Raw genomic sequence first — 57,112 nt, 5'->3', positions numbered from 1 at the left:
TCCAGCACCACCCGGGCCGGGCCGGACGGGAAGAACTCCCGGGCCTCGGTCACCGACATGCCGAGCACCTCGCTGATGTTGCGGCCGCGCAGCGTGTAGGCCAGCACCTCGGGGGTGTACCGCCGCCCCTCGCACGCCTCGCAGACGCTGGCGACGGCCGCCATCGTCGCCAGGTCGGTGTAGACCAGCCCGATCCCCTTGCAGGTCGGGCAGGCACCCTCGGAGTTGGCGCTGAACAGCGCGGCCTTCACCCCGTTGGCGCGGGCGAACGCGGTGCGGATCGGGTCGAGCAGGCCCGTCCAGGTCGCCGGGTTGCTGCGTCGGGAACCCCGGATGGGGGACTGGTCGACCACCACGACGCCGTCGCGGCGGGGCAGCGACCCGTGGATCAGTGAACTCTTGCCCGAGCCGGCCACCCCGGTGACGACGGTGAGCACCCCCAGCGGCAGGTCGACGTCGACGTCGCGCAGGTTGTGCAGGTCGGCTCCCCGGATCGCCAGGTGGCCGGTGGGCCGGCGGAACGCCGTCCGCAGGGTCGCCCGGTGGTCGAGGTGCCGGCCGGTCAGGGTGTCGGAGCGGCGCAGCCCGGCGACGTCGCCGGTGTAGCAGATCCGCCCGCCGGCCGAGCCCGCGCCCGGACCCAGGTCGACGACGTGGTCGGCGATCGCGATCGTCTCCGGCTTGTGCTCGACGACGAGCACCGTGTTGCCCTTGTCGCGCAGCCGCAGCAGCAGGCCGTTCATCCGGGCGATGTCGTGCGGGTGCAGCCCCACCGTCGGCTCGTCGAAGACGTACGTCACGTCGGAGAGGCTGGACCCGAGGTGGCGGACCATCTTCACCCGCTGTGCCTCGCCCCCGGACAGGGTGCCGGACTCCCGGTCCAGGCTGAGGTAGCCCAGGCCGATCTCCACCATCGAGTCCAGGGTGTCGCGCAGGTCGGCCACCAGCGGGGCCACCGACGGCGCGTCGATCCCGCCGACGAACTCCGCCAGGTCGCTGATCTGCATGGCCGCGCACTCGGCGATGTTCCGGCCGGCGATCGTCGAGGACAGCGCCGCCGCGTTGAGCCGGGCCCCGCCGCAGGCGGCGCAGGTGGCGAAGGCGACCGCCCGGTCCACGAAGGCCCGGATGTGCGCCTGCATGGACTCCCGGTCCTTGGCCAGGTAGAGCCGGCGGACCTTCACCACCAGCCCCTCGTACGTCCAGCTGTTGGCGCCGACCTTGATCTTCGTGGCCGGCTTGTGCAGGAAGTCCTCCCACTGCTGCGGGGTGAAGTCCTGGAGCTTGACGTCCGGGTCGAACAGCCCGGACCCGACGATGGTCTGCCAGTACCAGGAGTCCACGGCGAAGTTCGGCACCAGGATCGCCCCGTCGTTGAGCGAGCGTTCCACGTCCACCATCGCCGACACGTCGAGGTCGGAGACGCGGCCCAGCCCCTCGCAGGTCGGGCACATCCCCTCGGCGAGGTTGAAGCTGAACGCACCGGCCCCGCCGACGTGCGGCTCACCGAGCCGGCTGAACAGGATCCGCAGCAGCGCGTACGCGTCGGTCGCGGTGCCGACGGTGGAGCGGGAGTTCGCCCCCATCCGCTCCTGGTCGACCACGATCGCCGGGGTCAGGTTCCGCAGCGAGTCGACGTCGGGGCGGGACAGGTTCGGCATGAACGACTGGAGGAAGGCGCTGTAGGTCTCGTTGATCAGGCGGCGGGACTCGGCGGCGACGGTGCCGAACACCAGGGAGGACTTCCCCGAGCCGGAGACCCCGGTGAAGACGGTGAGCCGTCGCTTGGGTATGTCGACGGAGACGCCGGTGAGGTTGTTCTCCCGGGCGCCCCGTACCTCGATCACGTCGTGGCGGTCGGCGGCGGACTGCGCTGGTTGCTCCATACCTTCGATTTTCTCATTCACGCTCATGTAGAGACTTTCTCCGTACTTCACGCGTCGGTCGACCGGCAATATGGCGGGAAGTCTCAAACCACGTGACAACCACTAGGGTGGGCGGGAACGCGAGCGGTGGGGAGAGGCCGGGTGACGGGGGAGCGACGGTGGCGGCTGGTCGACGTCGCGGCCAGCGCCGGCATCTCCACCCAGCAGGTGCGCAACTATCTGGCCGACGGGGTGCTGCCGCCGACCGACCGCACCCCGAGCGGCTACCGGATCTTCACCGACCGCCACGTCCGGGCCCTGGCGGTGGCCCGCCGGATGGCCGAGGGGCACGGCTGGGCGCGTACCCGGGAGGTGCTGGCGGCCGTGCACCGGGGTGAGCTGCCGGCGGCGCTCGCCGCGCTCGACGCCGGGCACGCCGAGCTGGACCGCGAGCGGGCCGAGATCGCCCGGGTGCTGGGCGCGTTCGAGACGGTGCTGGGCAGCCGGCCGGCGGCCGTGCCCCGCCGGGACGCCCGGATCGGCGAGGTGGCGGCCCAGGTGGGGGTGCGGACCTCGCAGCTGCGCCTGTGGGAGCAGCGCGGCCTGCTCCGCCCGCACCGGCAGCGGGGCACCGGCTACCGGGTGTACGACGTGGCCGAGGCGCGGGCGGCGCAGGTGGTGGCGCTGCTGCGCCGGGGCGGCTACCCGTTCGAGATCATCACGGCGGTCCTCGACGAGCTGCGCAGCACCGGCCGACCGGACCGGGTCCGGGCCGAACTCGCCCGGCGGGAGCAGGAGCTGAACCGGCGCAGCCTGCGCCGGCTGCGGGCCTCCGCCGCCCTGCACGACTACCTGGACGCCACCGGCACCTGAACCGGACGCCCCCGGGGATTGTGCCCGCCCGCTGCCTGGCGCGCACAGCCGGACGGCCCGGCGGAGGATCCGCCGGGCCGTCGGTGCGCAAGGGGTCAGTTCAGCCCGCAGGCGGCGAAGTTGTCGAGGTTGGGGCGCTGTGCGCCGACGCGGTTGAAGGCGATCTCGATGCGGTCGAGGGCGGCCTGGCGCTTGTCCTTCAGGGGGCCGAGGATGGCGTTGTTGATGAAGTTGGCGCCGCCCTGGGGGTTGGCGGCCTGCTGGGCGAGGCGGGCGTTGGCCTCGCTGATCTGCTTGTCGAGGTTGGCCAGTTCGGCCTGGACGTTCGCGGCGGCCTGGGCCGGGACGGCGGGGATCTGCGGCGTCGGGCAGTTCACCGTCCGGGCGGCACCGGCGTTCCCGTTGCCCGCGTTGCCGTTGCCCGCGTTCCCGTTGCCCGCGTTCCCGTTCCCGGCACCCGCGTTGCCGTTGCCGGCGTTACCCGCACCCGCGCCGTTGAGCCCGCAGGCGGCGAAGTTGTCGAGGTTGGGACGCTGTGCGCCGACGCGGTTGAAGGCGATCTCGATGCGGTCGAGGGCGGCCTGGCGCTTGTCCTTCAGGGGGCCGAGGATGGCGTTGTTGATGAAGTTGGCGCCGCCCTGGGGGTTGGCGGCCTGCTGGGCGAGGCGGGCGTTGGCCTCGCTGATCTGCTTGTCGAGGTTGGCCAGTTCGGCCTGGACGTTCGCGGCGGCCTGGGCCGGGACGGCGGGGATCTGCGGCGTCGGGCAGTTCACCGTCTGGGCGGCGGCGGTGGTGTTGTTCCCGCCGGTGGCGGCGTTGCCGGCCTTGACGGAGCTGTTCAGCGCGCTGGCCACACCCGGGGCGTTCAGGCCGCAGGTGGCCAGGGCGTCCAGGTTGGGCCGCTGGGCGCCGGCCCGGTTGAAGTTGATCTCGATGCGGTCCAGCACCGCGACCCGCTTGCTCTTCAGCGGGCCGAGGATCGCGTTGTTGATGAAGTTCGCGCCGCCCTGCGGGTTGGCCGCCTGCTTCGCCAACCGCTCGTTCTGCCGGGCGATCTCCTCGTCCAGGTTGGCCAGTTCCCGCTCCACCCCGGCGGCGGCCGACGCGGGGACCGCCGGCAGCTTGTCCCGTACCGTCGGGCAGTTGACGGTCTGCGCGGCGGTGCTGCCGGTGTTCTCACCGGCGGAGGCGAGTTGCAGACCGCCGCCCAGCAGCAGCACCGCCAGGGCGCCCACTCCGCCGAGCTTGAGGACGGCATTCTTCCGCATTGGCCTGGCCATGTACCTCTCCTCTGATCTCCGGCGGGTCGCGACGGCGTGGCGTCCGGTGGCCCGACGGTGGCTGGGGTCAAGGCGGACCGGATGTCCGACGCCCGGCATTGGCGTCCGCCCCGATCCGTCCTTGCGGCGATGGATACGGGGACCGGCAGAAGATCGTTCAAGAATTCTCGTGAGCTTTCGGTCGCTCTCGGTGATCGACGAAGAAATGCCAGCTCAGTGGGGGTGGGAGCGGTTCCATCGCCGCGCGGAGGAGGCGATTTCAGCTACCTGCTGTCACCCAAGAGTGATCCAGGGTGAGGAGCGGGACTCCCGTCGGGTCGGTCGCGCCCCCTGGGGAACCCGGTTGCCGCCTCGGTAGGGTGCCTCACCATGAGAGCCCGGGTCCTGGCCGCCGGCGTCGCGGCCGTACTCCTCACCGGTGTGCCGGCCATCCCCGCCACCGCGGGCGGTGCGGTCCGCGCCGGGTCGGCCGCCGCCGTCGTGCCGTGCCCGAAGCTGCCCGCGCCGAAGGTGACCCGACCGCCCCGGCCCACGCCGCCCGCGGCCGTGCCCGAGCAGCAGCGGGTGGGGGGCGAGGCGCTGGCCACCCCCGGGCTGACCGTGCCGCCCGGTGCGCCCGCGCCGCCGCCGGTCACCGCGACCTCCTGGCTCGTCGCCGACCTGGACACCGGAGCGGTGCTCGGCGGCTGCGGCCCGCACGAGTACGGCACCCCGGCCAGCGTGCAGAAGCTGCTGCTGGCCGCCACCATGATGCCGAAGCTGAACCCGAAGCAGGTGGTCACGGTCACCCGCCCCGACCTGGACATCGAGCCGGGCAGTTCCGCCGTCGGCCTGCTCGACCGTGGCCGCTACCCGGTCGAGACCGTCTGGCTCGGCCTGCTGCTCCAGTCCGGCAACGACGCGGCCAACCTGCTGGCCCGCCTGGGTGCGGGCAGCGCCGCCGCCGGGGTCCGCGAGATGAACGCCGAGGCACGCCGGCTCGGGGCGTTGCAGACCCACGCGGTGACGCCGTCCGGGCTGGACGGTCCGGGCCAGTTCACCAGCGCGTACGACCTGGCGCTGATCGCCCGGGTCTGCTTCGCCGACCCCACCTTCCGCCGGTACGCCCTGACCGAACGCACCCAGATCCCGGCCCAGCCGGCGCTGCGCAAACCCGGCTTCCAGATCCAGAACGAGAACCAGCTCATCTACCGGTACCCGGGGGCGCTGGGCGGGAAGACCGGCTTCACCGACCTCGCCCGGCACACCTACGTCGGGGCCGCCGAGCGCGGTGGACGACGACTGGTGGTGACCCTGCTCGGGGCGGAGGCCCGCCCGGTACGCGGCTGGGAACAGGGGGCGCGGCTGCTCGACTGGGGCTTCGGCCTGCCCCGGGACGCCTCGGTGGGGCGACTGGTCGAGCCCGGTGAGCTGACCGACGCCAGCCCGTCGGCCCCACCGTCCGCCCCGGTGGCCGCCGCGCCGGCCGCTCCCCGCCCGACGCCTGGCGCACCGCAGTGGCTCGGCGGGGCGGTGGTCGGCGGGGCGGTCGGGCTGGTCGGCCTGCTGGCCGTCCTGCTCGCGGTCGGCCGTCGGCGGCGGACCCGCCGCCGGGTCCGGCGGCGGGTCGCCTGGGACTGACGGCGACCCGTCCCGCCGGGGAGCACCGGCGCGCGTCGGCGGTCACGACCCGCCGGGATCGGCCGGCGTCGACAACCGGTGCGAGCCTCCATAGACTCCGGTCGTTCCGGTACCCGTCGTCTCTCCGGTACCACGAGTCCAGGAGGACCATTCAGTGTCGAGTGAACCCCGACCGTCCGCCGCCGGGTCGCGCCCCCACGGCCGGCTGGCCCGCCTCGCCGGGGCGGCCCTGGCCTCGGCCGCGCTGGTCGTCGCCGGTGGCACCGCCGCCGTCGCCGCGCCCGCCGACGGGCCGACCGCCGCCCGGACCACGAAGGGACCCTGCGCGTACACGTCCACGCCCGACGAGCCGCCGGCCCGGCCGGTGCCGCTGCCGCCCGACCCGCGTCGGACGCCCGACGACGGCACGGTCCGGGTCACCCTGCGCACCAGCCAGGGGCCGATCGGGTTGACCCTGGACCGCGAGCAGGCCCCGTGCACCGTGCAGAGCTTCCTGCACCTGGCGCGGCACCGGTTCTACGACTGGACGCCCTGCCACCGGCTGACCGCGTACCCGACGCTGCAGGTGCTCCAGTGCGGCGACCCGTCCGGCACCGGCGAGGGCGGGCCGGGCTACCGCTACCGCGACGAGCTGCCCACCGACCTGCCGCCCGCGCCGACCGACCCCACCGGGGTGCGCCGGCTCTACGCCCGGGGCACGCTCGCCATGGCCAACGCCGGGCCCGACACCAACGGCAGCCAGTTCTTCCTGGTCCAGTCGGACTCGGCGCTGCGCCCCAACTACACCGTGTTCGGCAGCATCGACGCGGCCGGGCTGAAGACCCTGGACAAGATCGCCGCCGGTGGCATCGCGCCCACCCCCGAGGACCCCGCGCCGGTGGACGGCGCCCCGGCCCTGCCGGTGCAGATCCACCGCGCGATCCGGGGCCACTGAACGATGCCGGCCGGCCCGTCGCGGGCCGGCCGGGGGTGACATCGGGTGGGGGCGGCTGACCGCCCCCACCCGACGTCAGCCCTGCTCGCCTGCCGCCCGGGTCCGGTCGGCGTCCGCGTCGGCCGCGCCGACCGGCACACCGTCGCCGTCGCGGGCGGCGTCGGACAGGTCCACGTCCGCGCCGGCACGGGCGGCGTCGGCGCGGGCGTCGTCCGCACCCACCACGGGACGGGTGTCGACATCGTCGACGTCGACCAGGTCACCACCGGCCGCGAGGCCGATCGGGGCGTAACGGGGGTCGGTCATGGTCTCCTCCTTCACCGGGGCCTACCCTCCGCTACCCCCATCCACCCCCGTCGACACCTCCGGCCACCCGGCGGCATGCTAGCGGCCGGTCCGCACCCACCGGGTGGGATTCGCCGGATCGGCGGACCGGCGGGGCGGGCGTCACTACCTTCGTCAGCGTGAGAGTTCGGGGACGTACCGCCGCCGCCATCGCCGCCCTGCTGCTGTCGCCGGTCGTCGCACCCGCCGGTGCGGCGGACGCCGCCGGGGCGGTCACCACCGGCCCGTGCGCGCCGGTGCCGGCCGTGTCCCGGCCACCCCGACCCGTCCCGCCCCACGCCGACCCCGCCGCCCGCGTGGTCGGCGGCCCCGCCCTGGCCACCACGGGGCAGGTCCGACCGGCCGGGACACCCCGGCCGCCCGCCGTGCCGGCCGTCTCCTGGCTGGTCGCCGACCTGGACAGCGGCGACGTGCTCGGCGGCTGCGGCCCACACGAGTACGGCACCCCGGCCAGCGTGCAGAAGCTGCTGCTCGCCGCGACCGTGCTGCCGAAGCTCGACCCCCGCGAGACGGTCACCCTCACCCCCGGCGACCTCGACATCGAGCCGGGCAGCTCCGCCGTGGGCTTCGCCGAGGGCGGCCGGTACCGGATCGAGACCCTCTGGTTGGGCCTGCTGCTCAAGTCCGGCAACGAGGCGGCCAACGCGCTGGCCCGCCTCGGCGGCGGCCCCGACGGGCTGCCCGGTGGGCTGCGGGCGATGAACGAGCACGCCCGGCAGCTCGGCGCGTTGCAGACCCACGCGGTGACCGCGTCCGGGCTGGACGGTCCGGGCCAGTTCACCAGCGCGTACGACCTGGCGCTGATCGCCCGTGCCTGCTTCGCCGACGCCACCTTCCGCCGCTACGACACCACCCGGGAGACGATGATCCCCGCCCAGCCGGCGCTCGGCGAGAAGGCGTTCCCGATCCAGAACGACAACCAGCTGCTCGACCACTACCCGGGGGCGCTCGGCGGCAAGACCGGCTACACGGACCTGGCCCGGCACACCTACGTCGGGGCCGCCGAGCGGGGCGGCCGGCGGCTGGTGGTCACCCTGCTCGGCGCGGAGGTGCTCGACAGGCGGGGCTGGGAACAGGGCGCGGCCCTGCTCGACTGGGGGTTCGGCGTGCCCCGGGGCGCGGCGGTCGGCCGGCTGGTCAACCCGGGCGAGCTGACCGCCGGCCCGTCCGCGTCGGCCACCGCCACCCCGCCCGCGCTGGCCGCCGCCGGTGGGCCGGCCCGGCTCGACCCGGACGGTCACCCGTGGTCGCGTCCGCTGCTCGCGGTCTCCCTGGCCGCCGTCGTGGCCGGCCTCGCCGGGCTGCTGTTCGCCCTGCGGCACCGACCCCAGCCCGGACGCCGACGGCGGTGAGAGCCGGCGCGGACCACCCCCGACGGGTGCTGCTCCGGTTGCTGGTCGCGACGGCGGTGCTCGCGACGGCGGGCTGTGGCCGGCCGCCACAACCCGCGCCGGTGCCGAGCGTCGCCATGCCCACCCCGACCGGACCGCGCGCCCCCGCCGACGTGGTGCTGCTGTCCGAGGTCGACCCGAGCATCGTCGTGGACATCCGCTACGCCGGCCCGCACAACTTCGTCGGCCGCCCGGTGGACGGCTACGACGAGCCGCTGTGCCTGCTCACCCGGCCCGCCGCCGAGGCGCTGCGCCGGGTGCAGGACGCCGCCCGCGCCCAACGGCTGAGCCTGCGGGTGTACGACTGCTACCGGCCGCAGCGCGCCGCCGACGAGTTCGTCCGTTGGGCGAAGGACCCCGCCGCACAGCAGACGAAGGCGGAGTTCTATCCCCGGGTGGCCAAGTCGAGGCTGTTCGCCGACGGCTACCTCGGCGCGCCCACCGCGCACAGCCGGGGCAGCACCCTCGACCTGACCCTGGAGCCCCGCCCGGCCCCGCCCCGCGCCTCGTACGCCCCGGGCCAGCCGCTGGTGGCCTGCACCGACCCGGCCGACAGGCGGTTCGCCGACGGCACCCTCGACATGGGCACCGGATTCGACTGCTTCGACCCGCTCGCGCACACCGCCGACCCCCGGGTCACCGGTGCGGCCCGGGCCAACCGGGGCCTGCTGGAACGCCTGATGACCGAGGAGGGTTTCGTCAACTACGACCGGGAGTGGTGGCACTACCGGTACGCCGACGAGCCCTACCCCGACACCTACTTCGACTTCCCGGTGGCCCGCGCGTCCCTGCCCCGCTGACCGGCCCGGTCGCCGGCTCCGGGGTCGGGCCGCCCACCGCCGGTCGGGGTAACTGCGGTGGGTCGGCGGTGGCAGGCCGCTAGGCTGCCCGACGGCTCCCGGCCGCCCGCCCGGGGCGACCCCGTCCCGTGAAGGACCCGACATGACCACCGAACGGATCGGCCCGCCGCTGCGCGCCGGGGAGCGGGAGACGCTGCGTGCCTTCCTCGACTTCCACCGGGCCACCCTCGCGATGAAGTGCGAGGGCCTGACCGACGAGGAGCTGCGCCAGCGGGCCGTGCCGTCGTCGCAACTGACCCTGCTCGGCCTGCTGCGGCACCTCGCCGAGGTGGAACGCGCCTGGTTCCGTCGGGTGATCGACGCGCAGGACGTGCCGCTGCTCTGGTCGGAGGACGGCGACTACCAGCAGGCGTACGACCCGACGGGGTCGACCGGCGCGGAGGCGTTCGCGGCGTGGCAGCGGGAGGTGGAACACTCCCGGCGGATCGAGCGGGCGGCGGCCTCGCTCGACGTCACCGGCCACCAGGCGCGCTGGGGCGAGGACGTGTCGCTGCGCCTGGTGATGCTGCACATGATGCACGAGTACGCCCGCCACAACGGCCACGCCGACCTGCTGCGGGAGGCCGTCGACGGCAGCGTGGGCGTCTGACCCGCCGATCCGCCGCCCGGCCCCGGCCCGGCTCAGCCGGCGGCCGGTCGGGTGCGTAGCGGCAGCCAGGCCAGCACGTCGCGGATCGTGGCGTCCCAGTACGGCCAGTCGTGGTCGCCGGGGGAGAAGTCCACGGTCACCGGCACGCCCCGGTCCCGGGCCGCCGCGACGAAACGCTCGTTGTCGTCGTACAGGAAGTCCTCGGTGCCGCAGGCGACGTAGAGCGGGGGAGTGTCGGCCCCGGCCCGGCCCACCAGCGCCACGGTGTCGTCGTCGGGGCCGGCCGCCGGGACGTCGCCCCAGACGGTGTGCCAGACGTCCGGGTCGAGCGGACGGTCCGGGGCGTAGCGGCGGTGGGCGACGTTGAGCGCCCCGGACAGGCTGGCCGCGGCGGCGAACCGTTCCGGTTGCCGCAGCGCCCACTTCACCGCGCCGTAGCCGCCCATCGACAGCCCGGCGACGAAGGTGTCCTCCCGGCGGTCGGAGAGCCGGAAGAACGACCGGCAGACCCGGGGCAGCTCGTCGGTGAGGAACGTCCAGTACCGGTTGCCGTGCTTCTCGTCGGCATAGAAGCTGCGTCCGGCCTGGGGCATCACCACGGCCAGACCCAGGGCCGACACGTACCGCTCGATCGAGGTCTGGCGGGTCCAGGCGGTGTCGTCGTCGCTGAGCCCGTGCAACAGGTAGAGCACCGGCGGGCCCGCATCCGTGGGCGTCGGCCGTGCCGGGTCGGGTTGCGGCAGGATCACCGTCATCGACGTGCTCATGCCCAGGGCCTCGGAGTCGAACTCGCACCGCATCAACGCCATGGCCATGGACCGTACCGCCTGCCGGCCCTGCCGGACACGACATCGCCGCCGCCGGCCCGAGGCTGTCGCCGTGCCCACCGAGGCGGGCTGACCGGGCCGTCGGGGGAGCGGATATCCGGTTGCGGCGGTGCGGGCATCCGCCTAGGTTCGACGTCGACGCCAACACCGACCAACCGGGGAGCACACCGTGTCGCCGTACCTCAGCACCGGGACCACGCGGTTCACGCCGCGCGGCGGCGTGCTGTTGCCAGCCGGCGAACGGGCCCGGGGTTGTCGGTGGCGATCGGGGTGGCGGCGCGGATAGCGCCGGCGCGACGTGCGCAGCCGCCCACCCCACCAGGGGACCGGGCGGCTTTTTCGATCCCCGACACCCGCCGAGGGGTGTAGCTCAACGGGTAGAGCACCGGATTCCAAACCCGACGGTCGCAGGTTCGAATCCTGTCACCCCTGCTCCCACGAACGAGGAGAACGACCATGGCATTCACCCCGCTGCCGGGCACCAAGGCGCCGGTACGGGTCTGGACCGACCCGTACGGCATCGAGCCGCAGGCCGCGCAGCAGTTGCGCAACATCGGCGCGCTGCCCTGGGTGCAGGGCGTCGCCGTGATGCCGGACGTGCACTTCGGCAAGGGCGCCACGGTCGGCTCGGTGATCGCGATGCGGCAGGCCGTCTCGCCGGCCGCCGTCGGGGTGGACATCGGCTGCGGGATGAGCGCGGTACGGACCTCGCTCACCGCCGCCGACCTGCCCGACGACCTCGCGCCGCTGCGGTCGGCGATCGAGGCGGTGGTGCCGGTCGGCTTCGCCAAGCGGGACGACCCGGTCGACCCGCGTCGGGTGCGGGGCCTGGAGCAGCGCGGCTGGGACGACTTCTGGGCCCGGTTCGCCACCCTGGACCGCCGGGTGGCGCAGCTGGAGAGCCGGGCCCGGCACCAGCTCGGCACCCTCGGCGGTGGCAACCACTTCATCGAGGTCTGCGTCGAGCAGGACGGCCCGGACGCCGGGCAGGTCTGGTTGATGCTGCACTCCGGTTCCCGCAACATCGGCAAGGAGCTGGCCGAGCGGCACATCGGGGTGGCCCGTGCCCTGCCGCACAACGCCGACCTGCCCGACCGGGACCTGGCGGTGTTCCTCGCCGGCACCCCGGAGATGGACGCCTACCGGCGGGACCTGTGGTGGGCGCAGGAGTACGCGCGGCGCAACCGGGCGGTCATGCTGGCCCTGCTCTGCGGCGTGGTGCGGGACGCCTTCCCGCAGGTCAGCTACGGGGAGCCGATCTCCTGCCACCACAACTACGTGGCGGAGGAGCAGTACGACGGGGTGGACGTGCTGGTGACCCGCAAGGGGGCGATCCGGGCCGGCCGGGGGGACCTGGGCATCATCCCGGGGTCGATGGGCACCGGGTCGTACATCGTGCGGGGTCGGGGGAACCTGGACGCGTACTGCTCGGCGTCGCACGGGGCCGGGCGGCGGATGTCGCGGGCGCAGGCGAAGCGGACGTACGACACGGCCGACCTGGTGCGGCAGACCGCCGGGGTGGAGTGCCGCAAGGACGCCGGGGTGGTCGACGAGATCCCCGGCGCGTACAAGGACATCACCGAGGTGATGGCCCAGCAGGACGACCTGGTCGAGGTGGTGGCCCACCTCAAGCAGGTGGTGTGTGTGAAGGGTTAGACCGGCCGACGCCCCCGGGCGTCGGCCGTGAGCCCCGGTGGCGCAGCGGACAGCGCGCCGGTCTACGAAACCGGAGAGCCCAGGTTCGAATCCTGGTCGGGGCACGGGCCACCGGGGTGGTCGGGCCGGGTGCGCTTCACGAGGCGTACTCGGTCGAGATCTCGGTGGCGTAGGTCTTCCACAGCGGTGCCATGGTCTCGGCGTTGACCGGCCGCCCGGAATCGATCATGGCCTTGAAGTCGCGGAAGTACTGCACGTACAGGTCCGGGGTGAACGTGTTCAGCATGACCGCGTTCCCCTCGCCGACGTTGGCGAACGTGTGCGGCGCTCCGGTCGGCACGATGACCCAGGTGCCCGGCCCGGCGTCGTACTGGTCCTCGCCGACGGTGAACCGGAACGTTCCCGCCAGCACGTAGAAGCCCTCGTCGTGCTGGGCGTGGCGGTGCTGCAACGGGCTCGGGGTGCCCGGCGGGATGGTGACCTCGGCGAATCCCAGCCGGTGCTCGGTGTGCTCGCCGTTCTCCAGGATCCGGATCTGCTGCGCCCCGCTGCCGAGGATCTCGCCCTCACCGGGGCGGACGATGTTCACCTTCGCCACGACTTCCTCCCATCGCTACTGCCGACCTTGGTGACCACCATCCTGTTCCGGTCCGGCGGTGCGCGTCTTGGTGGTCCGTGCACGGTTGTTGGCGATCAGCGCGCGGGCGTTGTAGCCGTACGTGGTCGTGAAGAGCTTGCTGAAGTGGGTGGGGTCGGAGAATCCCCACCGGGCGGCCACGGCGGTGACCGTACGTCCGCCTGCGGCCAGCTCGGCCCGGCAGCGCTCCAGGCGGCGACGGCGGATCAGGGCCGCGACGGTGAGTGGCTGGTCCTCGAAGAGCTTGTGCAGCCGTCGTACGGAGATGTGGTGGGCGGCGGCGATGCCGGGCGGGGACAGGCCGGGATCGGCCAGCCGGGCCTCGATGTAGCCGGCGATCCGGTTCCGCAGCCGCTCGTCCGGGGCCGGTTGCTCGTCGCCCAGCGCGGCCTCCAGCGCGACCGCGATCAGCTCGACGACGGCCGCCGCCGACCGCAGCGCCGCCGCCTCGCGTAGCCCGGTCGCCGACCGCGCCGACTCCCGGGCCAGCACCGACACGAGAGCGCCCGGACCGTGACTGCCGTCGATGCGTACGCCGACGAGCCGGTCGATCTGCGCGGGCCGCATCCGCAGCTCCCGGCGTGGAACCAGGATGGTGACGTGCGCCGAGGCGGTGCTCTCGAACCGGAGAGCGCGCGTCGGATCGAGCAGCACCAGGTCGGCCGGCCCGAGTTCGGCGGTGCCCCGCCCCTGCTCGATCCGCGTCCGACCCCGGGTCATCACCTTGACCGCCAGGTTCCCGCCGTCGGAGGCGTCGCGTTCCCGCCCGACACACGCGCTCGCGGGCGTGTCGAGGCAGACCAGCCGCAGCGGCCCGAGGTCGCGGGTGGCTACCCGGCCCTGGAAGCCGGCCCCGGCCAGCCTGTTGACCAGCGGCGGAAACCCGCAGGCGACCAGCTCGTCCCGGAACGTCTCTCGATTGCCGACCACCGGTCAACGGTAACGGTGACCCGTGCGCCCGGACGCCCACACCACAGTGCCCGCACCGTGGGGTAACAGCGGGGCGACAACCGCCGGTGGGTGGTCGACCTTCGCGGTGCCCTGCTGTCAATCCAGCAGGCTGGAGTTCGTGGGGGAGCACCTGCACCACCACGTGTCGGCAGCAGGCGGGATGGGCCAATGTGGATCTGGTCAGCATGATCAGGGCGGCCGGTTCCGGGGACGTCGTGGCGTCCACGGGCAGAGCGGGTCCCTCGCTCTACCCGTCCGGCTGGCCGCCTGCTGCCGCAACGACAGCAGGCAATCGGGTACGTGTCCTGAACGGAGACCATTGTGCGTAAGCCATCGGCACTGCGGCGGGTGGCCCTCGCGGCCATGCTGGCCCTGACTCTCCTGGGCGGTGGCCTCGCCATCCCCCAGCCGGCATCGGCGATCATCGGTGGGACGGCTGCCGCTCACCTGCGTGGACAGGTACAGATCTTCGTCAACGTCCAGTACAAGTGTGCCGGGACGCTGATCGCCCGCAACTGGGTGCTCACGGCGCGGCACTGTTTCGACAACACCGGTGGCAACGTCGACAACGCCCTGGTCGTCGCGGGCGATCGCGAGCTGTTCCTGGGAAAGATCATGAAGATCGCCGGGATCTACAAAAGCCCCAACTACGACGCGATGCTCCTCAACCTCTGGGAGAACGTCCCGAACGCCGGAGAGCTCATCGTGGGATACGGGCTGGGGCTCATCCCGCATAACGCCAACGCCGCGATCAGTGGTTGGGGAACCACGACCATCAACGGGACCGAACCCGCCGGCGAGCTGCGGATCTGTGGGATGAGGGTGCAGAAAAACTCCACGCACAACGGCTGGGTGGGTGCCGGCAACTCTGCCTATGAACTGGTCGTCAACGGTACTGGCATTCCCGGCGCAGGAGATTCCGGAGCGGGGCTCTACTACAGCGGTCGGATTTTTGGCATCGTCATCGCCAGTGACGAGAGGACCACGGCGTGGGCGCTGCAGATCAATTACATCTACCAATGGATCCTTGATGTGAGCGGCATCGATCAGGCCAGCGAGTGGTGAGGTAGGCGGGCCGCCAGGCCGCCCACCTCGGCCGTACTCGGCCACCTCGGGTCGTGACCGGTGACGGTCGCGGCCCGGCACGACCCGGGTCGGGCCCGGCTCCGTGGCCCGCCCCGGTCAGGGGCGGGCCAGCCCGATGGTGGCGGCGAGGCGGGCGACGTCTGCCGGGGTGGGGCCCGCGCGGAGCACGGCGGTCAGGGCGGCGCGGGCGGCGGGGCGGGTGCGGGTCTCACCGGGGGCGGTCCGGTCGGCGGTGAGCAGGGCCCGCCCGGCGGCGTCGGGGTCGCCCAGGTCGAGGTGGCTGCGGGTGATGTCGATGAGGTGGGCGGCGCGGTGTTCGGCGGGGAGCTGTCGCCAGCCGTCGTGTCCGGTGGCCCGGCGGTGCAGGTCGACGGCCCGGTGGTGGTCGCCGAGCTGGGTGGCGACCAGGGCGCGGGCGAGGTCGACGCTGGTCGGGCCGAACGTGATGCCGTCCGGGTCGGGCGGCTCGTCGGCGGTGGCGAGCAGGGCGGCGCGCTCGGTCAGGTCGTGGGCGGTGGCGGCGTCGCCGTAGCTGGCGGCGGCGAGGGCGGCTTCGATCAGCAGCGCCCCGGTCAGGGCCAGCGCCGGCGGGTCGCCCTGCGCCGCCGCCGGGTCGAGCTGGCGTACGGCGGTGAGCGCGGCGGTCCTGGCCAGCCGGCCCCGCCGCAGCGCCCGGAGCACCTGCGCCAGGGTCACCGCCGCGCGACCGATCCGCACCTGGTCACCACGGGTGGCGGTGATCATGGCCCGGTCGGCGGCCAGCCAGGCCAGGTGGGCGTCGCCGAGCTTGACCAGCGTCTGGGCGGTGAGCCGGTGCACTCGCACCAGCAGGTCGAGGACGGGCGGGTCCATCGGGCCGGTGTGGCCGGCGTGCCGGCTGTCGGCGAGCAGGTCGGGCAGCATCCGCAGCACCTGGGGGTGCTGTCCGTTGCGGTACGCCGCCCAGGCGTACCCGGCCTGGTCGTCGAGCTGCCGCAGCAGCGGTCCGGCCGGGGTGGACGCCGGTGGGTCGTGGCGGGCCAGCGCCGACCTGACCCGTTCCACGGCGGCACCGACGTCGGTGACCGGTGCCGGCGGCGTCCGCCCGGCGAGCAGGAGTTGCGGTGCGACGCCGAGCGCGCCGGCCACGGTGTCGATGACGGAGAGCCGGTCGAGGGTACGCACCCCCCGTTCGACCTTGTCGACCCAGCTCTTCGACTTGCCGATCCGGTCGGCGAAGACCTGCTGGCTCATGCCCCGCCGCGCCCGTAGCTCGGCCATCCGGCGGCCGATCGCCGGCTCGTTTCCGGTGCGCTGCCGGCCGGGACCGGTCACCGGTCGTGCCCCGACACGGGCGTGGTGTGGGTGGACCCGCCGCAGCGGGGACACCACCGGGACTTGACCCGGAACGCGAGCAACCCGAGCAGGAAGCCCGGCACCAACCCCCCGAAAAGGACCGACAGGGCCTGGGACATCATCTGCGCTCTCACTTTCTGCCGCGCCGGTCGGGAGGTGGGGTGACCATTGCGCCTGTCACTCGCTGTCCCCTAGGGTCTACTCGCAGTTAACGGTGATGCCGGGGTGCTCGGAAGCCGCGCCGGGCAGCGTTGGTGTTGAACGCGTGGAACGCAGTGCAACGGGGAAGGCCACCGATGGCATTACGGCGACGCAACGAAAGACTGCTGGCGCTCGTTCGCGAGTGCCGGTGGTCGTACGACGCCTGTGCGGCAGCGGTACGTGCCGTCGCGCTGGAGAACGGTGGCGCGCTCCCGTCCTGTGACCGTTCCCACGTGGGGCACTGGATCGCCGGAGTGAAGCCCACCGAGATGACCTCCCGCTACCTGGCCGAAGCGTTCTCCCGTCGGTTGGGCCGGATCGTCGGTCCGGCCGATCTCGGGCTTGTCGTCGGCGATAGCCTGGAACCTGATCTGACCGGCCTGGATTGGTGGAGGCGCGACCCGGCCACTGATCTCCTGACGCTCGGGAGAGCCGACGTGGAACGACGGGCGTTCGGATTCACCGCCCTGTACTCACTGGCTGCGCTTGCCGTCCCGCTGGACTCCTGGGAGGACATCGCGGAGCGGGGTCGACGGGCGCGGGGCGGGGGCGCGGCGGTGGGCCGCCGCGAGATCGACGCCGTGCGCGACATGCTCGCGGTGTTCAGCAGGGCCGACGAGCGGTTCGGCGGCGGGCATGCGCGGCTCGCCGTGGTCCAGTACCTCACCTCCGACGTGGCCGGCTACCTCCAGGGCACCTTCGCGTCCGACCAGGATCGTCGGGCCATGTTCAGTGCCGCCGCCGAGTTGACCTATCTTGCGGGCTGGAAGGCGTTCGATTCGTCCCTGCACGGGGTGGCCCAGCGGTACTACCTCCAGTCGCTGCGGCTGGCCAACGAGGCGGACGATCGGGCGTTGGCCGGTTTCACGCTTCGGGCGATGGCGCATCAGGCTGTCGACCTGGGACACGGTGCGGAGGCGTTGCAACTCGCCACCTCGGCCCTCGCCTGGTCGAGGGGAAGGGCGACCCCGGCGGCGACCGCGCTCTTCACCGTTCTCACCGCCCGGGGGCACGCCGCGACGGGCGACCGGGCCAAGACGTCGGCGGCGCTTCGGGCCGCCGAGGTCCACCTCGCGAAGGCGGCCCCGGGCGACGAGCCGACCTGGATTCAGACCAGCGGTTTCACCACGACCTCGCTGGCGAGTCAGGCAGGCCAGGCGCTTCGCGACCTGGGTGACCTTCCCGCTGCGGAAACCGAGCTGCGCCGCTCGGTCGCCACCCGCGATACCGACGCGTACCGGCGGATCCACACCCTGACGTTGGCCAACCTCGCCGACGTCCAATGTGTACGCGGACGGCTCCGCGAGGCGACCGAGAGCTGGAACGACGCCCTGGACTCGATGGTCGGCGTCCGGTCCGGCCGGGCCACCGTGGCCGTGAAGAACATACGTACCCGGCTCAGCAGCTTCGGCCCACGCCTGCCTGCGTTCGCGAAGCAACTCGACCAGCGGGCCGCAGCTCTCCTCGTCGCCCCTTGATGCCGCCCCGCTCGGCCATCCGCTCGCGCGGGCCTGCCGGCTGGTCGCCCACTCCACCTGCCAGCACGGGTGCGGGGACAACCGCGCCCATCGCACCCGGCACCCGACGCACGAGCCGTCGAGCCCGTGAGGGTGAACCGGGAGGACCATCTGCTCCGCACTGCTGGTCACCGCTCACCGTCCCCGGGCCGGTGGCCGTGCTCGATCGGAAGCCGGTGCCGGGCATGGCAGGGCAGGTCGGCTCCACACCGGCAGATGCGCCGCCATCGCCGAAGTCCGATACTCATCGTCATGTTGCCGACCCTCCGTCGTCAGGACGCGGAGGACATCTGTTGATGTGCCTCGTCCCGCGTCCGGCTTCAGTGAGGTTCAGCGTTATGCCCAGCTTGCCGCCGATCCAGAGGGTGAGCGTCCGCTAACCGGGTGTTCTGTCCGCTGGCGGCTACCGCCTGGGTGCGTATTCCAGGCACGCGTCACGCAATGTTGCCGCCTCTGGTGCTCCCGACTGCTCTACCTTGACCAGCAACTCCGTAGCCCGCCACCAGTTCGACGGCACCACCCGGCCGGACGTCACCGCCTGCGTCCCCAGCGCAGCCGCCTCGTCCGACTGGCCGGCGGCGACCAGGGCGAGACCGAGGTCGAGGCGGGCCGACGCCGACCGGCGGGGCCGTGCTCCTCCGTCGCCGTGCGGGTCCAACTCGGTCAGCACCGTCCGCGCCACCTGCTCGGCACCGGGGTCACCCGCCCACGCCAACGTCGTGGCCGTGTAGGCGGCGGCCTTGGCGGGGTCGTAGCGATAGTGGTGCTCGGCCCGCTCAGGAACGGGCAGATTCGCCGTCAGTCGTTCCACCCGGTCCAACGCTCGCCGGGTCGCGCCGACATCGCCGATCCGTGCCCACGCGCGGGCCTCCTGAGCAGTCGCCTGAATGCGGGCGGAACTCCCCTTCGGAGCGATCCGCTGCGCTTGACGGGAGAGATCGAGTGCCGCCCGGTAGTCGCCTTGGATCAACACGTCCCAGGCTCGGGTTTCGAGGCACCATGCCCGGATCTCGGCATGTTCGGCATGTTCGGCAAGATCACGAGCGGCTCGTAGGTGGGCGACCGCAGCAGTCCGTTGCCTCAGGTCGATGTGCACTGTCGCCCGCAGCACCGTCAGCCAGCCACCGGCCACCAACAACCGCCGCTGCTGCGCAAGCGTCACCCGTCCGTCCAGCAGCCGCCCCACGTACGAGAGCTGCCGCCGCACCAACGGCAACAGATCCGCCGGGGTCATCGTCGGATACGAGCTGGCCAGATCGTCAACGCCCTGCTCGATCCGATCGAGCACGTCCCTGCTGACATCGCTGGCGGCGATCCTTGCCCGCAGCTCGCCGGCCTCGGCGGCGTGGTCGATGGGCTCATCCACCAACCGCGCAAGCACGCCCCCCGCGTCGAGGACCCGGTCCAGGTGGCGGGCTGTGTCGATCGTCGGAGCCTTGAGCCCCGCCTCCAACTCGTGCAGATGACTCTTGCTCCGATGAGCAAGCTGTCCCAGGGAGCGAAGCGACAAACCTCGCCGCTGCCGGAACTCACGCAGAGTTGCGCCAAATCGCGGATCGACGGACGAGGCCATAGTGCCGCTCCAAGATCACGAGGCCAGGCAGCCTTAACCGGCTGCCACCTCGTCGGACGGTACCCCGACACATCGTGCGCCGAAGCCCCGTGCTCGAAGGGTCCTGAGGAATCCAACCGGGGAGGGAGTGAGTCTCGCCACTGACCGGATCGTTATACCCGTAGCGTCCGAATGGCGCAGCTCGCCGTGCCCCAGAGGAGGTCCGACCATGCAATATCGTCTGCCTGTGCTGCTCGTTGCGCCGCTGCTTGCCGTGCTCGCCGCCTGCGGCACCGTCACCGCGCAGGCCGCGCCGCAGCCGATACCCTCGTCGCCCGCACCGGAGCAGTCGTACTGGCCAGGTCAGGAGGCGCTGATGGACGCCAGCAATCGGGTGGATGAGGTTGCCCCAGACCGGTGGCCAGCCGCGTACGCCGGCGTGGCCCTGGACTTGCCGGGCGGGCGCATGCTGGTCTACCGCGTGCCGACCGCCGGTATGGACGCGGCGGTACGCGCCTTGGTGCCGGCGGTGCTGGTCGACTTCGTCGATGCCACGTACTCGGCGGCGAAGCTTGAGGAATGGGCCGCCAAAGTTCGGGACGACCAGGCGTTCTGGCAGCACCGTGGGGTGACGGTGCACGGTGTCGGCACCGATTTCGGCAGGTGTGTGACGGTGGGCCTGGCCGACCCCCAGCGTGACGGCGGGAAGGTGGTTGCCCGCTACCCCAAGGCGGCGTTGTGCGTGGAGCAGGGGTATGCCTCAGACCCGCTTACGGCGAACTGAGCCGCCGCCTGCCCACCACCCGTCGCCGACCTGGCTCACCCCGCCCCCCGGTGTAGCCGCCAGGCGTCAGCTGCCGGACGTGGTTTCGCAGCACACGCGTTCGTCGGCGGCTGCGGGCGGGGTCGGCGCGGAGGTGCCGTACTGGTCGGAGTCGCCCTTGACCACGTACACCTCCCAGCGCTCGTCGCCGGGTCCGCGAACCCAGACCTTGTCCTGCACGGCGTAGCAGCAGGAGGTGTCGTTCTCGGTCAGGGTGATCAGCCCGGCCTCGGTGAGCCGGTCGGTGGCGGCGGTGACCTGCGCGCCGTCGAACACCTCGACGCCGAGGTGGTCGATCGCGGTGGCCTGGTCCGGGGTTCCTTCGAGCAGGACCAGCTTCAGCGGGGGCTCGGCGATGGCGAAGTTGGCGTAGCCGGGCCGCCGCTTGGCCGGCTCGGTGCCGAACAGCTTCGAGTAGAACGCGATCGACCCTTCCAGGTCGGAGACGCGCAGGGCGAGCTGGACGCGGGACATCCCACACCTCCTGTTGTTTAGATGGCTGTCTAGGCAGAGAATTGCACTCTGGTTCGATGCTTGTCAAACTAGACGGGTGTCGAGACAAGAACTGCCGGTCCTCGCCGACCCGTCGGCCTGCTGCGCGCCGATGGTCACCGAGGCCCTGACGGAGGACGCCGCCGCCGCTCTGGCGCGCGGCTTCAAGGCCCTCGGTGATCCGGTACGCCTGCGGCTGCTGTCCCTGATCGCCGCGCGGGCCGGCGGCGAGGTGTGCGTGTGCGAGCTGACCGACGCGTTCACCCTGACCGGCCCGACGATCTCCCACCACCTGAAGGTGCTGCGCGAGGCCGGGTTGATCGACTGCCAGCGCCGGGGCACCTGGGTCTACTACTGGATCGTCCCGGCCCGCCTCGCCGCCCTGTCCCAGCTCCTGGACGTCTCGGCTGCCGCCGCCTCGACCGGGTCGACCCGGTGACGCCCGACCCGCCGCACGCCGTGCTGCGTCGGGCGTCGGCGGAACTGGTCGGCACCGGCCTGCTCGTCACCGCCGTGGTCGGCTCCGGGATCGCCGCCACCCGCCTGTCGCCGGGCGACGTGGGGCTGCAACTGCTGGAGAACAGCATCGCCACCGCGTTCGCCCTCGGCGCGCTGATTCTCATCTTCGGCCCGGTGTCCGGTGCCCACCTCAACCCCGTCGTGTCACTCGCCGACTGGTGGCAGACCCGCCGTACGGGAACCGGGCTGTCGACCCGTGACCTCGGCGCGTACGTCGTGGCGCAGGTGCTCGGTGCGGTCGGCGGCACGGTGCTCGCGCACCTGATGTTCGGGTTGCCCGCCGTCACGGTCTCCACCCACCGGCGGGACGGGAGCGGACTGTGGTTGGCCGAGGTCGTCGCGACCGCCGGGCTCCTGCTGCTGATCGCCGCCCTCACCCGGGCCCGCCGGACCGACTTCGCTCCGGCGGCGGTCGGGGCGTGGATCGGCGGCGCGTACTGGTTCACCGCCTCCACCTCGTTCGCCAACCCGGCCGTCACGATCGGCCGCATGTTCACCGACACCTTCGCCGGCATCGCCCCCACCTCGGCGGCCGGGTTCGTTGCCGCGCAGCTCGCCGCCGTCGGGGTCGCGGTCGCCGCGATCACCTGGTGGTATCCGACCGTTCGACGGCGGGACGCGGCGGCGGTCGAGCTGGCACCGGCGCAGCCGGAACGGGCCGCCTCATGACCGGCGTCCGGTCGCCCCGACCCGATCTCGTGCCGATGACCGACGAGCACGCCCCGGCGGTGCTCGACATCTACCGGCACGGGATCGCCACCGGCGACGCCACCTTCGAGGCCGAGCCACCCACCTGGGCCCGGTTCACCGCCACCCGCCTGCCCGGACACCGCTGGGTCGCCCTCGACCACACGGCTGCCGACCGTGTGCTCGGCTGGGTCGCGTGCACCCCGGTGTCCGACCGGTGCGTCTACGCCGGGGTCGTGGAGCACTCCGTCTACGTCCACCCCGACGCGCGGGGCCGGGGCGTCGGCCGGCTCCTGCTCCACCGACTCATCGACTCCACCGAACAGGCCGGCATCTGGACCATCCAGTCCGGGGTCTTCCCCGAGAACACCGCCAGCCTCGCCCTGCACCACGCCTGCGGCTTCCGCACCGTCGGCGTCCGCGAACGCCTCGGCCGCCACCACGACCGGTGGCGCGACGTCGTCCTCATCGAACGCCGCAGCCCCACCGTCACCTGACCGCCGCCGCACCGGAAGAGGTCCACCCATGAGCACCCCCACCCGGCACACCATGCCATCGGTGCTGTTCGTCTGCGTCCACAACGCCGGCCGTTCCCAGATGGCCGCCGGCTGGCTGCGCCACCTCGCCGGGGACGCCGTCGAGGTCCGCTCCGCCGGCTCCGCACCCGCCGAACACGTCAACCCCGTCGCGGTCGAAGCCATGCGCGAGGTCGGCATCGACATCGCGGGCGAACAGCCGAAGATCCTCGACTGGGACACCGCCGAGGCCAGCGACGTGATCATCACGATGGGCTGCGGCGACACCTGCCCCGTCTTCCCCGGCACACGCTACGAGGACTGGAAACTCACCGACCCCGCCGGCCAGCCGCTACCCGTCGTCCGCGAGGTCCGCGACGAGATCCGCCAGCACGTCGTCCGGCTCCTCGACGACCTGACCTGAGTGTTCAACCTGATCGACCTCGTTCACCGGCCCTAAATGGTTTGCCGGTGGTCGGCGGGCGTTGGGATGCTGCGGCCGACCGGGAGCGGGGGAGGGGCCAGCATGCCGTCGGAGTCCGAGCCGGAAGTCCGTACCGTGTCAGGTGTCGTGCGCGGCCGCCGGGAGGCCGGCCGGGCGGTGTTCCGGGGCATCTCGTACGCCGAACCGCCGGTCGGTGACCTCCGGTTCGCCGCGCCGCAGCCGGTGCGCGGTTGGGACGGCGTACGTCAGGCGCTCGCCTTCGGTCCGCCGCCCCCGCAGCCCGGCGCGTTCGGGACGTCCCCGCGGGGGACCGGCGACGACTGGCTGACGCTCAACGTCTGGACGCCGGACCTGGACCCGGCGGCGGGGCTGCCGGTGCTGGTGTGGATTCCCGGCGGCGGCTACCTCGTCGGCTGTTCCGGCCTCCCGGAGTACGACGGCGGGCACCTCGCCGCCGGCGGAACCGTGGTGGTGACGCTCAACTACCGCCTCGGCTTCGAGGGATTCGGGCAGCTCGACGGGGCGCCGGCCAACCGGGGGCTGCTCGACCAGGTCGCCGCCCTGGAGTGGGTGCGGGACAACATCCGCGCCTTCGGCGGCGACCCCGACCGGGTGACGGTCTTCGGGCAGTCGGCCGGCGGCGGCTCGGTCGCCGCGCTGCTGGCCGTGCCGCGCGCCGCCGGGCTGTTCCGGCGGGCGGTCGCGCAGAGCGTCCCGGGGACGTTCCTCTCGCCCGGGCTGGCCGCCGACGTCACCGCCGCCTGCGCCGCCGAGCTGGGGGTACGACCGACCCTGGCCGACCTGTCGACGGTCGCTGCGGACCGGCTGCCGGCCGTGGTGCAGGCGATCTCCGCCGGGATCGTCGGGTGGCGGGAACGGTGGGGACAGATCACCCACCGGCCGATCCCGTTCGCGCCGGTCGTCGACGGCGACGTGCTGCCGGCGACCCCGTGGCGGGCGCTGGCCGACGGTGCCGCCCGCGACGTCGACCTGCTCGTCGGGCACACCCGCGACGAGCACCGGCTGTTCAGCCTGCTCGACGGCGTGCTCGGCCAGGTCACGCCCGAGCAGAGCGGGACGGCGCTGAGGATGCTGGCCCCGGGCCCGGACGGTGCCCGCCGCTACCGGGAGGCGTTCCCCGACGCCACCGACGAGCAGCTGTACGAGCTGGTCAACGCCGACTGGCTGTTCCGGATGCCGAGCCTGCACCTGGCCGAGGCGCAGCTCGCCGGTGGCGGCCGGGCGCACCTCTACGAGCTGACCTGGCCGGCGCCGGGCCTGGGCGGTGGCCTCGGTGCCTGTCACGGTCTGGACGTGCCGCTGGTCTTCGGCAACCTGACCAGCGGTCAACCCGCCATGCTGATCGGTGATCCGCCCACCCCGGCGGCGCACGAGCTGTCCGGGCAGCTCCGCGGGGCGTGGACGGCGTTCGCCGCGACCGGCGACCCCGGGTGGCCGGCGTACGACGCGGGACGCGGCACGCGCGTCTTCGACGAGCGGCCGGCGGTCGTCGCGTACCCGGAGGAGACCTCACGGTTGCTGTGGCGGGAACACACCTTCGCCGCGCTCCCGCTGCTGACCTGACCGTGGCCCGGCGGCGGCACCACCGGTGGCGGTGCGGGCGAACCGGTCGGCCAGCAGCGCGAACGCGTCGGTGAGCGGCGGCGGGCCGACGACGGTGACCGCGGCGTCGTACCGGGCGACGGCGGCGGCGAGGCTCACCCAGGACCACGACCCGAGGGTGAGCCGGCACCGGTCGGGGGCGACCTCCTCCACGAGGCCGTCGCGGGTGTACCGGGCCACGGTCGCCGCGGGCAGGTCGAGGAGCACGGTGCCCCGGCACGGCCAGTCCACCGATCCGCCGCCCGACCCCCGGAACACCCCGGTGAGGTACGTGGCGACGTCCCCGCCGGGCAGGGCTCTCGGGGTGAAGCGCGGCCCGTGGGGCGGGCGCAGGGTGATCCGGTCGACGCGGAAGGTCCGCCAGTCGGCCCGGTCGAGGTCCCAGGCGACGAGGTACCACCTGCCGTCCCAGATGACGACGTGGTGCGGTTCGGCGTGCCGGGCCGGCCCGTCGGCGCTGTCGGGCCCGTAGTCGAAGCGCAGGATCTCGCGGGCCTGCACGGCGGCGCTGAGCGCCAGCAGCACCCCGCCGTCGACCGGCGCAGCCGGTGCGGTGGCGGGCCGGGCGACGGCGGTCACGCGCAGCGCCCCGACCCGCTGCCGCAGCCGGGTGGGCAGCACCTGCCGTACGGTCTGCAGCGCCCGTGCGGCGGCGTCCGCCAGCGCACCGTCCGCGCCGGTCGCCGCGACCTGGAGCGCGACGGTGAGGGCGACGGCCTGGTCGTCGTCGAACAGCAGGGGTGGCAGTTCGGTGCCGGCGTCGAGCCGGTAACCCCCGTCGGGGCCCTTGACGGCGGCGACCGGGTAGCCGAGTTCCCGCAGCCGGTCGACGTCGCGGCGCACGGTCCGCAGGCTGATGCCGAGGCGTTCGGCCAGCACCCCGCCGGGCCAGTCCCGACGGCTCTGCAACAGCGACAGCAGGGCGAGCAGTCGGGCGGACGTGGTCGGCATGGCTCTCATTCTGCCCGTGGTAGGTGCCACATCCTGGCCTCTACGATCGCGAATCGACGCCGGTCCGACCGCGACCCGGTCCGGGTCGGCGCGGTCGCCGACCCGGACCGCAGGGGTCATTCGGTACGCAGCCCGTCGGCGCGGGTGAGCCGCCACAGCAGCGGCATGCTCAGCCCGCTGATCGCCAGGACGGTCAGCGCGCCGAGCCCGACCGAGAAGCCGACCACCGGCCAGGCGACCGTGACGGGGGCCTGCACCATCCGCAGCAGGGCCGCGCCGAGGCCGAGCCCGAAGCCGACCGCCAGCACCAGCCCCACCCCGACCGGCAGGGCGGTCTGCCACAGCACGGACCAGCCGAGGGTGCTGCGTCGGGTGCCCACCGCCACCAGCATGGCCAGCAGGCGGCGGCGTTCCCGTAGCTGCTCCAGCGTGCCGACCAGCATGCTGGTGGCGATCAGCAGCAGGGTGACGACCGCGCCGATGGCCAGGCCGCGCTGGATGTCGGCGAACCGGGGCGACACGATGGTCGAGGACAGCACCGACACCGGCGTGGTGAGGTCGATCGCGGCGACGGCGTTACGGACGTGTTCGACCGCGTCGGGGGCGGCCGGGTCGAGCTGGAGGTAGATGGTCGAGCGCAGCGGACCGAGGGTCCGCGAGTCGACCGCACCGGGGGTCACCAGCACCGCGTTCTGCAGCCAGCCGGCCGGGTCGGGTCGGGCTGTCGCGGGCCGCGCCGTCGTGGGCACCCGCCACCGTGACCCGTCCTCGACGGTCAGCGTCGTGCCGGCGGGGACGACCGCCGGGTCACCCGGATCGGACACCAGGAACGTGTCCCCGTCCACGCACCGGTCGAGGTTGGCGAACTCGGCCAGCGCGGCGCAGTCGCCGACCCGGATCTCCACCGGTGGGCCGTCCGGCGCGCCGACGTTGGCCCCGGAGCTGAGGGTGCCGGTCGCGGCGGTCACCCCGTCGGCCCCGCCGAGCTGCCGCAGCACCCGGGTCAGGTCCGGCTGGTTCTGGAACTGCACCTGCACCTGCGCCCGGGAGGTGTCCTGCCCGCTGGCGGTGGTGAAGTCACCGGAGATCCCGGCGAAGAGCATCTGCAGGCCGATGGTGCCGGCGACGGCGACGGCGATGCCGTTGACCAGCCGGGCGGAGGTGGCGCTGTCGAGCTGCACCCGACGGACCGCCAGCTGCCAGGACACCGGGCCGCCGCGCAGTCGTCGGACCAGCAGGTCGGTCAGCCAGGGCAGTACGGTGACCGTGCCGATCAGCAGCAGCACCGCGCCGGCCGGCACCACCCAGCGGGTGACCCCGCCGTCGCCCTCGCGCAGACCGGCCACGGGCAGGAGCAGGGCCAGGCCGACGGCGGGCAGCAGCAGCCGCCACCAGAGCCGGCGGCGGACCGGGGTGCTGCGCCGGGCGACCCCGAGCGGCTCCACCACGACCGCGCGCAACGCCAGCATCGCCACCAGCACGGCCAGTGCCGGCACGGCCAGCACGACGGCCAGCAGCAGCGCGGTGGGCGGCTGGATGTCGGCGGCGTACACGCTGATGTCGTAGAGGGTGACCAGCGGGACCAGTTGGCGACCGGCGAGCAGGAACCCGATGCCGACGACGACCCCGAGCAGGGCACCGGCGGCGGCCTCTCCGGCGGCGATCCGCCGGACCATGGTGGTGTCCGCGCCGACCAGGCGCAGTGCGGCGAGCCGCCGGTCGCGTCGCTCACCGCCGTAGCGCACGGCGGAGCCGAGGAACACCGCGATGGGCAGCAGCAGCACCACGAAGATGATCGCCACCAGCAGCATCAGCACCGGGCCGAGCCCCTCGCCGGGCAGCCCGCCGCCGAAGCTGTCCAGCCGGGTCGCCCCGGACGTGTCGGACAACCGGTCGTCACCCTGGTAGTAGGCCAGTTCGTTGGGGCCGGCGAGGCCCTCGTCGGCGATGGTCCCGGTGACCTTCGCGCCGCCCAGCCGGGGGGCGAACAGCGCGCCGTCGGGGGAGTCGAGCAGTCGGCGCAGGGCGGGGGAGACGACCACCTCACCGGGGGCGGGCAGGGCGGTCAGCCCCGGCGGGACGGGCGCGGCCGGACCCTCCGGCCGCAGCAGCCGGCCCCGCACCGGCCGGCCCCGGAACTCGGTGTCCAGCGCGTGGACCAGCAGGGTGCCGGGCCCGGCCGCGATCTGTTCGCCGAACCGCAGGTCGTCGCGGGCGTCGCCGCGCGCCTGCCGGGCGTCGAGCGCACCGGGCACGGCGGTGGCCAGCAGCAGCATGGCCACCCCGATGCCGACGCCGACGGCGGTGAGCAGCGCCCTGGTCCAGCCCTCCCGGCCGCCGGTGACGGCCATCCGGGCGCCCATCGCCAGGTCCGCGAGCGCGCCCCGGCCGGTCACGCCGCGACCTCCAGGTTCCGGGTCCGTCCGTCGCGCACCACGACCTCCCGGTCGGAGTACGCGGCCACCCGTGCCTCGTGGGTGACCAGGACCACCGCCGCCCCGGTGTCCCGGGCGGCCTCGGTGAGCAGCCGCATGACCCGTTCGCCGTTGAGCGAGTCCAGCGCGCCGGTCGGTTCGTCGGCGAAGATCACCCGGGGGCGGGTGACCAGCGCGCGGGCGACGGCGACGCGTTGCCCCTGGCCGCCGGAGACCTCGCCGGGGCGCTTGCCGGCCACCTCGGTGACCTCCAGCCGTTCCAGCCACTGCCCGGCCCGCTGCTCGGCCTCGCGGCGGGGGACGCGGGCCAGCCGCAGCGGCAGGGCGACGTTCTCCAGGCAGGTCAGCTCGGGCACCAGCTGGCCGAACTGGAAGACGAACCCGAAGGCCTCCCGGCGCAGGGCGCTGCGCTGGGCGTCGCTCATCGTCACCAGGTCCCGGCCGTCGAAGACGACCCGGCCCCGGTCGGGGCGGACGATCCCGGCCAGGCAGTGCAGCAGGGTGGACTTGCCGGAGCCGGACGAGCCGAGCACCGCCACCACCTCGCCCTCGTCGATGCGCAGCCCGGCGTCGACAAGTGCCACGGTCTCGCCGAAGCTGCGGTGCAGGCCCTCGGCGACCAGCAGCGGGGCGCTCATGCGCGCACCCGCGCGGCCAGCTCGTCGAGCCGGGCGGTGGTCAGTTCCAGCCAGCGCAAATCGGCCTCCAGGTGGAAGAGCGCGTGGTCGCAGATCAACTGTTCGGCGAAATCGCCGCCGCGCTTGCGCCGGGTCAGCTCCCGCATCAGGCGCAGGTGCTCGGCGCGCTGCACGTCGAGAAGTTCGGCCGCCTCGCGGCCGGTGAGCAGGGCGAGCACGACCTTGGTGTAGAGCACGCTCTGCAGGTAGGGCTCGGGCTGTTCCGGGCGGGCCAGCCACTGCGCCACGTCGGCGACGCCCGCCTCGGTGATGGCGTACCGCTTGCGGTCGGGGCCCTCACCGGGCTCGACCGCCTCCACCTCGACCAGGCCGCCGCGCAGCAGCCGGGACAGGGTCGCGTAGACCTGGCCGTAGGCGACCGGGCGGGAGTGGCCGAAGTGTTCGTCGTAGCGCCGTTTGATGTCGTAGCCGTGCCGGGGGGTCGCCTCCAGCAGGCCGAGGAAAGTCTGGCCGATGGACATGCGGCCGACTATACACACCGCGTATACGCTCGTTGTCTACACCCCGCGCCGACCCCGTCCCGACCGGTGCCCGGCGTCGTCACCCCCGGCGTCCGCGAATGTGACACCGTCCGACGCATTGACCCGCAGATTGATACATGTCAGTGTTTGCTTCCCCGGCGTTTCCGCCGCGATCCCACCCCCGGATCGCGGGTCTCCCGTCCACCCCCGGTCGCCTCCGACAGACGGGACGGTGACGCCTGGGCGGATGCCCCGCCGACCCCCATGAGGAGCTCGCATGAAGCGCAGAACCCTGGCGATCGCCGCCGTCACCGCGGTGACGCTCGCCCTGGCCGCGCCACCGGCCGCGGCCACCCCGACCGCCCGGCCGGCCACCGCCGCGCCGGCCGTCGCCGCGCTCGCCGCGCCGGACGTCCAGGTCGCCAACGTCCAGGCGCACCTGGCCCAGTTCCAGAGCATCGCCACCAGCAACGGCGGCAACCGCAGGGCCGGCTCGGCCGGCTACACCGCCTCGGTCGCGTACGTGAAGTCCAAGCTCCAGGCCGCCGGCTACACGGTCACCGAGCAGACCTGCACCACCTGCACCTACCGGGGCAACAACGTGATCGCCGAGTGGCCGCAGGGCCCCGCCGACGACGTGGTCATGTTCGGCGCGCACCTCGACGGCGTCGCCGCCGGACCGGGCATCAACGACAACGGCTCCGGCTCGTCGGTGCTGCTGGAGAACGCCCTGGTGCTGGCCCAGCAGAGCCCGACCATGACCAAGCGGGTCCGGTTCGCCTGGTGGAACGGCGAGGAGCAGGGCCTGCAGGGCTCCAAGTTCTACGTCAACTCCCTGACCACCGCCCAGAAGGGCTACATCAAGGGGTACTACAACTTCGACATGGTCGCCTCGACCAACGGCGGCTACTTCATCAACCGGGTCACCTCCACCACCGCCGCGCCGCTCAAGGCGTACTGGGACTCCCTCGGGCTGTCGCCGGAGGAGAACACCGAGGGCCAGGGCCGCTCCGACGACTACTCGTTCCAGCAGGCCGGCATCCCCACCTCGGGCTATGCGATGGGGGCCAGCGCCCGCAAGACCAGCTCCCAGGCCAGCAAGTGGGGCGGCACCGCCAACGCCGCGTACGACCCGTGCTACCACTCGTCCTGCGACACCACCAGCAACATCAACGCCACCGGGCTCAACCGCAGCGCCGACGGCGTCGCGTACGCCATCTGGGACCTCGCGGTCGGCGGCGGCACCCCGACCAACGACTTCTCGGTCGCGGTCAGCCCGACCTCGGGTGGCGTCGCCCGGGGCGGCTCCACCACCGCCACGGTCAGCACCGCCACCACCAGCGGCAGCGCCCAGACCGTCGCGCTGTCGGCCTCCGGCGCGCCCAGCGGCGTGAGCGTCGCGTTCAGCCCGTCGTCGGTCACCTCCGGCGGCTCGGCCACCATGACGGTCAGCGCGTCGTCGAGCGCCAGCCTCGGCACCTTCACGCTGACCGTGACCGGCACCGGCTCGGCCACCCGGACGGCCAGCTACACCCTGACCGTCACCGGCGGCACCGGGAGCTGCACCGGCGGGCAGGTCGTCGGCAACGGCGGCTTCGAGTCCGGCACCAGCCCGTGGACGGCCACCACCGGCGTCATCACCAACTCGTCCAGCCAGCCGGCCCGCACCGGCTCCTACAAGGCGTGGCTCAACGGCAACGGCAGCACCAGCACCGACACGCTGTCCCAGTCGGTGACCGTGCCGGCCGGCTGCTCCTCCTACACCCTCGCCTTCTACCTGCACATCGACACCGCCGAGCGGACCACCACCGTCGCGTACGACAAGCTGGTGGTCCAGGTCGGCAGCACCACGCTGGCGACGTACTCGAACCTCAACAAGGCCAGCGGCTACACGCTGCGCTCGTTCGACGTGGGCGCGTACGCCGGGCAGACGGTGACCCTGAAGTTCACCGGCACCGAGGACTCCTCGTTGCAGACCAGCTTCGTCATCGACGACGTGACGTTGCAGGCGAGCTGACCGACCCGGGTGGGGCGGCCCGTCCGCCCCACCCGGACCGTCATGACGGTAAATGTCGTACCCGGGGCGGACCATGGGGACATGGCTGCCCCCGCGCTGTCCCACCACAGTGGTCAACCGCGATCCGTGCCGCTGCGCGAGCTGCGTACCCGGCTGACCCAGCTGATCGCGATGGCCGAGCTGACCGACACGGTCACCCTGGTCACCCGCGACGGCGACCCCCGGCCGGTCGCCGCGATCGTGCCGGCCTCCGCCGCCCGCAGCGCCGCCCAGGCCCGCGCCGACGGTGAACGCCTCGCCACGGTGACGGCGGGTTGGGCCCGCCGGCTGGAGGAGTCGCACCGGCAGGGTGCCCTGCGGCACGCCGCCGAGCTGCGGGCCGTGACCGACGCCCTCGCCGAGGTCTGGGCCGCACTCGACCGGCACGTCCCGCCCGGCACCGATCCGGCCGTGGACCGCCTCCGCGCCGCCCACGCCGACCTACACCGCGACTGACCTCCGGCCCGACCTGCCTCCGGCCTGGCCTGCCTCCGGCCTGGCCTGCCTCCGGCCTGGCCTGCCTCCGGCCTGGCCTGCTTGCGGCCTGGCCTGCCTCCGGTCTTGCCTGCCTCCGGTCTTGCCTGCTTGCGGCCCGACGCCCGGGTCGGTCCCCACTCGCGCCATGCCGGCACGCCCGCCGCCAGACGCGTCGCGCCCCACCCCCACCGCGCCCTGCCCACCCCCGCCGCGCCTTGGCCGCACCCCACCCTGCCCCGGTCCACCTCGCCCCGGTGATCAAGAAGTTTGCGTCAATTGATCAAGAGGTTTGCGTCAACTTCGATCTTCACGTTGACGCAAACCTCTTGATCACCCGGAACAGGGAGCGGGGCCGGGAGCAGGGAGCGGGGTCGGGAGCAGGGAGCGGGGCTGGGGGACGGGGCCGGGGACGGTCAGCTGACCGGTGCGGGGGTTCGTGCCGGGCGATCGGGGGTGTCTGGTCGGTGTAGTGTGCGCCACGGGCCGCCGAGCAGCGGGGTGAGCACCACCAGCAGGTAGCAGCCGCCCACGGTGAGCAGGACGGGCGTGGTGCCGAAGCCGTCGACGGCCACCCCGGCGGCGAGCGCGCCCAGCGGGATGCCGGCCCAGCAGCCGGCCCCGATGACCCCGAACACCCGGGCCCGCAGGTGGGCCGGCACCCGTTCCAGCTCCACCGCGCCGAGCAGCGGGTTGATCGCCCCGGCGGCGAAGCCGGACAGGGCGAAGACCGTGACGATCCAGGGCACCGGTGGCGCGGCGGCCAGCGCCCAGAAGGGTGGCGCACCGGCGACGGCGAAGGCGGTGACGAAGGTGGCCCGGCGGGGCAGCCGGTGCCCGACCGCGCTGAACAGCAGCGACCCGACCAGCGCGCCGCCGCCCATCGCGCCGACCAGCAGGCCGAACGCGGTGGCCCCGCCGAGTTCCCGGTCGGCCACCACCGGCAGCAGCACGTTGCTCTTGGTCGCGTCGAAGAAGTTGGTCACCAGCACCAGCAGCACCACCGCCCGCAGCAGCGGCTCCCGGGTCAGGAACCGCACCCCGGCGGCGAACTCCCGCCAGTAGCCGCCGCCGGTCGGGTCGGTCGGCGTGGCCGGGCGCAGCGACCGGGGCACCAGCAGCGCCACGACCAGCGCCGAGACCGCGAAGGTGGCGGCGTCCAGGGCCAGCACGGGGAGCGCGCCGAGGGTGGCGACGAGCAGGCCGGCCACCGGGGCGCCGATCAGCCGGGCGCCCCGCTCGCTGGCCTCGTACCAGCCGACGGCCCGTTCCAGGGGCACCCCGGCGGCCGCGGCAGCCTCCGGCAGCAGGGCGTTGCGGGCGGTCTGTCCGGGGGTGTCGAGCAGGCCGCTGGCGAACACCAGCCCGAGCAGCGCCCAGAACGGCAGGCCGACGGTGGCATCGAGCAGCGGCACGGCCGCCACCGTCAGCCCGGAGACCACGTCGGCCAGGACACTGGCCCGCCGGTAGCCGATCCGGTCCACCAGCACCCCGCCGAGCGCGCCGCCGAGCACCACCGGCACGGTGGCTGCCGCCCCGGTCAGGCCGGTCGCGGCGGGCGACCCGGTGGTGGCGAGCACGTAGAGCGGCAGCGCGATCAGGGTGAGCATGTTGCCGGTGAGCGAGACCGTGTGACCGACCAGCAGGCCGACCAGCGGGGTACGGCGACGCGGCGTCACCGCGGGTCCCGGAAGGCGTGGTACATCAACGTCACCGTCTCGGCCCCCGGCCGGGCGGGATCGCTGCGGGCCTGCCAGCGGGCGGCCAACGTCTCCAGGTCGGCGCGCAGCTCGATCAGCTCGTCGCTGGTCAGGTGCAGCCAGGAGTCGGCGCTGGCGGTGCCGCGCACCCACTGCGGGTCGAGGGTCGCCTCGACGTCGAGGTAGTGGCCGAGGCGTTCGGCGTACCGGTCGAGCACGGCGCGGCGCAGCAGGTCGGACGCGGTCCGGCGTTCCGGGTCGGCCAGCATCTCGACCGGCTCCCAGGACGTCCGGGCGTGTGTCGCCCGCCACCAGCGTTCCCGGCGGTCGCGGGCGTGCTCGGGGGCCTCCTCGACGAAGCCGTGCTCGGCCAGCTTGCCCAGGTGGTAGCTGACCGAGCCGACCGCCTCGTCGATGGCGTCGCTGAGCATGCCCACGGTGCGCGGGCCCCGCACCCGCAGCTCGCCGAGCAGTCGCAAGCGGGTCGGGTGGGCCAGCGCGCGCATCGCCCGGGGGTCCGACAGGTGCCGGTCGGGTTTCTCCGTCATGTGCCCACCCTAGAAGCACAAGACATGAAGTACAAGAAGTCTTGTGTATTGCGGTGGCGCGCCGTGGCGGCCACGCGCTGCGGCGCGCGGACGCGGCGGGGAGAATGCGACGGAGCGACGGCTGACGCGGACCCGGCCGGGACCAGGAACAGGGGCGGTGCCGATGACCGAGCCGACGGTGACCACCGCAACCCAGCCGGCGGTGACCACCGCAACCCAGCCGGCGGTGACCAACGCAACCGGGCCGGCGGCGTCCACCGGGCCGGCGGCGTCCACCGGGCCGGCGGCGTCCACCGGGCCGGCGGCGTCCACCGGGCCAGGGGCGTCCGACCAGGCCGGGGCCGGGGGCGGGCCGTGACGTCCGGTCTGGCGCTGACCTTCGCCCTCGGCGCGGCGTTCGGCTACGGCGTCGGCTCGGTCCTGCAGGCCGTCGGGGCGCGACGCGGGGCCAGCACCCTGCGCGCCCTCGGCCACCCGCTCTACCTCGCCGGCCTGGCCTGCGACACACTGGCCTGGCTGGCCTCCCTGGTCGCCCTCCAGAAACTGCCCGTGTACGCGGTCCAGTCGGTCACCGCCGGCTCGCTGGCCGTCACCGTGGTCGTCGCCCGGACCGTGCTCGGCGCGCGACTGCGCCGCCGGGACACCGGGGCGATCCTGCTCACCGTCGCCGCCCTCACCGTCATCTCGCTGGCCGCCGGCCCCGAACCGCCGGTCACCGCGTCCACGGCGCTGCGGGCCGGCCTGGCCGGCGCGGCGGTGCTGACCGCGATCGCCGGTCTCGCCGCCCTGCGGGTCGCCCGGCCGATCGTCGCCGCCACCCTCGCCGGTCTCGCCTGGGGCATCACCGCGCTGTGCGCGCGGGCGCTCACCCCGCCATCCGACCCGCTGGGCCACCCCGGCGCGGCGGCCTGGGCCCTGCTGCGGGAGCCGGTCACCTGGGGACTGGTCATCTCCGGGGTGGCCGGGACGATCCTCTACGCGCACGCGCTGCGCCACGGGCAGGTCGGGCCGGTCACCGCCGTGCTCTGGGCGGTCGAGATCGTCGTCCCCTCGGTCGCCGGGGTGCTGCTGCTCGGCGACGGCGTCCGCGCCGGCTGGTTGCCCTGGGCGGTCCTGGCCACCCTGACCACCGTGGCCGCCGCGATCGTGCTCGCCAGCGCCCCGGGCACCGCCGACACCGCCGCGCCGGACGACCACGCCCCCGGCTGAGCCGCAGGGCACCCGGCGGACGTCGAGCGGGGTCAGCCCGCCCGGCGACCCTCCCCGGCCGGTCGCCGACCCTTGAGCCGGCGGCCCAACTCCCTGGCGATCTCCCGGTTCGCGTCGCGTTCGGCGAGCACCTGACGCTTGTCGTACGAGCGGCGGCCCCGGGCCAGCCCGACCTCGACCTTGGCCCAGCCGTTGCTGAAGTACATCGACAGCGGCACCAGGGTCACCCCCGGGTCACGCAGCTTCTCCAGGATGCGGGCGATCTCCACCCGGTGCAGCAGCAGCTTGCGGGTCCGCCGGGGCTGGTGGTTGGTCCAGGTGCCGAAGCCGTACTCCGCGATGTGCAGGCCGTACAGCATGATCTCGCCGTCGCGTTCCTGGGCGAACGCGTCGACCAGCGACACCCGCTTCTCGCGCAGCGACTTCACCTCGGTGCCGACCAGCACGATGCCCGCCTCGTACGCCTTCAGGACGGTGTAGTCGTGCCGGGCCTTCCTGTTGACGGCGACCAGCGTGCGCTCCGCGTCCCGTGCCACGACGACCACCTCCGTCCGGATCTGCCAGCGGCGTACACCCTACCGCCGGTGCCGACCCGGCATCCGCGTGGCAGGATCGCCGCATGTCGGAGTGGGCGGCGATCGTGCCGGAGGACCGGGACTGGACCGGCGTCATCGACGGCGGGTGCGCCGAGTGCGGTTTCGTGCCGCAGCGGGCCGAGACCACCGGGGGGCGGCTGCGGGCCACCGTCCCGGTCTGGCGGGAGGTGCTGTCCCGACCCGACGCGACCCGGCGGCCCGCGCCGACCGTCTGGTCGCCGGTGGAGTACGCCTGCCACGTGCGGGACACCTGCCGGATCTTCCGGGGTCGGTTGGCGCTGATGCTCGACGAGGACGACCCGGTCTTCCCCAACTGGGACCAGGACGCCACCGCCGTCGAGGACGACTACTTCCACCAGTCACCGGCCCGGGTGGCCGGGGAACTCGCCGAACAGGCCGAGTCGACCGCCGCCGCGTTCGACGCCGTCACGCCTGGGCAGTGGGCCCGGCCGGGCCGGCGCAGCAACGGTTCGGTGTTCACCGTGGGCCGCTTCGCCGTCTACTTCCTGCACGACGTGGTGCACCACGTGCACGACGTCACCCGCCCGGCGACCACCCGCTGACCCCGCGCGCAGCCGCCCGGCCGGTAGGGTGCGCGGCCGTGACCGACGCCGACTTCCTCGCCGAGACCCGCGCCTCCTACGACACGATGGCCGCCGAGTACACCACCCGCAACCGTGGTGAGCTGGCCGCCCGCCCGGTCGAGCGGGCCATGCTCGCCGCGTTCGCCGAGACCGTGCTGACCGGCGGGGGCGGGCCGGTGCTGGAGGTCGGCTGCGGCCCCGGGCGGATCACCGGTCACCTGCGCGACCTCGGACTGGCCGTCACCGGCCTCGACCTGTCCCCGGGCATGCTGGCGCAGGGCCGGCTGGCCCATCCCGACCTGCGCTTCGTCGAGGCGTCCATGCTGGACCTGCCGGTGGCCGACGGCGTGCTGGCCGGGCTGGTCGCCTGGTACAGCGTCATCCACGTGCCCGACGAGTGGCTGCCCCGGGTGTTCGCCGAGTTCCACCGGGTCCTCGCCCCCGGCGGGCACGCCCTGCTCGCCTTCCAGGTCGGCGACGAGACGGTCCGCTACACCGAGGCGTGGGGCCACCCGGTGGCGCTGGCCTTCCGTCGCCGCCGCCCGGACCACGTGGCCGCGCTGCTGAGCGCCGCCGGACTGCCCGAGCAGGCCCGGATGTGCCGGGCGCCGCAGGAGTTCGCCGGTGCCATGGAACGCACCCCGCAGGCCAGCCTGCTGGTTCGTCGGGACGACGACCGGGCGTGACCGGGCCGCCACGGCACCTCGTATCCTGTTGCGCGGATCTGGCCCACCCGTACGAGGAGGTTGGTGTGAGCAGTCGGACCGAGACGCTGGAGTTCCAGGCGGAGACACGCCAGCTGCTGCAACTGATGGTGCATTCCATCTACTCGCACAAGGACGTCTTCCTGCGCGAGCTGATCTCCAACGCCTCCGACGCGTTGGACAAGCTCCGGCTGGAGTCGCTGGTCGACTCCGACCTCGACGTCGACACCTCTGACCTGCACATCGAGTTGGTCGCCGACCCGCAGGCCCGGACCCTGACGGTGCGGGACAACGGCATCGGCATGTCCCGCGAGGACGTCGTCTCGCTGATCGGCACCATCGCCCGCTCCGGCACCGCCGAGCTGTTGCGCAAGCTCAAGGAGTCGAAGGAGACCGCCGGCGGTGAGCTGATCGGCCAGTTCGGTGTCGGGTTCTACTCGACGTTCATGGTCGCCGACCGGGTCACCCTGCTGACCCGGCGGGCCGGGCAGGCCGAGGGCACCCGCTGGGAGTCCAGCGGCGAGGGCACGTACGTGGTGGAGACCGTCGACGACGCCCCGCAGGGCACCTCGGTCACCGTGCACCTCAAGCCCGCCGACGACGAGGACAACCTGCACGACTACGCCGACCTCGCCACGGTCCGGCAGATCGTCAAGCGGTACTCGGACTTCATCGCCTGGCCGATCCGCACCACCGTGCCGGGCGTCGACGGCGGCGAACCCACCGAGGAGACCCTCAACTCCCGCAAGGCGCTCTGGGCGCGACCGCGCGACGAGGTCGCCGAGGAGGAGTACCGGGACTTCTACCGGCACGTCAGCCACGACTGGACCGACCCGCTGGAGACCATCCACATGCGCGGGGAGGGCACCTTCGAGTACGAGGCGCTGCTGTTCCTGCCCGCGCACGCGCCGTACGACCTGTACCAGGCCGACGGCCGGCGCGGGGTGCAGCTGTACGTCAAGCGGGTGTTCGTGATGGACGACTGCGCCGCGCTGATGCCGAACTACCTGCGCTTCGTCAAGGGCGTGGTGGACGCCCACGACCTGTCGCTGAACATCTCCCGGGAGATCCTGCAGCAGGACCGGCAGATCCAGATCGTCCGCCGCCGGCTGGTCCGCAAGGTGCTCGCCACGGTCAAGGACATGCGCACCGGCAACCCGGAGAAGTTCGCCACCTTCTGGGGCGAGTTCGGCCGGGTGGTCAAGGAGGGTCTGCTGGAGGACCCGGACAACACCGAGACCATCCTCGAACTGCTGTCGGTGGCCTCGACCCACCACGACACCGAGCCCACCACGCTGGGCGGGTACGTGGAGCGGATGAAGGACGGCCAGACCGAGATCTACTACGCCACCGGCGAGAACCGCACCATGCTGGAGAACTCGCCGCACCTGGAGGCGTTCCGGGCCAAGGGTTTCGAGGTGCTGCTGCTCACCGACCCGGTCGACGAGGTGTGGGTGGAGCGGGTCGGCCAGTTCGACGGCAAGCCGCTGCGCTCCATCGCCAAGGGTCAGGTCGACCTGGAGACCGAGCAGGAACGCAAGGACACCGAGGTCGCCCGGGAGCAGCAGAACAAGGAGTACGCCGAACTGCTCACCTTCCTCGGCGGGGCGCTCGCCGACACGGTCAAGGAGGTCCGGCTCTCCTCCCGGCTGACCACCTCGCCCGCGTGCATCGTCGGCGACGCGCACGACATCACCCCGACCCTGGAGAAGATGTACCGGGCGATGGGGCAGGAACTGCCGCCGGTCAAGCGCATCCTCGAACTCAACCCGACCCACCCGCTGGTCACCGGCCTGCGCGTCGCCCACCAGCGGGGCGACGACAGCGCGGGGCTGACCGAGACCGCCGAGTTGCTCTACGGCACGGCGCTGCTCGCCGAGGGTGGCGACCTGGCCGACCCGGCCCGGTTCGCCCGGCTGCTCGCCGACCGGCTGGCCCGTACCCTCTGATCCGCCTCCGCTCCCGGCCGGGTCGACGCCCGGCCGGGAGCGGCGGGGCCTCGGTGGCCGTCCCCGGGTGACCGGGCCCGGGTGGGCCGGCGCTGACCCGGCGGTCGGTCGCCGTACCGGATAGGGTTACCCCAGGTGTGCCGGGAAGTCTGGTCGGCGGTGGATGACGCGATCCCTGCCGACGAGGAGTTTCCGTGACCAACGCCACCCGGCGACGCTCCAGCCTGTTCGCCCGCCGCTCCTGGGGCGAGACCAGCCGGATCTCGGCCATCCTCCGCCGGGAGACCGTCGGCGGGGCGCTGCTGCTCGGCGGGGCGCTCATCGCCCTGGTCTGGTCGAATTCCCCCTGGTCGGGCGCGTACCAGACGCTGCGGGACAGCACCGTCGGCCCGGCCGCGCTGCACCTCGACCTGAGCGTGGCGACCTGGGCCGCCGACGGTCTGCTCGCGGTGTTCTTCTTCGGCGCCGGCCTGGAACTCAAACGCGAGTTCGTCGCCGGTGACCTGCGCGACCCCCGGCGGGCGGCGGTGCCGGTGGCGGCGGCCGTCGGTGGGGTGATCGTGCCCGCCGTCCTGTACGCCCTGATCGCCGCCGGAGCGGGCGACGGCGCGGGCCGGGGCTGGGCCATCCCGACCGCCACCGACATCGCGTTCGCCCTGGCGGTGCTCGCGGTGGTGGGCCGTTTCCTGCCGTCGGCCCTGCGGACCTTCCTGCTCACCCTGGCGGTGGTCGACGACCTGCTCGCCATCATGATCATCGCGGTCTTCTACACCTCGGACCTGTCCGTCGCCCCGCTGCTGGGTGCGCTGCTGCCGCTCGCCGCGTTCGGGCTGCTGGTGCAGCGCCGGGTCCGCTCGTGGTGGCTGCTGCTGCCGTTGGCCGCCCTCACCTGGGTGCTGGTGCACGAATCGGGGGTGCACGCCACCGTGGCCGGCGTCCTGCTCGCCTTCACCGTGCCGGTGCTGCGCAGCGCCGCGGCCGGCGGCCCGGACGCCGGACCCGGCCTGGCCGAGCACTTCGAGCACCGGGTACGGCCGATCTCCGCCGGCATCGCCGTGCCGGTCTTCGCGTTCCTCTCCGCCGGGGTCACCGTGGGAGGGCTCGCCGGGCTGGCCACCGCGTTGACCGACCGGGTCGCGGTGGGTATCGCCGTCGGCCTGGTCGTCGGCAAGCCGATCGGCATCCTGACCGCCACCTGGCTGGCGTCCCGGTTCACCCGGGCCGACCCCGACGAGGGCCTCAACTGGCTCGACGCGCTCGGGCTCGCGTTGCTGGGCGGGATCGGCTTCACCGTCTCGCTGCTGATCGGGGAGCTGGCCTTCGGGCTGGGCAGCGCCCGCGACGACCACGCCAAGGTGGCGGTGCTCGCCGGTTCGCTGGTGTCGGCCCTGCTGGCCAGCGTCATCCTGCGGGCCCGTAGCCGGGTCTACCGGCGGGTGCACGAGGCCGAGAGCGTCGACCTGGACCGCGACGGCGTACCGGACGTCTTCCAGCCGGAGCCGCCCCGACCCGCCGACGGACCGTCCGTCCCGAGGTGACCGCCGGCCCGGTGGTCAGGGCCCGACCGGGTACGCCCGGGTGTCGCCGTCCGCGACGCTCGCCCAGACCTGCTGCCCGGGGCGCAGCCGCAGGCCGGTGGCGGCGGCGGGGGTGAGGTCGGCGACGGTGTCGAGCACCCCGGTGAGCTGCACCCGCAGGTGGTCGCCGTGCCGGTGCACCCCGGTGACGGTCGCCGACCAGCCGGGTCGGGTGGTGTCGTCGGGGCGGTGCGGGTGCAGGCGCACGGCGGTGGGTGCGAAGACCACGAAGGCGTCGCCGTCGAGGCGGTCGGCGGTCGGCACCGCGAGCCCGTCGGCGAGCCGGACCCGCCGCCCGTCGGCCCGGCCCCGGTGCAGGTTCAGACCGACCAGCCGGGCCACGTAGTCGGTGCGCGGCCGGCCGGTGACCGAGGCCGGGTCGCCCTCCTGGACCACCCGGCCGTCCTCGACGACGACCAGTCGGTCGGCCAGCGCCAGCGCGTCCAGCGGGTCGTGGGTGACCAGCACGGCCGCCCCGGCGTGGTCGGTGAGGTGGCGGTGCAGTTGGGCGCGGGTGTCCAGCCGGGTCCGGGCGTCGAGCGCGGCCAGCGGCTCGTCGAGCAGCAGCAGGGCCGGGTGGACGGCGAGCGCGCGGGCCAGCGCCACCCGCTGGGCCTGCCCGCCGGAGAGCTGCCGGGGCCGCCGTCCGGCGTATCCGGCCAGGCCGACCCGGTCCAGCCACCGGTCGGCCCGTTCCCGGGCGGCCCGCCGGGGCAGGCCCTGCCGGCGCGGGCCGAAGGCCACGTTGTCCCGGGCGGTCAGGTGCGGGAAGAGCAGGTAGTCCTGGAACACCACGCCGACCGGTCGCCGCTCGGGTCGCACGAACGTCCGCCCGTCCGGGCGGTCCAGCTCCACCCCGTCGAGGCGTAGCCACCCGGCGTCGAGCGGCTGCAGCCCGGCCAGGGCGCGCAGCGCGGTGGTCTTGCCGGCGCCGTTCGGGCCGAGCAGCGCGACCACCTCCCCGGCGGCGACGTGCAGCCGGACGTCCAGCCGGAACCCGGCCCGGTCGACGACCAGGTGCCCGTCGAGCAGCGGCGGTGTCACGGGCCGCCGATCCACCGGTCGCGCAGCCCGGCGAGGATCACCACCGAGACGGTGAGCAGCACCAGGCTGAGCACCACGGCGGCCTCCAGGTCGGTCTCCAGGGCCAGGTAGACGGCGAGCGGCATGGTCTGGGTACGGCCCGGGTAGTTGCCGGCGAAGGTGATGGTCGCGCCGAACTCGCCGAGCGCGCGGGCCCAGCACAGCACCGCCCCGGCGGCGACGCCCGGGGCGACCAGCGGCAGGGTGACCCGGGTGAAGGTGGTCCACCGGCTCGCGCCCAGGGTGGCGGCGGCCTCCTCGTAGCGGTGGTCGACGCCGCGCAGCGCCCCCTCCACCGCGATGATCAGGAACGGCATCGCCACGAACGCCTCGGCGAGCACCACGCCTGTGGTGGTGAACGGCAGCGTGACGCCGAAGGTGGCGTCCAGCCAGCCGCCGACCGGCCCGCGCCGGCCGAAGACCAGCAGCAGCGCCACGCCGCCGACCACCGGCGGCAGCACCAGCGGCACGGTGACCAGCGCCCGGACCAGCCGCCGGCCGGGGAACTCCACCCGGGCCAGCAGCCAGGCCAGGGGTACGCCCAGCGCCAGGCAGAGCAGCGTGGCGAGGGTGGCGCACTGCACCGACAGCCGTAGCGCGGTGAGCACCCCGGGTGCGGTGAGGCGCGGTCCCAGCGACGTCCACGGGGTGCGCAACAGCAGGCCGCCCAGCGGCAGCACCAGGAACAGCAACCCCAGGGCGGCCGGTACGAGCAGCGCGACCGGCGCCCGTTGACCGGTGCCGCGTCGGCGGGTGGACGCGGTCACGGGCCTGCCGGCGGCTGGAATCCGGCGTCGGTGAGGACGGCCCGGCCGGGTGCGGAACGGACCAGCGCGACGAAGGCGCGGGCGGCGGTGGGGTTCGGCGCGTCGGTGAGCACCACGATCGGGTAGTCGTTGCCGGCACGGGCGGACTCGGGGAACTCGACGCCGTCGACCTCCCGGTCGGCCGCGCGGGCGTCGGTGCGGTAGACCAGCGCCGCGTCGACCTCGCCGAGTTTCACCTTGGCCAGTGCTCCCTTGACGTCCTGTTCGAGGGTGACCGGGGTGACCCGTACGCCGGCCGCGTCCAGGGCGGTGGTGGCCGCCGCCCCGCACGGCACCTGGGCGGCGCACAGCGCGACCTTCAACCCCGGCCGGGTCAGGTCGGCCAGGCCGGTGAGGCGCTGCGGGTTACCCTGCGGCACGGCGATGACGAGCTGGTTGCGGGCGAAGACGGTGGGGGCGTCGGCGGCGTGCCCGGCGTCGGTGACGGTGGCCATGTTCCTAGGGGCGGCCGAGGCGAACACGTCGGCGGGTGCACCCTGGGTGATCTGGGTGGCCAGGGCGGAGCTGCCGGCGAAGTTGAAGGTGACCGTCGTGCCGGGGTGCTCGGCCTCGAACCGCCGGCCGAGGGTGGTGAACGACTCGGTCAGCGACGCGGCGGCGAAGACGGTCAACGTGCCGCGCGGTCCACCGTCGGCGGCCGGGGCGGTGGTTCCGGCCGCGCATCCGGCCAGGGCGAGGACTGCCGCGACGAGGGGGAGGACGACGGCGCGTCGGTGGCCGCCCGGCGGGTCGGCGGTAGGGGCGGGCGGTCCGCCGACGGGTCGGGTCACGGGTCGGTCCTCGTCCTGGTGGGGCCGGTGGGCGCGGGCCGCTCCACCACGACGGTGGTTGACTTGATGACGGCGACGGCCACCGAGCCGACCCGCAGGTCCAGTTCGTCGACGGCCTCGCGGCTCATCAGGGAGACGATCCGGAACGGCCCGGCCTGGATGTCGACCTGGGCCATCACGGTGTCCCGGACGACGGCGGTGACGATCCCGCGCAGCCGGTTGCGGGCCGAGGAGAACTCGGCCCCCTCGTCGGGGGCGGCGGACTGGGCGCGGACGAAGCCGGCCAGGTCCACGCCGTCGACGAGCCGGTGGCCGTGGGTGTCCCGCCGGGCGGGCAGCCGGCCGGCGTCCACCCAGCGCCGCACGGTGTCGGCGCTGACTCCGAGCAACTCGGCGGCCTCGCTGATCCGGAACACGCTCACCCGGTCACCCTAGCGAACCGCACCTGCCGAGTGAAAGGAGGTTCTGCCCTCGCAGAAGCGAGCTTTGCTGCTTCCTCCAGCTCGCAGTCGCGGGTATTCGTGAGGGCCGGCCGACGTCGGTCCGGGCCGCAGTCGGAGTGGCGGGCGTCGGTCTGGCCGGCGTCGGGTCGGCGGGTGGAGCCGGGCCGGCCCCCGGGCGACCGGGGGAAGGCGGGTGGGGCGGACACGCCGACGGCCGGCCGTCGCGGGTGGCGACGACCGGCCGCTGCCGGCGGTGCGAGGGTCAGCTCAGGGTGAGCGCGGTGTCGTCCACCACGAAGGACGTCTGGAGGCTGCTGTCCTCCACCCCGCTGAACGAGATGGTGACGGTGCTGCCCGCCAGCGCGGACACGTCGAAGCTGCGCTGCACGTAGCCGCTGGCGGCGTTGACGTTGGAGTACGTCGCCAGGGTGGTGCTGCCGGCCTTGACGGTCAGCTTGTCGTACGCCGTGCTGCCCGACTCGGCCGTGTCGATGTGCAGCCAGAAGGACAGGGTGGCCCGGCAGCCGGCCGGGATGGTCACCGACTGGGTGACGGTGTCGGTGTGGGTCGAGCCGTACCCGTTGAGCCACGCCTTGTACGAGCCACCGTGCGCGGCCTGGCTGGCCGACGAGGTGATCACGCCCGAGGTGGCGGTCCAGCCGGTGCCGCCGGACTCGAAGCCGGGGTTGGTCAGCTTCTGGCCCGAGCAGCCGCCCGAGGTCGGGGTGGGCGTCGGGGTGGAGGTCGCCGTCGGGGTGGGCGTCGGGGTGCCGCCGGTGCAGGTCGGGTCGGCGGACTGCGCCGGCACGCTCACCGCGTCCCAGGCGGCCTTGACCGTGTTGAACTCGGTGCAGCTACCCGGGTAGAGGGTCTTGGCGGCCTGCAACGTCCAGGTGCGGTACTTCAGGTACGACGAGGTGGTCGTCTTGAGCAGCATCGCGTTGTACATGATCTTGATGGCCTTCTGGATGCCGAGGCCGGTCACCGTGCTGCTGTTGCAGGTGGGGCTGGTCGGCTGCCCGTTGGTCGGGTTGCTGCCCATGGCCAGCAGGTAGAACCAGTGGTTGCCCGGACCGGCCGCCGCGTGCACCTCCTGGCTCGGGATGCTGCTGGAGTAGCAGTTCGCGTCGCCGAGCGCGGACGGGTTGTACATGTTGCGGATCGGGCCGCTGCCGACCAGGTTGATCTTCTCGCCGACGAGGAAGTCCGGCGCGTCGTAGGTGGACGGCTCGTTGGCGAACCACTCGGTGGCCGCGCCGAAGGTGTCGGCGACGAACTCCTGGGTGTTGCCCCGGGAGATGCCGCCGGGGGTGGTGTCGTCGATGCCGTGGCCGATCTCGTGGGCCACCACGTCGAGCGAGCCGATCCACTGCCCGGCGGTGTTCTTGCCGATCTGCACCTGCGAGCCGTCGTAGTAGGCGTTCTGGTCGTTGAGCCCGACGCGGATGGGCCACGCGCCACCGCTGCCGTTCGCGCCGTTGCGGCCCAACCACTGCGACAGCATCTTGTGCTCGGTCTGCGCCGAGAACAGGGCGTCGACGCAGCCGGTCTCCTTGTTGGTGCCGGTGCCGTTGCCCCAGACGTCGTCCGATCCGGAGAAGGTGGTGTTGTTCGCGGCGTCCTGGCAGCTCAGGTTGGTGGTGCTCGGGTCCTTCAGCGAGTAGGTGCTGCCCGACTGGGTGGTGTTCAGGGTGACCGGGCCGTTCCACGCGCCGGTGCCGGTGCCCCGCACCACGTGCTCCCGGGTGTCCAGCACCGCGCCGGTGGCGGCGTCCACGTCGACGGTCAGCCGGCTGGGGCCGTCCGCGCCGGTGCCGGTGACGGTGGTCTCCCAGGCCAGCGCGGGTCGGGTGCCGAGGGTGTGCACGACCAGCGTGGTGCCCTCGACGCCGCTGACCGTGCGCAGTCGGGCGCGGGCGGTCCGCTCGGCGGCGGCGGCGGTGAGCTTCGGGGTGATGGACAGGTTCCCGATGCTCTGCTGCTGGGCGACGGAGGCGTAGGTGACCTCGCCGGTGGCGGTGGTCGCCAGGACGAAGTCCCCGCCGACCACGCGCAGGCCCTTGTAGGTGCGTTCGTAGGGGACGTACTGGATGCCTTCGGAGGCGATGACCGGCCGCTGCACGAACGCGTCGTCGGCGCTGGCGTGCAGGTAGGCGGGACGGCTGGCGACCAGCGAGCTGGCCGCGCCGACGGCGGCGGCCCGGGCCTGGGCCGGGTCGGGGGCGGGGTGGGACGGCGCGGCCTGGACCGCCGCGGCGGTGCCCACGGCGATCAGGCCGGCCGCGACCGCGCCGGAGAGCGCGACGAGGCGGGGTGAGAGCGTCAAGGGGATGCTCCTGTTCTCGGACGGCGTCGCGGTGCCCGGTGGGGTCGCGCGCCGATGCTGCGTGAGGCGTGGCCGCGACGGGTGGTCTCCGGGCTGCCGGCGGGCCCGGTGGGGGTGACTGTCCGTCGCGTGTCGCCGGGGGTTGGCGACTGCTGGAGGCACGATCACACGGGCAGGCACTCATATCAATGGGTTGACCCGGGCAACCATGCCTCCGGGCTGCCGAAACCCCTGTTGCCAGGTGGTGAACGACCCTCCGCCACCCCGGTCTGAACAGGTCATCCCCGTCGATCCCGGTCCCGCCGAGCGCCCCAGTTGCGGGTTTTCGCCGGAACGCGCGCCGGATGCGCATACACGCGCCGACCAGCGCTACGACGCCCTCGCCGGGGTCCGTCGTACCCGGCCCGGCGGGGCCCGTGCCCGGCTCGCGGGTGCGAACCGGACGGGCGTCGGTCGCCTACCATTCCGGCTGTGCCGGACATCGACGGATCCCTCGCCGCCGGGCAGGTCTGGCGGGGGCAGGGCGACTGGTCGCAGGCCGCCCGACGGGCCAAGCGACGGATCACCACCGGGCGGCGGGCGGTCGCCGCGCTGACCGCCGCCGCTGCCGTCGCCGGCACCGCGGCGGCCCGGCTGGCCCCGTCCGCGCCCACCGCCGGCCGGGTGCTGGCGTTCGTCGCCGCCGTGTCGCTGCTGCTGGTGCCGGTGCTCGGCCGCCGCGCCTCCCGCGACGCGGTGGCCGTCTGGACCCGGCTCCGGGCCGTCTCCGAGGCGTCCAAGGCGGAGCTGTACCGCTACCTCGCCCGGGTCGCCCCCTACGCCGGCGCCGACGCCGACGCCGTCCTGCTGCACCGCTACGGACTGCTCGTGGACGACGTCGGCGATCTGGTCGGGTACACCCTCGACGGCACCCCGGCCGACCGTCCGCTGCCCCCGGTCACCGGCCTGCCGAGCTACCTGACCGAACGGGTGCAGCGACAGGTCGACGGCTACTACCTGCCGGCGGCCCGGCAGGCCGCCCGCGCCGCCGCCCGGATCGGCCGGGCGGCGACCGCGTTGACCGTCCTGGCCGCCCTGCTCTCCGCCGTCGTCGGGGTGTTCGGCGACGCGCTCGGCCTGACCGCGTGGGTGCCGGTGGTCGCGGCGGTCACCACCGCGCTGATCGGCTACGGCACGGCCGAACGCTACGAACAACAGCACCTGGAGTACGCCCGGACGGCCGACCAGCTCACCCGGCTGCGACTGACCCGGGCCGCCGGGGCGGGCTGGACCGACGACGAGGCGTTCGTCACCGAGGCCGAGCGGATCATCGCCCAGTCCAACGCGGCGTGGATGGCCAAGATGATCGAGGATGATGGCGCTGCGCAGCAGTGACATGACGGGCTGTGGCGGATAGCATCATCGACATCCGTGATTGGTCGTCGACGTGGGCGGACAGCCGTCCACCTCCGACACAAGATGGGGGCCCGACGTGGACCGCACCCAACGCCCGTCCGATCCGTTCCCGACGCCGATGAGCGACGTGCGACGCACCCCGCTCGGTCAGATCCCGGTCGAGCGGGCCGTCGCCGTCGCCCGCATCGACGACCGCCGGGCCACCCACCCGACCCGGGTCGATGTCGCGTCCTTCAGCTCACACGTCTGACCCGGCCACCGCGCCCCGCGTCCCGGTCACCCCGCTGCGCCAGTACGTCCTCAAGCTGACCAGCCGGTGTGACCTGGCGTGCGACCACTGCTACGTCTACGAACACCCCGACCAGTCGTGGCGTCGTCAACCCCGGCTGATGACGCCCGACACGGTCGAGGCCACCGCACGGCGGATCGCCGAACACGCCACCACCCACCGGCTCACCGCGGTCCGGGTGGTCCTGCACGGCGGGGAACCCCTGCTGGCCGGCGCGGCCCGGCTCGCCACCACCGCCACCACCCTGCGTCGGGCGATCGACCCGGTGACCCGGCTCGACCTGCGGATGCAGACCAACGGCGTGCTGCTCACCCCCGAGATCGCCGACGTCCTCGTCGCCCACGACGTCAGGGTGGGCGTCTCGCTGGACGGTGACCGGTCGGCCAACGACCGGCACCGCCGGTACGCCAACGGCGCGAGCAGCCACGACCAGGTGCGCCGGGCACTGGACCTGCTGCGTCGCCCCGCCTACCGCAGCTCCTACGCCGGGCTGCTGTGCACCGTCGACCTGGCCAACGACCCGCTGCGGGTCTACCAGGCGCTGCTCGCCGAGGAACCGCCCCGGATCGACTTCCTGCTGCCGCACGCCAACTGGGACCGGCCACCCGCCCGCCCCGACGGGGCCACCACCCCGTACGCGGACTGGCTGCTGACCATCCACCGGCGCTGGCTGGCCGACGGGCGGCCGGTGCCGATCCGGCTGCTGGAGTCCCTGCTGGCCACGGCCACCGGCGGCAGCACCGGCACCGAGGCGGTCGGGCTCGCCCCGGCGGACCTGGTCGTGGTGGAGACCGACGGCAGCTTCGAGCAGGTCGACTCGCTCAAGTCCGCCTTCCACGGCGCCGCCGCCACCGGCCTGGACGTGTTCCGGCACGCCGTCGACGAGGCGGCGGCCCATCCGGGCATCGCCGTGCGGCAGACCGGCCTGGCCGGCCTGTGCGCCACCTGCCGCTCCTGCCCGCTGGTACGCCGCTGCGGCGGGGGCCTGTTCGCCCACCGCTACCGCTCGGGCACCGGTTTCGACAACCCGTCGGCGTACTGCGCCGACCTGGCCGCGTTGATTCGGGCCACCGCCGTCCCCGCCGGGTCGCCGCAGCAGCCGCCGGTCGACACGTTGCCCCCCGCCGTCCTGGCCGACCTCGGCTCGGGCCGGGGCGGCCCGGGTTCGGTGGGTCAGCTCGCCGCCGTCCACCACGGCATCGCCCGCGCGTTGACGGTCGCCCTCAGCCCCGCCGCCACCGCCGACCCGGTCGCGGCGGCCGGCTGGCACCTCCTGGTGGCGCTGGACGTGTCCGCGCCCGACGCCGTCGACCACGTGCTCACCCACCCGTTCGTCAGGCGGTGGGCGCAGCGGTGCCGGGCCGGGGCGACCGGCGACCTGCCCCACCTCGCCGCCGTCGCCGCCGCGGCGGCGGTCCGGGCCGGCGTGGACGCCGAACTCGTGCTGCCGGTGCGGGCCGGCGCGGTGCACCTGCCGACCCTCGGCGCGATCATGGTGGACACCGACGCCGCGTCGGTGCCCGTCACGATCTCCGCCGGCGGCGTCGCGCTGCGGGCCGGCCGGCGACGCGTGCGGGTCCGGCCGGCCGTCGGACCCCACCCGGACCGGTGGCGGCCCACCCGGGCGGCCCACACCGGCGACGGGACCGTCCTGCTGGAGGACACCGACCCGTTCCGCGACTGCTTCGACCTGCCGGTGGCGGCCCGGCTCACCCCGGCGGTCGCCGACCGCTGGACGCGGCAGGTGCGTCGGGCGGTCGACCGCCTCGACACTGAGGCGCGCGGATACGCCCCCGGGGTACGCACCCTCCTGCGCACCGTGGTGCCGCTGCGGCCGGACCCGTCCGGCCGCTCCCGCAGCGCCGCCGCCCGGTCCGCGTTCGGCGCGGTCGCCGTCACCCCCGTCGCCGACGACGCCGCGCTGGCGGTGCTGCTCGTGCACGAGGTGCAACACCTCAAACTGGACGCCGTGCTCGACGTCTGCGAACTGTTCGACCCCGCCGACGCGCGAAGGCTGCGGGTGCCCTGGCGCGACGACCCCAGGCCGGTGGAAGGCGCGCTGCACGGCGTCTACGCCCACCTCGCCGTCGCCGACGTGTGGCGGCACCGCCCGGGAGCCGAGGCGGCGGCACACCACCGGCGCTACCGGGAATGGACCGACGGGACGGTCGACGCGCTGCTCGACCTCGGCAGCCTCACCGCCGACGGCGAGCGGTTCGTCCGGCGGATGCGCGCCACCCTGGACGGCTGGCGGTGAACGACAGGGCCACCCTCGCCGCCGACCTGCGGACGCTCGGACTACCCACCGGCGCGACCGTCCTGGTGCACTGCGCGCTGTCCCGGGTCCGGCCCGAGCCGGCCGGGCCGGCCACCCTCCTCGCCGCGCTGCGCGACACCCTCGGTGACCACGGCACGGTGGTCGTGCCGACGCAGACCGCCGGCAACTCGGTGACCTCACCGGCGTTCCGCGCCGCCACGGCGGGGATGACCCCGACCCAGGCCGCCGCCGTCGAGGCGACCATCGCGCCGTTCGACCCGGCGCACAGCCCGGCCCAGGGGATGGGGGCGTTCGCCGAACACGTCCGCCGGCAGGCCGACGCCCGGCGCAGCGCCCACCCGCAGACCTCCTTCGCCGCTCTCGGCCCGGCCGCCGCCACCCTGACCGCCCGGCACGACCTGGACTGCCACCTCGGCGACCGGTCCCCCCTGGGCGCGCTGTACGCCGCCGACGCCCTGGTCCTGCTGCTCGGCGTCGACTGGTCGGTGTGCACCGCGTTCCACCTCGCCGAGTACCGGTGCGCCCGGCCCGCACCGCACCGGGCGTACCGCTGCTACCTGCGTGACCCGCAGGGCCGCCGGGTCCGCCGGGACTTCCGCGCCCCGCACCTGGACGACGGCGACTTCCCGCGGATCGGGGCGGCCGTGGTGGCCGCCGGGGCGGTCCGCTCCGGGCCGGTGGGTGCCGCCGACGGTCACCGTGTACGGCTGCGCCGCGCGGTCGACCTCGCCCGGGGGTGGATGGATGCGCACCGACTGGCTTGAACGGGACAGCGCAGGGTTGGCAGCTGTCGATACTGTGGTCGGCCGGGAGCGGCGACGCCGGGCGGGAGCGGTAGGTGGTGGAGGAACAGTTCCGGGAGGACGAGAGCGCCCCCGTGTTCTTCCTCAGCTACGCCCGTACCCGCACCCGACCGCGGGCGGTCGCGCCCCCGCGGGACAACAACAAGAAGGTCTCCCAGCTCTTCGTCGACCTCTCCGACCACGTCGTCGAACTGCTCGGCCTCGGCCCGGGCCGCATGGCCGGCTTCATGGACCAGATGCTCGACGGAGGGCAGCTGTGGACCGACGATCTCGCCTTCGCCGCCGGCCACTGCCAGGTCTTCATCCCGCTCGTCTCGCCGCAGTACCTGCGCAGCCAGTGGTGCGCCCGGGAGTGGGACGCGTTCACCAGGCGGCGGGCCGTACCCCGCCCGGACGCCGAGCCGTCGGTGGGGGAGACGCCGGTGATCCCGGTCAACTGGTCGGTGGTGGACCGTCGACGGGTGCCCGAGGTCGTGTCGCGGCGACAGATGTTCACCCCCACCCGGTTACCCCCGGACATCGCCCCGCAGTACCACGAGGAGGGCATCTACGGCCTGCTCAGCCTCGGCAGCAACGGCAAGGACGCCTACGACGCGGTGGTCTGGCGGCTGGCCCAGCGGATCGCCCGCGCGTACCGCACGCACTGGGTCGAGCCGGCGGTCACGACCGACCTGCGGCAGCTGCGCGACCGGTTCGAGGAGGACGGGCATGACCTGGTCTGACCCCTCCCCGGCCGGGGTCCCCGGGCAGGAGACCTACTTCTTCCTCAGTTACGCGCACTCCGTCCCGCTGTCCGACGCCGCCCGGCCGGACACCGACTACTGGGTCGGCAAGTTCTTCCAGGACCTCGCCAGGTCGGTCCGGGAGCATCCCCGGCGCACCGTCGAGATCGAGGCGGGCTTCTTCGACGGCCAGGTCGTCCCCGGCGCCGACCTGCGCCGCACCCTCACCGACGCGTTGAGCCTCGCGCACGTGTTCGTGCCGCTCTACTCGCCGAACTACTTCCGCAACGCCTGGGCGCTGGGCGAACGGGACTCGTTCCGCAGCCGGCTGGCCCGGCTGCCGGCGGGACACGCCGACCGGCACGTGCTGCCGGTGCTGTGGATGCCGCTGCCGTCCTGGGAGGACCGCCCCGAGATCGTCCAGGCGCTGTCGGTGACCGACCACCCCGACGACCGCGCCGACTACGCCGACAACGGGCTGCGCGCGCTGTGCAAGCTCAGCGCCTACGGCCCGCAGTACCGGCGGCTACGCGACGCGCTGGCCGACCGGATCGTCACGGTGACCGAGCAGCAACCGCTCGCCCGCTCCCGGGCGGCGGCCCTGACCAGCCGGCCGGTCCCCGACGGTCCGGGCGCCGCGCTGGTCGTCACCACCCTCGCCGCCGACCGGGCCCGCTGGCGACCCTACGGCGACCAGCACCAGTTGGCGGTTGCCGACTACGTGGCCGCGACCGCCGAGCGGCTCGGTCTGCCCACCCGGGTGGTCGGGCTGGCCGAGGCCCGCGACCGGGCCCCGCACAGCCCGGCGGTGGTGCTGGTGGACGCCGGGGTCGGGGTCGAGGCCGCCCGCGCCGCGCTCGACGGGCTGCCGCAGTGGGTGGTCCCGCTCGTCATCGCCGCCGACCATGCGCGTGGCGAGCCGACACCCGAGGAGATCGCCGGTACCTTGCAGGACGCCCGGTTTCCCCGGGTGTTGCCGGTGCGCACCATCGACGAGTTCGAGCGCTGCGCGCCGCTGCTGGTCACCGAGGCGCGCAAACAGTTCCTCCGGCACGGGCCGGTCGATCCGCCGGAAGGCCCGCACGATCCGAAGCCGAGCCTGGGGCCGGTCGGACCGTTCGACGTACGGCGAGGGAAGGCAGAACGATGACTCCACCCCGCGACGGCCAGGTCGTCACCTTCTACTCGTACAAGGGTGGCACCGGTCGCACCATGGCGCTGGCGAACACCGCCTGGATCCTCGCCGCGAACGGCCACCGGGTGCTCGTCGCCGACTGGGACCTGGAATCCCCCGGCCTGCACCGGTTCTTCGCGCCGTTCCTCGATCCGGACCAGGTCGCCTCCACCGGCGGCGTGATGGACCTGATCCTGGAGTACGAGTGGGAGAACGCCCGCCGCCGGCAGGCCGGCGACGACTCCCGCCCCGGCGACTGGCACCGCCAGTACGCCCGGGTCCACAAGTACGCCTTCTCGGTGAGCTGGGAGTTCCCCGGCGGCGGCACCCTGGACCTGCTGCTCGCCGGCCGGCACAACCCCGACTACGCCACCAGCGTCACCGGGTTGAACTGGGACAACTTCTACAACCGGCTCGGCGGCGCGCAGTTCTTCGACGCGCTGCGGGCGGACATGAAGCGGCACTACGACTACACCCTGATCGACAGCCGCACCGGCATCAGCGACGTCGCCGAGATCTGCACCATCCACCTGCCCGACGTGCTGGTCGACTGCTTCACCCTCAGCGACCAGGGCATCGACGGCGCCGCCTCGGTCGCCACCCGGGTCCGCGGCTACGAGGGACGCCGCGCCCGCCGGGTGCTGCCGGTGCCGATGCGGGTCGACGAGGGGGAGAAGACCAAGACCGACGCCGGCCGGGCGTTGGCCATGCAACGCTTCACCGGGCTGCCCAGCGGCATGACCGAGCTGGAACGGCAGGACTACTGGCTCTCCGTCGAGGTCCCCTACCGGGCCTACTACGCCTACGAGGAGACCCTGGCGACGTTCGGCGACGTGCCGGGCAGCCGGGGGCTGCTGTCGGCGTACGAGGCGCTGACCCGGCACATCACCAACGGCACGGTCGCCGGGCTGCCCCGGATGGACGAGGGGCTGCGCCGGCAGACCTTCCAACGCTTCGAACGCAAACCGGTGATCGTCGACGAGTTGATCGTGCTGCGGTACGTGCCGGAGGACCAGGCCTGGGCGGAGTGGGTGCAGTCCGCGCTGCACGCCGCCGACCTGCGGGTGCTGGCCACCCCGCTGGGTGCCCCGGCGGCGGTGCCGGCCGGTACGGCCTCCCGCGAGCTGCACCTGGTGTCCCGCTCCTACCTGGCCGCCCGCCGGGCCCTCGGCGGTGCCACGGGCGTCCCGGCGCTCGCGCTGCACCTGGACGACACCACCCCGTCGGTGGACACTCCGCCGGGCAGTTGGGCGACCGTCTACGAGCGGGGTGCCGCGGCCGCCGCCGAGCAGGTGTGGGAGCTGGTCGGCCGGCCCACCGACGGGCGGGACCGGCCGGTGCCGGCGACCCGCTACCCGGGCGTCGAACCGCTCGTCTTCTACGCCCCGGCGCGCAACGTGCGGTTCACCGGCCGGGACCGGCTGCTGTTGACCCTCCGGGAGGAGCTGAGGACGGCGGCCCGGGAACGGGTCCCGGTGGCGCTGCGCGGCGGGGCCGGCATCGGCAAGACCCAGCTCGCCACCGAGTACGCCTACCGCTTCCACGGCGCGTACGACGTGATCTGGTGGGTGGAAGCCGACCCGGTGCAGTTCATCGACGTCCGCTTCGCCGACCTGGGCCGCCGGCTCAACCTGCCCGATCTGCAGAGCGTGCCGGACAACGCCCGGGCGGTGCGGGACTGGTTCAGCCACGGTGGCGGCCGGGGCGCCGACGAGCCGCCGCTGCGCTGGCTGATCGTCTTCGACAACGTCGACCAGTACGAGCACGTCCGGGACTACCTCCCCCAGGGCGAGGGGCACGTACTGGTCACCACCCGCAACCCGGACTGGGGTGACCTGGCCCGCGCGGTCGACGTGGACGCCTTCCAGCGCGGCGAGAGCGTCAGCCACCTGATCGGTCGGACCAGCCGCCGGGGCATGACCGTGGCCGAGGCCCAGCAGGTCGCCGAGGCGGTGGAGGACGTGCCGATCCTGGTGGCGCTGGCCGGCGCGTGGCTGGCGGAGAGCCCCGACTCGGTCGCCACGTACCTGGCCGGGTTGGCCCGTACCGGCCCGGACAGCGACGTGTGGGGCCGCTCCCTGGCCGGCCTGCGGCAGCAGTCCCCGGGCGCCTACCGGCTGCTGCAGCTCGGTTCGGTGCTCGCCCCCGACATCGCCCTCGACCTGCTCTACGGCGACCAGGTGGCGAAGGTCATCGCCCCGCACGACGAGCTGGTCGCCGCGCAGGTCGCCGACCGGGTCTCCGAGCGGGACATCGCCGCCGCGCTGGTCCAGCGGATCAACCGGCTCGCCCTGATCAAGGTGGACCTGCACGCCCAGCGGGTGCAGATCCACCGGCTGCTGCAGGCGGCGTTGCGGTCCCGGATGTCCGAGCAGGAACTGGCCGAGGTCAAGCACGACGTGCACCGCATCCTCGCCGGTTCCCGCCCCTCCGGCGAGGTGGACGACCCGGCCTTCCAGTCCGGCTACCGGCACCTGTGGCCGCACCTGGACGGGTCCGAGGCGGTGTCCTGCCACGACGACACGGTCCGGCAGTTGGTCATCGACCGGGTCCGGTACATCTTCCTCAACGGCGGTTTCGAACAGGGCGCACAGTACGCCCAGGACGCGGACAAGACCTGGACGACGATGCTGGAGGGGCTGTCCCCGGAGACCGGCGCCCACCGGTCGCTGCGCGTGCAACTGCTCAACCTGCGCTTCAACCGGGCCAACCTGCTGCGCAGCCTCGGCCAGTTCGACCAGGCCCTGACCCTCGACGAGGAGACCCTACGCCAGCAGGAGGAGCTGATCGGCGAGAGCCACCCGTACACCCTGATGACCGCCGGCGGGTACGCGGCGGACCTGCGGGCCCTCGGCCGCTACCAGCAGGCTCTGCAGCAGGATCTGCGAACCTACGAGGCGTCCGTGGAGGTGTTCGGGGAGGACCACCGGCGCACCCTAAACGCGGCCAACAACCTGGCCGCTTCCTACCGGCTCTCCGGCGACTTCGCCCGCGCGCTCGACATCGACCAGACGACCTACCGCAGACTGCGGGTCGTGCTCGGCCCGGAGCATCCCCGCACCCTGCTCTCGGCCAACAACTACGCGCGTGACCTGCGGGAGACCGGGGACTACCGCGCCTCGGTGGCGTTGCTGGGGGAGGTGGTCGAGGCGTACCGCCGCGTTTTCGGCGAGGATTTCCGCCCCGTGCTCACCGCGCAGGCGAACCTGGCGACGTCGCTGCGCAGCACCGGCCGGATCGCCGAGGCGGGCCGGCTGCTCGACGACGCCTACACCCGGCTGCGCTCCACCGTCGGGCCGACCAACCCGGACACGTTGCTGTGCCGGTTGAGCCGCACGGCCAACCTGATGCTCCAGGGACAGGGAGCGCAGGCCCGCTCGGAGTTGGAGGAGGTGCAGCAGACCCTCACCCGGGTGTTCGGGGCACGGCACCCCTACACGTTGGTGTGTGAGCTCAACCGGGGGGTGGCCCTGTGGGACGCGGGGGCGCAGGAGGAGGCGTACGCGTTCACCGTGGCCGCCGCCGACGGGCTGCGGGAGGTGCTCGGACCCGAGCATCCGTTCAGCATGGGCGCGGACAACAACGCCGCCGTCTTCACCCTCCTCACCGGGCAGGCCGAGGAGGGACTCACCCGGTTGCAGGCCGTGGTGGCCCGGCTGACCGCGGTGCTGGGGGCCGACCACCCGGACACGCTACGCAGCCTCGGCAACGTGGAGACGGCCCGGCAGGCGGCCAGCGGGGGAGTGGTCAGCATCGGGCGGATGCGGCTGGCGGACCGGCTCGCCGACCGGATCGGGCAGGAACACCCGAGCGTGGTGGTGCTGCGCGACGGGCGGTACGTGCGGCGGGTTCTCGACCCGCATCCCTACTGACCGGGCTGGGCGCCGATGAGCACGTCAGAGCTCACCGGCGTCCCCGCTTCGCTCAGCCAGCGCAGGATGCGGGGCAGTTGTTGCATGGCGTCGAAATGGGCCGCGCCCGGCTGCACCTCGATCTCGGCGCCCGGAATCCGCTCGGCCAACCAGCGGCCGTGGCTGGCCGGGGCGAAGGTGTCCTCCGCGCCGTGCCACAGCCGCACCGGGGTGGCCCTGGTGTCGATCGCGTCGAGGTCGAACTTCCAGTTCCGACGCAACGCCAGCACGTCGTCGATCCAGCCGTACGGGCCGGTGCGCAACGCCTCCTGGTAGGTGTCGAAGATGATGCCGCGCAGCGCCGCGTCGTTGATCGCCCGGCGGTCGGGGAGACCCATCTGCGTCATCAGGTCCCGCAGCAGGAACCGGGGGTCCTCGGCGGCTCGGGCGGCCCGCTGCCGGATCTCCTCCACCACGGCGTCGGTGTCCGGTCGTTCGGCTCCGAAACCCCGTTGGTTGTCGGTGTTCATGCCGTCGAACCAGTCCAGGCCGGTGGCGTCCGAGGGGGCGAGGCTGACCAGCACCG

51 protein-coding genes, 2 tRNA genes and 1 pseudogene (2 of these 54 cut by a window edge) are annotated in these 57,112 nt (G+C 73.6%); 32 read left to right on the top strand and 22 right to left on the bottom strand.

All coding sequences use genetic code 11. From position 1 onward, the window contains the following. Window positions 1-1,886 carry the 5' portion of an ATP-binding cassette domain-containing protein gene (locus tag ACN261_RS25930; protein ID WP_421482274.1) on the bottom strand. Its footprint begins 391 nt before the window's first position, so only the first 1,886 of its 2,277 coding nucleotides appear in the window; the start codon lies at window positions 1,884-1,886; its stop codon lies beyond the left edge, outside the window. Window positions 1,887-2,027: 141 nt separating this feature from the next. Between ACN261_RS25930 and ACN261_RS25925 the strand changes: the two genes are divergently transcribed. Next, window positions 2,028-2,738, top strand: a complete 711-nt coding sequence (locus ACN261_RS25925) for a MerR family transcriptional regulator (protein ID WP_421482273.1) — start codon at window positions 2,028-2,030, stop codon at window positions 2,736-2,738. Between the two features lie 95 nt (window positions 2,739-2,833). Here ACN261_RS25925 and ACN261_RS25920 read toward each other — a convergent pair whose 3' ends face one another. Further along, the gene (locus ACN261_RS25920) at window positions 2,834-4,018 is read right to left on the bottom strand and encodes a hypothetical protein (protein ID WP_425852621.1); all 1,185 of its coding nucleotides are present in this window, start codon (window positions 4,016-4,018) and stop codon (window positions 2,834-2,836) included. 369 nt (window positions 4,019-4,387) lie between these two features. On the opposite strand from ACN261_RS25920, the gene ACN261_RS25915 reads away from it, so the two are divergent. Together ACN261_RS25915 and ACN261_RS25910 are read left to right on the top strand one after the other, a co-directional pair. Beyond that, entirely contained in the window at window positions 4,388-5,638 is a 1,251-nt protein-coding gene (locus ACN261_RS25915; protein WP_425852620.1) for a D-alanyl-D-alanine carboxypeptidase family protein, read from the top strand. 154 nt (window positions 5,639-5,792) lie between these two features. Continuing rightward, window positions 5,793-6,572, top strand: coding sequence for a peptidylprolyl isomerase (locus ACN261_RS25910; protein ID WP_421482270.1), 780 nt, complete (start codon window positions 5,793-5,795; stop codon window positions 6,570-6,572). Window positions 6,573-6,647: 75 nt separating this feature from the next. Here the strand turns inward: ACN261_RS25910 and ACN261_RS25905 are convergent, their stop codons facing one another. Continuing rightward, window positions 6,648-6,878, bottom strand: coding sequence for a hypothetical protein (locus ACN261_RS25905; RefSeq protein ID WP_421482269.1), 231 nt, complete (start codon window positions 6,876-6,878; stop codon window positions 6,648-6,650). A gap of 158 nt (window positions 6,879-7,036) precedes the next feature. Between ACN261_RS25905 and ACN261_RS25900 the strand changes: the two genes are divergently transcribed. The 3 genes from ACN261_RS25900 (at window position 7,037) to ACN261_RS25890 (ending at window position 9,757) form a co-directional block, all read left to right on the top strand. Further along, window positions 7,037-8,269, top strand: a complete 1,233-nt coding sequence (locus ACN261_RS25900; protein ID WP_421482268.1) for a D-alanyl-D-alanine carboxypeptidase family protein — start codon at window positions 7,037-7,039, stop codon at window positions 8,267-8,269. Beyond that, window positions 8,266-9,108 (top strand): M15 family metallopeptidase, encoded by an 843-nt coding sequence (locus ACN261_RS25895; RefSeq protein WP_421482267.1) that lies wholly within the window; start codon window positions 8,266-8,268, stop codon window positions 9,106-9,108. The genes ACN261_RS25900 and ACN261_RS25895 overlap by 4 nt, the downstream gene beginning before the upstream one ends. A gap of 142 nt (window positions 9,109-9,250) precedes the next feature. Continuing rightward, entirely contained in the window at window positions 9,251-9,757 is a 507-nt protein-coding gene (locus ACN261_RS25890; protein WP_425852617.1) for a DinB family protein, read from the top strand. Between the two features lie 32 nt (window positions 9,758-9,789). Here ACN261_RS25890 and ACN261_RS25885 read toward each other — a convergent pair whose 3' ends face one another. Continuing rightward, window positions 9,790-10,566 carry an alpha/beta hydrolase gene (locus tag ACN261_RS25885; protein WP_421482264.1) on the bottom strand — a complete coding sequence of 259 codons (777 nt, stop codon included), beginning with the start codon at window positions 10,564-10,566 and terminating at the stop codon, window positions 9,790-9,792. A gap of 377 nt (window positions 10,567-10,943) precedes the next feature. Here ACN261_RS25885 and ACN261_RS25880 point away from each other — a divergent pair. The 3 genes from ACN261_RS25880 to ACN261_RS25870 all read left to right on the top strand — a co-directional run bounded on the left by ACN261_RS25880 (window position 10,944) and on the right by ACN261_RS25870 (window position 12,344). Next, window positions 10,944-11,016: transfer RNA gene (locus ACN261_RS25880), tRNA-Trp, on the top strand. Window positions 11,017-11,040: 24 nt separating this feature from the next. After that, window positions 11,041-12,240: an RtcB family protein gene (locus ACN261_RS25875; RefSeq protein ID WP_425852615.1), complete on the top strand. Its 1,200-nt coding sequence runs from the start codon at window positions 11,041-11,043 to the stop codon at window positions 12,238-12,240. A 31-nt stretch (window positions 12,241-12,271) separates the two neighbouring features. Continuing rightward, window positions 12,272-12,344, top strand: a tRNA-Arg gene (locus ACN261_RS25870). A 32-nt stretch (window positions 12,345-12,376) separates the two neighbouring features. Here ACN261_RS25870 and ACN261_RS25865 read toward each other — a convergent pair. Further along, window positions 12,377-12,838 (bottom strand): cupin domain-containing protein, encoded by a 462-nt coding sequence (locus ACN261_RS25865; RefSeq protein WP_421482261.1) that lies wholly within the window; start codon window positions 12,836-12,838, stop codon window positions 12,377-12,379. 15 nt (window positions 12,839-12,853) lie between these two features. Continuing rightward, window positions 12,854-13,807, bottom strand: coding sequence for a helix-turn-helix domain-containing protein (locus ACN261_RS25860; protein ID WP_421488297.1), 954 nt, complete (start codon window positions 13,805-13,807; stop codon window positions 12,854-12,856). A gap of 342 nt (window positions 13,808-14,149) precedes the next feature. Between ACN261_RS25860 and ACN261_RS25855 the strand changes: the two genes are divergently transcribed. After that, window positions 14,150-14,893: a trypsin-like serine protease gene (locus ACN261_RS25855; protein WP_425852612.1), complete on the top strand. Its 744-nt coding sequence runs from the start codon at window positions 14,150-14,152 to the stop codon at window positions 14,891-14,893. Window positions 14,894-15,010: 117 nt separating this feature from the next. Here ACN261_RS25855 and ACN261_RS25850 read toward each other — a convergent pair whose 3' ends face one another. Further along, complete coding sequence (locus ACN261_RS25850; protein WP_421488298.1) at window positions 15,011-16,228, bottom strand: helix-turn-helix domain-containing protein; 1,218 nt, start codon at window positions 16,226-16,228, stop codon at window positions 15,011-15,013. 317 nt (window positions 16,229-16,545) lie between these two features. Here ACN261_RS25850 and ACN261_RS25845 point away from each other — a divergent pair, with 317 nt between their 5' ends. Further along, window positions 16,546-17,928, top strand: a complete 1,383-nt coding sequence (locus ACN261_RS25845; RefSeq protein ID WP_425853678.1) for a Tat pathway signal protein — start codon at window positions 16,546-16,548, stop codon at window positions 17,926-17,928. A 442-nt stretch (window positions 17,929-18,370) separates the two neighbouring features. Here the strand turns inward: ACN261_RS25845 and ACN261_RS25840 are convergent, their stop codons facing one another. Further along, entirely contained in the window at window positions 18,371-19,540 is a 1,170-nt protein-coding gene (locus ACN261_RS25840) for a helix-turn-helix domain-containing protein (protein ID WP_425852611.1), read from the bottom strand. Between the two features lie 208 nt (window positions 19,541-19,748). On the opposite strand from ACN261_RS25840, the gene ACN261_RS25835 reads away from it, so the two are divergent. Next, the gene (locus ACN261_RS25835) at window positions 19,749-20,303 is read left to right on the top strand and encodes a hypothetical protein (RefSeq protein WP_421482255.1); all 555 of its coding nucleotides are present in this window, start codon (window positions 19,749-19,751) and stop codon (window positions 20,301-20,303) included. A 66-nt stretch (window positions 20,304-20,369) separates the two neighbouring features. Here the strand turns inward: ACN261_RS25835 and ACN261_RS25830 are convergent, their stop codons facing one another. Continuing rightward, a complete protein-coding gene (locus ACN261_RS25830) occupies window positions 20,370-20,816 on the bottom strand; it encodes an ArsI/CadI family heavy metal resistance metalloenzyme (protein ID WP_421482254.1) in 447 nt (148 codons plus the stop codon). A 76-nt stretch (window positions 20,817-20,892) separates the two neighbouring features. Here ACN261_RS25830 and ACN261_RS25825 point away from each other — a divergent pair, with 76 nt between their 5' ends. The 5 genes and pseudogenes from ACN261_RS25825 to ACN261_RS25805 all read left to right on the top strand — a co-directional run bounded on the left by ACN261_RS25825 (window position 20,893) and on the right by ACN261_RS25805 (window position 24,584). After that, a complete protein-coding gene (locus tag ACN261_RS25825; protein WP_425852608.1) occupies window positions 20,893-21,273 on the top strand; it encodes an ArsR/SmtB family transcription factor in 381 nt (126 codons plus the stop codon). After that, window positions 21,270-22,004 (top strand): annotated as a pseudogene (locus ACN261_RS25820) (aquaporin); the annotation flags it as partial. The gene ACN261_RS25825 and the pseudogene ACN261_RS25820, both read left to right, overlap by 4 nt. Before the next feature lie 53 nt (window positions 22,005-22,057). Continuing rightward, entirely contained in the window at window positions 22,058-22,537 is a 480-nt protein-coding gene (locus ACN261_RS25815) for a GNAT family N-acetyltransferase (protein ID WP_425852606.1), read from the top strand. A gap of 28 nt (window positions 22,538-22,565) precedes the next feature. Continuing rightward, a complete protein-coding gene (locus ACN261_RS25810; RefSeq protein WP_425852604.1) occupies window positions 22,566-22,979 on the top strand; it encodes an arsenate reductase ArsC in 414 nt (137 codons plus the stop codon). A gap of 66 nt (window positions 22,980-23,045) precedes the next feature. After that, on the top strand, window positions 23,046-24,584 hold the full coding sequence (locus ACN261_RS25805; protein ID WP_425852602.1) for a carboxylesterase/lipase family protein: 1,539 nt from the start codon (window positions 23,046-23,048) through the stop codon (window positions 24,582-24,584). Here ACN261_RS25805 and ACN261_RS25800 read toward each other — a convergent pair. The 4 genes from ACN261_RS25800 to ACN261_RS25785 form a co-directional block, all read right to left on the bottom strand. Next, window positions 24,531-25,574, bottom strand: a complete 1,044-nt coding sequence (locus ACN261_RS25800) for a helix-turn-helix transcriptional regulator (RefSeq protein WP_425852601.1) — start codon at window positions 25,572-25,574, stop codon at window positions 24,531-24,533. The genes ACN261_RS25805 and ACN261_RS25800 overlap by 54 nt on opposite strands. Window positions 25,575-25,690: 116 nt before the next feature. After that, window positions 25,691-27,970 (bottom strand): FtsX-like permease family protein, encoded by a 2,280-nt coding sequence (locus ACN261_RS25795; RefSeq protein ID WP_425852599.1) that lies wholly within the window; start codon window positions 27,968-27,970, stop codon window positions 25,691-25,693. After that, entirely contained in the window at window positions 27,967-28,647 is a 681-nt protein-coding gene (locus ACN261_RS25790; RefSeq protein WP_421482248.1) for an ABC transporter ATP-binding protein, read from the bottom strand. Before ACN261_RS25790 ends, ACN261_RS25795 begins: the two co-directional genes overlap by 4 nt. Continuing rightward, a complete protein-coding gene (locus ACN261_RS25785) occupies window positions 28,644-29,168 on the bottom strand; it encodes a PadR family transcriptional regulator (RefSeq protein ID WP_204928520.1) in 525 nt (174 codons plus the stop codon). The genes ACN261_RS25790 and ACN261_RS25785 overlap by 4 nt, the downstream gene beginning before the upstream one ends. 277 nt (window positions 29,169-29,445) lie before the next feature. On the opposite strand from ACN261_RS25785, the gene ACN261_RS25780 reads away from it, so the two are divergent. Both ACN261_RS25780 and ACN261_RS25775 read left to right on the top strand, forming a co-directional pair. Continuing rightward, the gene (locus ACN261_RS25780) at window positions 29,446-31,185 is read left to right on the top strand and encodes a M28 family peptidase (protein ID WP_421482247.1); all 1,740 of its coding nucleotides are present in this window, start codon (window positions 29,446-29,448) and stop codon (window positions 31,183-31,185) included. Window positions 31,186-31,266: 81 nt separating this feature from the next. Next, the gene (locus ACN261_RS25775; protein ID WP_425852596.1) at window positions 31,267-31,680 is read left to right on the top strand and encodes a type II toxin-antitoxin system Phd/YefM family antitoxin; all 414 of its coding nucleotides are present in this window, start codon (window positions 31,267-31,269) and stop codon (window positions 31,678-31,680) included. A gap of 434 nt (window positions 31,681-32,114) precedes the next feature. Here ACN261_RS25775 and ACN261_RS25770 read toward each other — a convergent pair whose 3' ends face one another. Both ACN261_RS25770 and ACN261_RS25765 read right to left on the bottom strand, forming a co-directional pair. Beyond that, window positions 32,115-33,377 carry an MFS transporter gene (locus tag ACN261_RS25770; RefSeq protein ID WP_421482245.1) on the bottom strand — a complete coding sequence of 421 codons (1,263 nt, stop codon included), beginning with the start codon at window positions 33,375-33,377 and terminating at the stop codon, window positions 32,115-32,117. After that, window positions 33,374-33,946: a helix-turn-helix domain-containing protein gene (locus ACN261_RS25765; RefSeq protein WP_421482244.1), complete on the bottom strand. Its 573-nt coding sequence runs from the start codon at window positions 33,944-33,946 to the stop codon at window positions 33,374-33,376. The genes ACN261_RS25770 and ACN261_RS25765 overlap by 4 nt, the downstream gene beginning before the upstream one ends. Before the next feature lie 163 nt (window positions 33,947-34,109). Between ACN261_RS25765 and ACN261_RS25760 the strand changes: the two genes are divergently transcribed. After that, window positions 34,110-34,304 (top strand): hypothetical protein, encoded by a 195-nt coding sequence (locus ACN261_RS25760; protein WP_425852593.1) that lies wholly within the window; start codon window positions 34,110-34,112, stop codon window positions 34,302-34,304. Then, window positions 34,301-35,155 carry a hypothetical protein gene (locus ACN261_RS25755; protein ID WP_421482242.1) on the top strand — a complete coding sequence of 285 codons (855 nt, stop codon included), beginning with the start codon at window positions 34,301-34,303 and terminating at the stop codon, window positions 35,153-35,155. Before ACN261_RS25760 ends, ACN261_RS25755 begins: the two co-directional genes overlap by 4 nt. Before the next feature lie 32 nt (window positions 35,156-35,187). On the opposite strand, the gene smpB is transcribed toward ACN261_RS25755, so the two are convergent. After that, window positions 35,188-35,691, bottom strand: coding sequence for an SsrA-binding protein SmpB (smpB, locus tag ACN261_RS25750; protein ID WP_421482241.1), 504 nt, complete (start codon window positions 35,689-35,691; stop codon window positions 35,188-35,190). An 83-nt stretch (window positions 35,692-35,774) separates the two neighbouring features. Between smpB and ACN261_RS25745 the strand changes: the two genes are divergently transcribed. From ACN261_RS25745 to nhaA, 4 genes are all read left to right on the top strand, one after another. Continuing rightward, window positions 35,775-36,314, top strand: a complete 540-nt coding sequence (locus ACN261_RS25745) for a DinB family protein (RefSeq protein ID WP_421482240.1) — start codon at window positions 35,775-35,777, stop codon at window positions 36,312-36,314. Between the two features lie 38 nt (window positions 36,315-36,352). Further along, complete coding sequence (locus ACN261_RS25740) at window positions 36,353-37,021, top strand: class I SAM-dependent DNA methyltransferase (protein WP_421482239.1); 669 nt, start codon at window positions 36,353-36,355, stop codon at window positions 37,019-37,021. Window positions 37,022-37,086: 65 nt separating this feature from the next. Further along, a complete protein-coding gene (gene htpG / locus ACN261_RS25735; protein ID WP_421482238.1) occupies window positions 37,087-38,988 on the top strand; it encodes a molecular chaperone HtpG in 1,902 nt (633 codons plus the stop codon). Window positions 38,989-39,182: 194 nt separating this feature from the next. Beyond that, on the top strand, window positions 39,183-40,526 hold the full coding sequence (gene nhaA / locus ACN261_RS25730; protein WP_425852590.1) for a Na+/H+ antiporter NhaA: 1,344 nt from the start codon (window positions 39,183-39,185) through the stop codon (window positions 40,524-40,526). A gap of 15 nt (window positions 40,527-40,541) precedes the next feature. Here the strand turns inward: nhaA and ACN261_RS25725 are convergent, their stop codons facing one another. The 5 genes from ACN261_RS25725 to ACN261_RS25705 form a co-directional block, all read right to left on the bottom strand. After that, a complete protein-coding gene (locus ACN261_RS25725) occupies window positions 40,542-41,609 on the bottom strand; it encodes an ABC transporter ATP-binding protein (protein WP_421482236.1) in 1,068 nt (355 codons plus the stop codon). Continuing rightward, window positions 41,606-42,436, bottom strand: coding sequence for a molybdate ABC transporter permease subunit (gene modB, locus ACN261_RS25720; protein WP_421486824.1), 831 nt, complete (start codon window positions 42,434-42,436; stop codon window positions 41,606-41,608). The genes ACN261_RS25725 and modB overlap by 4 nt, the downstream gene beginning before the upstream one ends. Then, complete coding sequence (gene modA, locus ACN261_RS25715; RefSeq protein ID WP_425853651.1) at window positions 42,412-43,146, bottom strand: molybdate ABC transporter substrate-binding protein; 735 nt, start codon at window positions 43,144-43,146, stop codon at window positions 42,412-42,414. The genes modB and modA overlap by 25 nt, the downstream gene beginning before the upstream one ends. Window positions 43,147-43,241: 95 nt before the next feature. After that, entirely contained in the window at window positions 43,242-43,667 is a 426-nt protein-coding gene (locus ACN261_RS25710; RefSeq protein WP_420117035.1) for a TOBE domain-containing protein, read from the bottom strand. A gap of 283 nt (window positions 43,668-43,950) precedes the next feature. Further along, the gene (locus ACN261_RS25705) at window positions 43,951-46,014 is read right to left on the bottom strand and encodes a M4 family metallopeptidase (RefSeq protein ID WP_425852587.1); all 2,064 of its coding nucleotides are present in this window, start codon (window positions 46,012-46,014) and stop codon (window positions 43,951-43,953) included. A 471-nt stretch (window positions 46,015-46,485) separates the two neighbouring features. Between ACN261_RS25705 and ACN261_RS25700 the strand changes: the two genes are divergently transcribed. The 7 genes from ACN261_RS25700 (at window position 46,486) to fxsT (ending at window position 56,547) form a co-directional block, all read left to right on the top strand. Next, window positions 46,486-47,388: a DUF4231 domain-containing protein gene (locus ACN261_RS25700; RefSeq protein ID WP_421482234.1), complete on the top strand. Its 903-nt coding sequence runs from the start codon at window positions 46,486-46,488 to the stop codon at window positions 47,386-47,388. Window positions 47,389-47,485: 97 nt separating this feature from the next. Continuing rightward, a complete protein-coding gene (locus ACN261_RS25695) occupies window positions 47,486-47,659 on the top strand; it encodes a hypothetical protein (RefSeq protein ID WP_358170701.1) in 174 nt (57 codons plus the stop codon). Next, window positions 47,631-49,955, top strand: a complete 2,325-nt coding sequence (locus ACN261_RS25690; protein WP_425852585.1) for an FxsB family cyclophane-forming radical SAM/SPASM peptide maturase — start codon at window positions 47,631-47,633, stop codon at window positions 49,953-49,955. Before ACN261_RS25695 ends, ACN261_RS25690 begins: the two co-directional genes overlap by 29 nt. Beyond that, window positions 49,952-50,740, top strand: a complete 789-nt coding sequence (locus ACN261_RS25685; protein WP_421482232.1) for an aminoglycoside N(3)-acetyltransferase — start codon at window positions 49,952-49,954, stop codon at window positions 50,738-50,740. Before ACN261_RS25690 ends, ACN261_RS25685 begins: the two co-directional genes overlap by 4 nt. A 74-nt stretch (window positions 50,741-50,814) precedes the next feature. Continuing rightward, window positions 50,815-51,501 (top strand): TIR-like protein FxsC, encoded by a 687-nt coding sequence (locus ACN261_RS25680; RefSeq protein WP_421482230.1) that lies wholly within the window; start codon window positions 50,815-50,817, stop codon window positions 51,499-51,501. After that, window positions 51,488-52,651, top strand: coding sequence for a TIR-like protein FxsC (locus ACN261_RS25675; protein ID WP_421482229.1), 1,164 nt, complete (start codon window positions 51,488-51,490; stop codon window positions 52,649-52,651). Before ACN261_RS25680 ends, ACN261_RS25675 begins: the two co-directional genes overlap by 14 nt. Next, a complete protein-coding gene (gene fxsT / locus ACN261_RS25670) occupies window positions 52,648-56,547 on the top strand; it encodes an FxSxx-COOH system tetratricopeptide repeat protein (RefSeq protein ID WP_425852583.1) in 3,900 nt (1,299 codons plus the stop codon). Before ACN261_RS25675 ends, fxsT begins: the two co-directional genes overlap by 4 nt. Here the strand turns inward: fxsT and ACN261_RS25665 are convergent. After that, window positions 56,541-57,112: the 3' portion of an alpha/beta fold hydrolase gene (locus tag ACN261_RS25665; RefSeq protein WP_421482227.1), read on the bottom strand. 379 nt of this gene lie beyond the right edge of the window; 572 of the gene's 951 nt are visible here — the last part of the coding sequence; its start codon lies beyond the right edge, outside the window; its stop codon occupies window positions 56,541-56,543. The genes fxsT and ACN261_RS25665 overlap by 7 nt on opposite strands.

The sequence above is a fragment of the Micromonospora sp. WMMD723 genome (assembly GCF_049863385.1).
Taxonomy (GTDB): domain Bacteria; phylum Actinomycetota; class Actinomycetes; order Mycobacteriales; family Micromonosporaceae; genus Micromonospora; species Micromonospora wenchangensis.
The sequence above is the reverse complement of the archived record's forward strand: the minus strand, read 5'-3'. Positions and strand labels throughout refer to the sequence as shown.

Coding starts and splice junctions, on each gene's coding strand:
- ACN261_RS25920 (WP_425852621.1), bottom strand. CDS start 4,018: ATGGCCAGGCCAATGCGGAAGAATGCCGTCCTCAAGCTCGGCGGAGTG.
- ACN261_RS25915 (WP_425852620.1), top strand. CDS start 4,388: ATGAGAGCCCGGGTCCTGGCCGCCGGCGTCGCGGCCGTACTCCTCACC.
- ACN261_RS25905 (WP_421482269.1), bottom strand. CDS start 6,878: ATGACCGACCCCCGTTACGCCCCGATCGGCCTCGCGGCCGGTGGTGAC.
- ACN261_RS25890 (WP_425852617.1), top strand. CDS start 9,251: ATGACCACCGAACGGATCGGCCCGCCGCTGCGCGCCGGGGAGCGGGAG.
- ACN261_RS25885 (WP_421482264.1), bottom strand. CDS start 10,566: ATGGCGTTGATGCGGTGCGAGTTCGACTCCGAGGCCCTGGGCATGAGC.
- ACN261_RS25875 (WP_425852615.1), top strand. CDS start 11,041: ATGGCATTCACCCCGCTGCCGGGCACCAAGGCGCCGGTACGGGTCTGG.
- ACN261_RS25845 (WP_425853678.1), top strand. CDS start 16,546: ATGGCATTACGGCGACGCAACGAAAGACTGCTGGCGCTCGTTCGCGAG.
- ACN261_RS25840 (WP_425852611.1), bottom strand. CDS start 19,540: ATGGCCTCGTCCGTCGATCCGCGATTTGGCGCAACTCTGCGTGAGTTC.
- ACN261_RS25835 (WP_421482255.1), top strand. CDS start 19,749: ATGCAATATCGTCTGCCTGTGCTGCTCGTTGCGCCGCTGCTTGCCGTG.
- ACN261_RS25830 (WP_421482254.1), bottom strand. CDS start 20,816: ATGTCCCGCGTCCAGCTCGCCCTGCGCGTCTCCGACCTGGAAGGGTCG.
- ACN261_RS25815 (WP_425852606.1), top strand. CDS start 22,058: ATGACCGACGAGCACGCCCCGGCGGTGCTCGACATCTACCGGCACGGG.
- ACN261_RS25810 (WP_425852604.1), top strand. CDS start 22,566: ATGAGCACCCCCACCCGGCACACCATGCCATCGGTGCTGTTCGTCTGC.
- ACN261_RS25805 (WP_425852602.1), top strand. CDS start 23,046: ATGCTGCGGCCGACCGGGAGCGGGGGAGGGGCCAGCATGCCGTCGGAG.
- ACN261_RS25800 (WP_425852601.1), bottom strand. CDS start 25,574: ATGCCGACCACGTCCGCCCGACTGCTCGCCCTGCTGTCGCTGTTGCAG.
- ACN261_RS25790 (WP_421482248.1), bottom strand. CDS start 28,647: ATGAGCGCCCCGCTGCTGGTCGCCGAGGGCCTGCACCGCAGCTTCGGC.
- ACN261_RS25785 (WP_204928520.1), bottom strand. CDS start 29,168: ATGTCCATCGGCCAGACTTTCCTCGGCCTGCTGGAGGCGACCCCCCGG.
- ACN261_RS25780 (WP_421482247.1), top strand. CDS start 29,446: ATGAAGCGCAGAACCCTGGCGATCGCCGCCGTCACCGCGGTGACGCTC.
- ACN261_RS25775 (WP_425852596.1), top strand. CDS start 31,267: ATGGCTGCCCCCGCGCTGTCCCACCACAGTGGTCAACCGCGATCCGTG.
- ACN261_RS25765 (WP_421482244.1), bottom strand. CDS start 33,946: ATGACGGAGAAACCCGACCGGCACCTGTCGGACCCCCGGGCGATGCGC.
- ACN261_RS25760 (WP_425852593.1), top strand. CDS start 34,110: ATGACCGAGCCGACGGTGACCACCGCAACCCAGCCGGCGGTGACCACC.
- ACN261_RS25745 (WP_421482240.1), top strand. CDS start 35,775: ATGTCGGAGTGGGCGGCGATCGTGCCGGAGGACCGGGACTGGACCGGC.
- ACN261_RS25690 (WP_425852585.1), top strand. CDS start 47,631: ATGTCGCGTCCTTCAGCTCACACGTCTGACCCGGCCACCGCGCCCCGC.
- ACN261_RS25675 (WP_421482229.1), top strand. CDS start 51,488: ATGACCTGGTCTGACCCCTCCCCGGCCGGGGTCCCCGGGCAGGAGACC.
- fxsT (WP_425852583.1), top strand. CDS start 52,648: ATGACTCCACCCCGCGACGGCCAGGTCGTCACCTTCTACTCGTACAAG.